Consider the following 57,671-nt stretch of genomic DNA (forward strand, 5'->3'; position numbering starts at 1 on the left):
GATGCAGAAAAGCTGGACACTATTACGGGCAAGGCCTATAGAACGCTGCGTTTTGGCGTGTACGTGCCTGAGACGGAAGGTGGTTCACCCGCTCCAGCAAACGGTGCTACACAGCCGGAAGAGTGGCTGGCCGCGCTGGTCCGCTGGACGCAGAAGCAACTGGGTGAAACGTGGTCAGTATACGCCGACGCTTGGCCCGCACAGCCGGGACGGCACGCGGTACTGTGGCGGATGAGCGGCTGCGAAACTAGGATGGCGGGAGCCTCCATGTATGAGCTGCGCAAACGGTTCATCGGGCATATTACCGCCCCGGACACCACTGAAGAAAACCGCGCAGCTTCCGCACTGATCGAGGGCTTTGCCGCTCAAATCCAGCTTCCTCTGGATCAGGACAAAGGCCGTTATATGTCTACAGCTGAAGCTTCAGCCGATTTGCAGGCGGATGCCATTTTAGATGGTCAGCTTCGGCTGATGCTAGTACAGCGGCGTATGCGCCCGGCTGAGGAAGCGGCGTTGATTCGCAGAGTGGAAATTCATCCTATTTTGAAATGAGGTGGTCCGAGTGACCTTGGAAAACCATGAGAATGCCCCGGTATATGCCGGGCAGGAAGCAAGTGGCCCTCGCTATACGCTGGAGGAGCTAAAGGAGCACGCAGAACAATTGTTTTCCGTGAAAGAAGAAGTGCTGGCAGGCGCCTTTTTTGGCACACAGGACAAGCTGTTTACGGTAGCAGAAGCACACACTAAAATCGAACAATTTATGAAAGCGAAGGTGGACTAATTATGGCAGGCGGAACATGGGAAAACACGAATAAACCGGTATTGCCGGGTTTGTATATGAATTTTCAGGCAGCAGCAGCTTCAGCAATTCAAGGTGGGTCGCGTGGTACGGTCGTTGTACCCGTTAAGGCGAATTGGGGCCCTGTACGTGACTTTGTAGAGATCGGCAGTGAAACGGCAATCAGCCAAATCTTTTCCGGTGACAGTCTGGACGGTGCGACCGCGTATTCGACGCTGTATCTGGCTTTGCTGGGCGGTCCGAAAAAGCTTCTAGCCTACCGTTTGGCAGATGATACAGCTGCTGAAGCATCTGTGACGCTGAAAAGCGGCGGTGCGACCCCGGCGGATGTGCTGCGCCTGAAGGCTTTGTACACAGGTAGCCGCGGTAATGGTTTCGCTGTAACTGTACAGCCAACTTTGGGTGATGACCAAGCTCGTGAGGTGCGCCTCTATGAAGGAACCAAGCTACTCGGCACGTACAAAGGCAGTGACGGTACAGCAGCCTCTATTGCCAAAGCCATGAACGAGAACAGCGAAAACGTATGGGTGAAGGCCGAGGTTGTTGGCGATGGCGGTATTCCGGTGGATGTCAGCGGCGTACACCTTACTGGCGGCAACAGCGGCAATAGCAAGCTGGTTAATGCCGATTACATCGCGATGCAGGAGGCACTTGAAGGACAGGAATTTAATGTCTTGGCTCTGGATTATGCAGCTGATCTGGCATTGCTGCAAAGCTTTGCTGCCTGGATCAAGCGTGTTCGCAACGAAGGTAAAGGCGTTATCGCTGTATTCGGCGGTTCTGCGGCAGATGATGTGTCCAAAACAGCCGTCAGCTTGGCCTCTGCACGTTCCTTAGCGCTGAACCATGAAGGTATCGTGAACGTCGGTACAGGCGTACGTCTGGCAGGAAAGGACTACAGTTCCGCCCAAACGGCTGCTTACGTAGCCGGGCTGATTGCAGGCCAACGTCTGAATCAATCGGCGACGTATGCGGTTACGCCTTTTGAGGATGTGACCCGTCGCTGGACACGTTCCGAGCAGGAGCAGGCAGTCCGTAATGGTGTCTTCCTTTTGTTCTTTGACGGTCGTCAGGTAAAAGCGCTGCGTGGCATCAACAGCTTGGTGAACCCGGCTGCTGGGCAAAACAACGCATGGAAGAAAATTCGTTCCATCCGTGTCATGGATGCTATTAATGCTGACTTGCAGCGTGCAGCCGAAGAGACTTACATTGGCAAAATCAACAACACGGTGGAAGGTCGTCTGGCGCTTATCGGTGCAATCAAAGAATACCTGGCACAGCTGTCGCTGAGCAACGTCATCGAAGCAGATGGCTACGATGTCATTCTCGACCCGGCTTACTACGGCGATGCGCCAGTCATCAAACCGGAGCCGGATCAAGTGTTCCTGCAATGGAACGTGAAGCTCACCGACGTGATGGAGCAACTGTTCGGCACATTTTACGTGCAATAAATAAGCTTTTTACGTGTATAAGCAATGCGCAGACAATCAGCAGAAATGAAGTAGCTTGTTAACAACGAGGATTTTGTGAAATCCCGAACTATATTATGGATCATTTTGAGGAGGAAAAAGAAATGTTGGATGCTTCAAGAGTCATTTTAGGTACGTATGGTCAGGCATATATTGATGGGGTATGGCAGACACATATTAACAAGCTCGAAGCTAGCGTGGAAATTGATAAAAGAGAATTGAATTTGGTTGGTAATACTTGGAAAGTGCATAAAAATGGAGCTAAAAAAGGTACTGGAACGATGAGTGGTTACAAAGTAACTTCTGATATGATTCGTCGCGGTTTTGAAAAATTCGATATTATTTCCAAGCTGGACGATCCCGAATCTTTTGGACATGAACGTGTTCGTTTGATTCGCTGCATGCCAGATAAGATTCAGTTGGCTAACTGGACTGCAGGAGAAGAAGTACCAGAAGAAACGACCTTCACTTTCGAAGGTTATGAGCTTCTTGATCCGATTGTAGCAAACTAAATTGGAAAACGGGGGATGGGATGCTGTCAGGCGTTCCGTTCCCCAAATACAAATGAACAATAAGGGAGAATGACTTATGAGCTTGAATGAAAATATGTCAGAAGAACAAATTTTAGATAGTCTTTTTGAAGCTGCAGACAAATTACCTGAGGAAACTGTTCGAATTCAACGCCTGGATATGCTTCTCACACTTCGTGGTTTGACGTCCAACAAAGTAGATAGTATCCGTGAACGGTGCACAATTCGTAAAACCATTAAAGGCCGTGTGGATGAAAAAGTAGATACAGAAACATTTAATGCATTGCTTATCTCTGAAGCTACGGCTGGTCTAGAGGTAAAAGGCCTGCAAATTAATGGATGGGGTGATCCGCGAATTACTAGCCGGCTTAAATTGTCCGGTGGTGAACAGGCTGTGCGCCGTATGCTTCTGGCAGGGGAACTGGATGCGGTAGGTGACAAAGTTCTGGAACTGTCCGGCTTCGGTGTGGAAATTGATGATCTAAAAAACTGATTCGCTCCGGCGGAATGACGACTGTGCTGTATCATCTGTGGATACGGCATCATCTCCGTCCCGGAGAGTTTTGGTCCTTAAACAGAGGGGAAAAATCCATGTTAATCGCTTTTGCAGAAGAGGAACTGGACGCATTGTCAAAACAAATACAGCAATAATAGATATGCAAGGAGGTGAGTAGATGGCAGGATCAAGTAACTATAGAGTTAATATTGTTACAGATGTAGAGGATTTAATCATTACAAACCGGGAACTTAAAGCGACAAGTCGCTATATTGAGCAGATACAAAGGCTTTCTGATCGCTTAGGTCGTACCCGTTATCAGAGTTTGATTAAGCTAAATACGGAACTTAAGTATATGCATAGGCATCTAGGTAATATTTACAGCCTAGCTATTCGTCTTAGTAGGCTACGAATTAGGCCAAAAGTCTTTCTGATTGATAAGGCGACTCCAGTGCTCGAAGCGCTTATCAAAAAGCTAAAAAGTCTTAAGGATGCCTATATTGTTGCACGTGCTAAAACGGGCATTGATCAAGACGGTACAAATAAGAAGAGAGCTAAGGGCGGCAACACGGGGAATAATTTAAATGTTTCCAATATTGTGAATAAGTCTATCAGTGTTACTGCAAATATAGAAATAAAAGATCCTAAATTTGACTTTAACTTTAATTATGATATCAAGGTAAAACCACCAAGATTGAATATTAGAGTTGCAGCACCAAAATATGCGCCTAAGATCAATGTAAAAACAGGTCCTATTCAAGTTTCTCCAAAAATTAAGGTGATCTGTGATTGTTGCTGTGGGAAAAAAGGAAACAATAAGAAAAGTATTGCTGAACAAGATGGACCTGATGGTAAAAGCAAAAACAAAAATAAGAACAACAAAAAAAATCCTGGAAAGAAACAAGGACTTCCTAAGCTGTGGGAAACGGTAAAACGTATTTTTACCCCAAAGCCTGGCTCTAAGCCTCATAAGCCGGGAGTTCCAGGAGGACCGAATGGAAATAAGGGGACACTTGGAAAAATCTTCGATTTCGGTAAAAAAATACTTGGTGAAAATCCAGGAAATTTGCTTAAAAAGATAGGCAAGGGAGCAATGAAGGGGGGCAAGAAGCTGCTTGGCCCAATTAGCATAGTATTAGATATTGTAGACATTGCTACAGCGTCGCCGGAAGAACGTCCGGCTGCTATTACATCAGCGCTTTTAGGAAGTGGCTTTATTACTGCTGGGGCAGCTATTGGTACAGCGATTGCTCCAGGTATAGGTACTGTAATTGGTGGTCTTATTGGTGCAATTGTAGGCGCTGTAGTAGATAGTTTAGCAGGTGAATGGTTAGCTCAAAAGTTTTCTGAAATGAGTAATTGGGTCGGAGAAAAAGTTACTTCTGCAATGGACTGGGCCGGAGAAAAAACTATTTCTGCAATGGACTGGGTTGGAGAAAAAGCTATTGGTGCAAAGGATTGGATTGGCGAGAAAGCAAGTGTTGCGAAGGATTGGGTTGGTGAAAAAGCTTCCCAAGCTACAGATTGGATGAGTAATAAAGCATCTGATGTCAGTAATTGGTTTTCTAGTCAAACAGAAAGTTTGAAAAGTGACTTCTCCAATTTGTTTGGTTACTCAAATAAACCTGAAAATTCACAACCTGCTGTTTCTGTAATTAAGGCCTCACAATCTTATAATCCCGCTTCGACTGTACCTGGGGCTTCATTAGCTCTGTCAAGATTTCCTTCGATTGATCCGGGACTGCCATTACCATCTTTTATCCAGGATGCCCAAAACCGTTCCAAAGCACTTCAGGGTATGGGGTCAGGCGGCTCACAGATTCCTGCGGTAAATGGAGGAAAACCTGCTCCGCAGCTCGTGCAAATAACGGATGAGCAAATGAGCAGTTTTTCAGGCTTTCTCAAGGATTTCAAGACAGAAACGAACAACCAAATCAGTGTAACGTTGCCTCCAGGGGCAGTACAGGTAACCGTTCAGGAAGATTCAATTGATTTTGATACGATGGCACTTCAAGTAGGGTACCGAATCGTCAATGAAGTCCGGCAGGCAATTATTAATAGAAAGGGAGGAGGAGATAGCAGCTCTCTTAAAAAAGGTAAAGCCGTACCAATTTAATGTAAATCTATCACAGTAGAAAGGAGGGAGGCTATGGGTATAGACTTTTTTCTGATTAATGGTAGAAGTGTGTTTCAATTCCCAGTTAATCCTGAAGAGGTAAATATTTCACGGCAAAAGGGGTATGAAACAGTTACGATGCTTACACACGGAGAATTTGATTTTCCACAAGGAGAAAAGGTGAAAGAAATCACCTTTTCTTCTTTTTTTCCCAAGGTGTACGATGCATCCTATTGTCGTTATAAAAATATTCCAGATCCTAACGAAGCCATGAACAGGTTAAATGCAATGTTAAAAGCAGAGAAGCCGTACCAATTTATTATTACGAATACACTAATTAATGTTCCTGTTTTTATCATTGCTCATAATACGACCTTTCGTGGAGGCGAGGCAGGAGATATATATTTTGAAATTACTTTGCGTACATGGCGGGAACCTAAAATAGTGTTGCGAAAAGGGAATTCTCCTCAAAAAGTAAACTCTAGTAACCTTCCACGCACGAATCTTAAAACCAAATCTAAGACGTACACTGTCAAAACTGGAGATTCGCTTTCTAAAATTGCAAAGTTGGAGTTGGGGGACAGTTCCAAATGGAAAAGTATATATCAAGTGAATTCAAAGATCATAGGCAACAATCCGAATAGGATTAAAGCGGGTCAAAAGCTGGTGATGCCATGAGTTACCAAATAATACTTCAAGATCGATATGATCTTACCTCCCTAGTTGAGAAAATAACTTTAAAAGATGCTCTTAATCAAATTGCATATCAGGCCAGCATCCGTGTAGCTGCTTCAAATGTTATGCCCACGATTACTCCGGGAATGTCTATTCGTGTCAGTGGAATTCCATTTGGAAAAAATGTAAAGGTACCACTTCTCCACCCTGCTGTTGTATGGGAAGTAGAGAGCTCTAACAGCGGTACAAAACGTTTCTCTCTGGTGGTATATGATCGGACGATTTATCTGGATAAATCCGAGGATGAATATTTATTTCCCAAAGGACAGACAGCTACGCAGCGGTTACGCAAATACGCGAAGGATTGGGAGTTTCAGATCACCTCAATACCTGATACGAAAATGCGATTAGGAAAAGGTATTTATCGTGCCCAGACTCTATATTCCATGATGCTTGCTGATTTGAAAGAGACAGCAAAATTGGGCGGAGATTTGTACCAGTTACGCATGACAAGTGCTGGATTGGAGCTATTTAAAATCGGTAGCAATCATTCCCCCTATGTGTTAGACCGATTCATTGATCTTACGCAGTTGCGGACACTTGAGGGAGCCGTAACTAAAGTCAAAGTAATGACAGCTAATGAAAACGTAGGAAGCGGACAAGAGGTGCCGTCTAAGGTTCTGGCTGTAGCAGAAGGGGATACTAAAGCGCTAGGTACTTTGCAAAAACTGGTGGAAGATGATCAAGTGAAAGCAGCTGGTGGAGCGAGTAAGCTTGCTAAAAGTCATCTAACTGGAATCCAGGAAACATTTACAGTTAATTTACCAGATATTAATACCATACGTGCTGGTGAAGCTGTGATGTTACAAGGATTAAAGTTGATTGTTACTTCGGTCAGTCGGGATTTGGGGAATCCGGGAAATATGACTTTGGAGCTCGCTTCCTTCGATATGGTTAAAAGGAGGTATTTTCTTGAGTAAAGACCCCTATGGTGCATTTGTAAGTGTAATGCAATCGTCTATGGCGGGACACACCCGGCAAGCGCTGAGTGGAGTGGGTGCGGTATTAGGCACGATCACCTCCACGGGACTCAAGCTGGACGATTTTAAACATGAGCTTCACGATTATCTGATCGCGGAGCTACCGGGACTGCTATCTGTACCACGTCATATGTATAAAGGCACCTCAACCGCAGTGGAATCGGAAAATTGGGAAGGCAAAGAGCTGAAAACTTCCTTTTATATCGGGGAAGACGAGCTGGAAGATGTGAATCTCAGTTTGAACGAAGGGCTTAAGCCCGGAGATCGTGTACTGGCGGTTCGGGTGAATAGCGGCAATGATGTGGTGGTCGTGTGCAAGGTGGTGAATGGACGTGGCTAATTTATTTCCCGAAACAGATGATATGATCTGGACAGACACGGATGTGACCGACCCGGATGTACTGGAGGATAACCGTGCGGTATTTGGGCGAAGCTGGCGGTTTGATTTTGAAGCTGGTGAGTTTGTTATGAGTCCTAGCCGTAAAATCGTGACTATAGGCGAGAAAGAAGCCTGGGTACAGTGGTGTGAAAAAGCGATTCGCACTCCTCGCTACCGGCATGTGATCTATTCACCTGACTATGGGAGTGAGCTGGAGGAGCTAATTGGCAGCAGCTATGGGCACGGTGTGCAGGAAAGCGAAATTAAACGCATGGTCACGGAAGCATTACTAGCAGATGCACGTACGGCTAGTGTGGATCAGTTCACGTTTCGCTGGGAAGGTGAGGCGTGCCATTTTAGCTGCCAGATTACGAACGTACGAGATGAAACGGAAATTGTAGAAAGTGTGGTGATCTAATGGCAGACTTGCCGGAATATTTGGTAGACCAGACGGAAGAGGAAATTTTAAATCGGATGCTGGAAAAAGTGCCTTCGGACATGGATAAGTCCGAGGGCTCTTTTATTTGGGATGCACAGGCGCCGGTAGCGTTTATGCTATCCGAAGCGGCAATCTGGGCGCAGGAGCTACTGCGACGTGGCTTTGCCAGCACAGCAGCTAGCGACAACCCGGATTTTCGTTCGCCGGAGCTGGATTTGCGGACAGCAGAGCATGGGGTGACACGGCGAGAAGCGGTTGCGGCCTCAGGTATGGTCACGTTCACGGGCACAGCGGGAACGACTGTCCCGGCGGGAACGTTGGTGGCGACCCCGGCAGATGATGTATCCGGGGAAGCTTCCATTGAATATGCAACCACGGCATCGGTCACGCTGGATGAACAAGGTGCCGGGGAAGCGGCTATTCGGGCGGTCAATCCCGGGCGCAGCGGTAATGTGCCTGCGGGTGTCATCCAAGTGATGGCAACCCCGGTTAGCGGGGTTGCCTCTGTGATCAATACGCAGGAGACCAAAAGCGGCACAGACGTTGAGAGCGACCAGCTGTTACTAGAGCGTTTTTATGCCAAGGTGCGGAACCAGGGCACAAGCGGCAACAAGGCGCAGTATACCCAGTGGGCGAATGAGATTGCTGGAGTGGGTGGCGTGGAAGTTGTTCCGCTCTGGAAAGGGCCGGGAACAGTAGGATTATATGTGCTGGATACGGATAAACGCGCGGCCAGCCCGGATATCGTGGCTGCGGTGCAGAAGTACATCGATCCGACCCAGGATGGGCAAGGAGAAGGGCTGGCACCAGCGGGCCCTGTGGTGACGATCATGCCAGCGGCAGAAGTGGAGATTAACATCTCAGTCAAGGTACAGCGTACCAAAGAGAAGCCGTCCACACTGGCTGAAATCAAAAAGCTGATCGAAAGCGGTGTGCGGACGTATTTGAAGCAGCTTGCTTTTTACAAGGAAGACCCGTTGGTACGATACACTCGGATTTCTGCTGTGCTGCTGGACATTCCGATCATTATTGATTTCTCTGAACTGAAAATCAATGGACAGAGCAATCAGAATATTGAGATTGGATCAGGTCAGGTGGCAGTGCTGGGGACGGTGAGCGTCAGTGAGTAACAATGGAACGAACAGTTTTGAAGATTTATTGAATAACCCAGACCAGGGAAAACATGTAAACCATAGTGACACTTTTATGAATCGGGTAACTATAGCGGGAGATACAGTGGGCCAAATGAGCAGCGAGCGGGGACGCGAGCTGCTTTCCTATTTGCCTGCCTATTATGAAACCTCACGTGTGATGCGTTCCGATATGGATGCTAAAGGAAGTGAATTGGACGCCTTGTATCTTGCAATGGATGCAACGGTGGGACAGTTTTTCGTACGTACCGCCACATGGGGGTTGGAACGTTGGGAAATGGAGCTGGGAATCGAAACCGACCTAGCGAAGCCATTGGATCAACGGCGTGCAGTGGTGGAGTCGAAGCTGCGAGGGGCAGGAACTTTTTCCGGTCGGCTCGTCAAAAATGTAGCAGAGGCGTATGACGGTGGCACGGTAGATGTTATTTTTCATCCCTCCGAATGGGGATTTACGGTCAAATTTATAGATACCATTGGGATTCCGCCCAACGTGGAGGATCTTAAAGCAGCCATTGAGGAGATCAAGCCCGCTCATATGGCGGTGGAGTACAAATTACGCTACTTGACCATTGCAGAAGTTGAGTCCATGACCCTCTATGAAAATGAACATACAACACAGGATAGATATTTAGGAGGTGGCGCATAACATGGCAAGCGAAAAAACAGCAAATCTTGGTTTAAATCAAATTGACCGCACATCGCCCAAAACCACGTATTTTGATCTGGAGAAGTATTTGGACCAAAACTGGCGCGCTGTAGATAATTTCGCAGGTGATGTGAATGATGGTGTAAATGAGATCAAAAAGCGTCTGGATACGACTAATCGCAAGGCGATAACTCTCGAACCCGGGATGCAAATGGTTCAAGCGGAAAAGGCTGCGCCATTTTCGCTGACGGGCCTGAACGGGCGTATGTTGGTGAATTTGTTGGGACGAATGGGGGGCTGCGAGACAGTAAGCGAATGGTCCTCGAATGTAGCTATTGCAATAGACTCTAACAACAAAACCAACGGCAGCAGTTCATTTAAAATTACGCTGGGCAGCGTGCCAGCAACCGCGTCTGCAAGTTTTTTGACCACACCTGGACGAAAATATATCGCAATAGCAGACGTGAAAAGTGGTAATACCAGCAAGGTGGCTATATCTATAAATGGTATTGCTGGTGCTGTGGGTAACGAGGTAACTTCTGGCTCTGTTTTTGCGCCGTCTGTTGTACGGTTTACGGCGAAGGAGTATTTTCATATTGTTACCATTACAGGCACGGGTGCGACTGGTAATACGTTTAATATGGATAGTGTACGCGTGTATGAGATCAGCGATGCAGATTATGCAGCAGCCGCAAGCCTTACGCCAGCACAGGGCGCAGCTAAGTATCCATATGTTGATAGTGTAATGCCTGTACGTAATCCTTATGCGATTCGGTACGGGGAAAACCTGTTACCTAACTTTTACGAATGGTCGGTTAACACCACGGGTATAGTCGCTTTACAAGGTCCCTACAAAGCTACAGCTACACGGACCGTTCCTGATGTCATATCGCCGTTGAGGGTTGTTGTTCCTGTTCTGCCGAACACCACCTATACAATTTCTAGTATAGGAGACGGGTTGCAATATATTGAGCGTAGGGACGATAACGATTATGACCCAACTGGAGAAGTTATGACGGGCGTAATTGCCGTAGGTTCTAAAACATTCACTACATCGTCACAAACGCGATTTTTATCTGTGCGGCTTAGATACGCCGCTGCGGGTTCATTCACCCATGAAAATCCTATGCTTAACATCGGCAGCACAGCCAAGCCGTTCAAACCACGCGAAGACTCCATGTTGGCACTACAAACAGACCTGTACGCCGATCCAGTTACAGGAGCTAATGCGGATACGGTATTCGAGCGAGACGGACGGTACTACAAGTTTAAAAAGTTTGAAAGCGTCCTGCTAGACGGTGGAAAAATTTCTAAGGTCAACGGTGTCCAGCAAAGAGCAGGATTTAAGATACTGTACCCTGCGGTGGATAACATTAGCTACGATTTTGTTGGCTATCGTCTTGGCGTTAAGTTCGACGGTAAGACGCTGGGCACTGGGCAAGACGCGGCAGACAAATGGGACATTGATAGCACGTCTAAAAATTTTGCTGTTTCTGTATCGGTTGCAGACAGCGGGTGGGACGACGGCTATATGCCAAGCTTAGACGACATTAAAGCCTACTTTTACGGCTACAAGGTGTATGATGCTGGCACATTCACGCCAGCTAACGCCCAAACCGCTACAACAGCGACATGGAACGGAACAGGTGCTAAATATTATGTTCCGCGTGTTGGTCCTACAAACCCTGTAGCGTCGGTACCAACGCAGTCTTATGCAGGGTACACGCCGTATCAACTTGTATTCCAGCTTGCAACACCTACTGTGGAGCCTATCGTATCGGAGGGGCAGCTAATCTTTACCGAGGGAGATAATCAGGTTGAAGTAGGTACGGGGATTGTGCTGCGCGAAAAAGCGAAGCTGTACCAAGAGACGGATACGAAGCGTTGGAACATAAACAACGGTAGCCCTGGAGGGTATCAGGAATCGCTTTTGAACTACAGGGTTGACAAGTTTTTTGGTATCTACCGAAACTCACGGCCTGAGAAATGGATGCTGTACCCTAACACTACGACTACAGCGGGTGCGCTGGCGCAAAAGGAAGGAAGCAATTTTGAAGCTACCGCCGTCTATACCGTGTCTTACTTTGCCTTTATGCCGTCTCCTAAGTCTGCATTTTCAGGATCATACGCAGCCAACGAGAAGACGCTTTTATCCGACTTGGTGGAAAGTGTTCAGCAAGCTAACACGCGCCTGTCGGTGGTTGAGAACAAGAAGGCTGACAAGGATAGTCCTGTATGGATTACGCCTACGTTGCTTAATGGGTGGGTGGCTTCAGGGCAGATTACACCACAGTATAGACGTGTGGGTGACAAAGTTCAGATCAGAATGCGTGTACAAAGCGGGGCTATTGGGTCGGCTATTTTCAAGTTACCCCTAGAGTATAGACCCAACCAATACACTGTCCTTTCTATCCAGTCTTACAGCGGCACACAGGATGTGCTTGCAGTCTTAATTATCGACACAAACGGAAATGTGATACCTTCTGCTGGTAGCAACAATCAAGTTAACATTTTCGTTGAGTTTGTCTTATCTTAGGGGAGGTCTAACACATGAAAGCAGTACCTAAAGTAAATACAAACGGCCTCTATCTGGAGGACGAGCTGGTGGACGATGCCTTTTCGGGTGTCGTCCCTTTTTATACTCCATCTTCGCCCACGCTATCTGATACAAACCAGCAGCTAGACACCTATCAGCATACTAACAGCAGCTCTAGTACCATAAATGGAACCAATTCAGAAAGCATCCTTGCTGGTTATACGATAGCAATTCCAGTGCCGCCAGGCTTATATCATCCTCGTTTTGATATCCAAGGCTGGCTGACTTATGAAGCGGAATATAACCAAAAAATGATAGAAGCACAGGGCGCGTATGAGCAGTTGAACAAGGAATCTCAGGCAACATTTCAGAAGCTGCATGATGAATGGCAAAGCAAACCGGATAATGAACGCGGGGATGAACCTGTATATTTTGCACAGACATTCACGGCTCCAGAACGAAGAGACCCAACGGCATTCTGGAATGAAGGATTGAGTGCCGAAGCAATTAAAGAACTGACACAAAAGACAGAGCAACAGCCAAGTGAGACAGACCAATTGAAGCAGCGTATTGCAGATCTCGAAGTGACGCTGACCCAGTTCATGCTTGGTAGCACAGGAAAATAACGTGTATAGGCTATTATATATAGTAGAAATTTTTATATAAAAGAGGTGAAGTCATAACTATGACTGCTTTAACAGAGGCTCAATTGCGTATTTGTGCTCATGCTTGCATCACCCGCTATGAGCGGGGAGAGGGCGATATAGCAACGATCATGGGAAGCTACATTTTAAATGAAGAACAACGTGAACAAGTAATGAAGATTATTTTATCCAAGCGTTCTGATCTGGTAACGGGCGACATAGGTGATTCATCATTTACTAATGCTCTGAATGAACAGGAAGAAACGGTTAAATGGTATAACTCTATTTTCCGTAAAAAAACAGTATAGAGAACAAAACAAAAATAATTGTTTATATGCCCTTGGATCAGTCCAAGGGCATTCATTTTACACCTTGGTTCAAAAGGGGGAACAAACATGCATGAAAAGATCGATCAGATTTGGCTGGGGTTTTCCACGGGGACCTTGATCGGTTATTTTTTTGGGGGGTGGACCACAATGTTGACGTTGCTGTGGTGGATGGTCGTGATCGATTTTTTCACCGGATGGGCAGCGGCCTGGATTAATGGGGAGCTGAAAAGCCGCCAAGGGTATTACGGTATTTTTCGCAAGGTTACCGTGTTTTTGCTCATTACGGTAGCTCATCTAATCGACGGTATTCTCGGGGATGCACATTACTTCCGGGATGCCGTCGTTTTCTTTTATTTAGCGAACGAGTTGTTGTCCATTATTGAAAATGTGGGCAGAATGGGAGTGCCGATGCCGGATATTTTGCGGAATGCGGTAGCTATTTTTGAATCTAAGTCGAGTGGAGAAAAAATAAAGCCAACCGACCCTTCCGACAAAGAAAATAAAGCTTCATAAAGTGCCACCAGTAGCCACTACCAAAATAGGCAGACTACCTTTTTGCCCTTTTTTCGGTATAAAAGTGGAAAAGCCCAGACCGTATGGATAGTCCAAGCATATGGATAACAGAGACAGAGTGAGCTACAACATTCTGAATAATAAGGAGGGAACGCCTTATGCAAAATCGCAGCCCTAACGCTGCCGAAGGCATTGACGTGTCCCGATATCAGGGAACGATTGATTGGAAACGTGTACGAGCCGATGGTAAATCTTTTGCCTTTATTAAAGCGAGTCAAGGACAGCGTTATGTCGATCCGACATTTATCACGAATGCAAAAGGGATCAAGGCAGCCGGGCTCTTACTGGGAGCTTACCATTTTGTAGATGCCACCAGTGTAAACGCAGCAAAAGCGGAAGCCAGGCATTTCGCCGAGGTGCTGGATCAGGTGGGTGGTGCGAAAGCGCTGGACTTGCCAGCGGTAATGGATTACGAAAATAATCCGGGAGGGCTTAGCTCGGCCGCGATTCATGAGGTTGCGCTGGCATTTTTAACGGAATTTGAACGGGTAAGCGGTCGTAAGCCGATGGTATATACGGGCAATGCCTTTGCTGCCCATTTCAAAGCGCCATTGGGTAGTTATAAGCTGTGGATTGCGCGTTATAGTACACGGGTGCCCGGCGACACCACGGCATGGGAGCGCTGGGACTTTTGGCAATACAGCGATAGTGGACGGGTTGATGGAATTCAAGGGCCGGTTGACCTGAATGTATACGCCGGAACAGAGGCCGAGCTACGCCAAGCATTTGCAGGAGAAGAGGGGGATGAGCCAATGACAGCAGAGGAAAAAGCGGCATTTAAGGCCCTGCAGCAGCAGGTCGCCGCCCTTGAAAATAGCAAAGATGTGCTCAAACAAACATTGAATGAACAAAGCGCTTATATTAAAAAAGTGGACCAGCGGGTAGCTGAGCTGGAGGCGCGTCAGGCTATGCCTGTGCCGACCTGGGCGAAGGAAGCGATGGCTGCCGCTGTTGCATTTAATCCGGCAAGCCCGATTGTGGATGCGAAACTGCCAAGTAGTTACGATTTTTATCGCTTACTGGTCGTACTGAACCGTCTGGGTGTGTTTAAAACAACCAAATGATCTTGGAAAGAACTCATTCACTGCAAACCCCACTTTTATATAAATAAGTACAGTAGTTACGCCTGAAGCCTAAATAGACAGGCGGTTAAATGCAGCCGCCTGCCCTTATTGGAACTTTATTCAAAAAGCAATTCAATATCCTCTTGGCTAATCCGAGCAGATTCAAAGTCCGAAGGAGTAAAGTGAACATTCTGCTGACTAAGTGTAAAATCAATCACACGGTTTAGAGTTTGGATATACATATGCATAAATTTAGTTATACTTTCTTTTTCAAACATTTCCGTGCTGTACATCATATGGACCACCAACTGGTCGTTAACAATCAGGCTGTTGATTTCGATGTCAGCCGTTAGATGATTGGCGTAGTCCACATCTTGAAGGCCTGGAGTATGCTTATATACATAGTCTGAACTCTGACTTTCGTGATCGAACTGTCCCAGATAATTGAAGCGTAGGGGACGAATCTCCTTCCTTTTTTCAATAGCTCCTAGCATGTATTTTAAAATGCCATAACCGATACCCTGTTGGGGAATGCGTCGGCGCAGTTCCTTGACATATGCAATGACACTGCCTATTTCTGTGCCTGGCACTTGAATACGTAAGGGATGTAACGCCGTAAACCAGCCAACCGTTCTGGATACGTCTACGTGATCCAGGCTTCTTCCGTGATGCTCAACCTCATAAGTGAAATCTTCTAAACCAATCCATTCCTTTACACTTAACGCCAAGGCAGCCAGCAGTAAATCCACAGGCTCAGTATGATAGGCCTGATTCGCCTTGGTGAGCAGTTTGTGCGTATGGACAGGGGAAAGTCCTCCTTCGACGACTGCACATGAAGCATAGTTTACGGCAGTGGCTGGCTGGCTTGTGATGAATGCTGGAAAATGGCCGTTGCCGCCCTCCATTTCATTCCAAAAATCAAGCTCCTCCCATAGATCCGCAGTAGTGGAATAATGATGAAGCTCCTTGGCAAAGGTTTGAACAGAGGCTGTTTTTCTTGAAAAATGTACCTCCATGCCTTCTTCTAAGGCATGATAAGCCTCCAATACATCCTCCAATATAATTCTCCAGGAAACTCCATCTACAACCAGATGATGCGCAGTGATGAACAATTCCCGGGTTCCTTGTCCGTGATCGAATATAGCTGCTCGAATAGGAAGACGGTGGGACAGATCGAAACTGGATTGCAAGCTATGCACCAGCTTATTGAATTCATGCTGCCGAGCCTCTGCTGAAATAGGAGTCATGTCATAACAATCCAGCTTGAACGGGATTGCAGTGAGTTCCGGGTTATAAAATAACTTGCCATCCGGGTGTATGCTCATCCTTAAAGCATCGTGATGTTCAATTACTTTGTGAAATGCCTTTTCTAGAGCAGAACGATCCATTTCATTTTTCAGCAGAAGCAAGACCGATTGATTATAGTGATGAGGATTATGAAATGACTGCTCCATAAACCACATGGAGATCGGTGTAGGCTGAATTTCACCGCTGATGGGAGCTGAATTGTACAATCTGCTCTTTTGGCGTGTGTAATGAGCAAGCTCTGCTATACTGGGATGCGCTAAAACATCCTGTACACCCACTTCCAAATCATAGTTATTTAATTTGGATGTCATCTGGATCGCTTTAATAGAGTCTCCGCCCAGTGCAAAGAAATTATCGTGGATACCTATGTTAGACGTATGGAACAGCTCCTCCCAAACCTGCACGAGAATGCTTTCCACCGTATTATGGGCTTCCTCATATATGTCAGTTAATCCAGAGGACATGTCTGGCACAGGAAGTTTTTGCTTGTCCACCTTGCCATTGGATGTAAGCGGAATGATTTCCAGCTGGAGTATGTGGCTTGGTACCATATAATGGGGAAGACAAGCATGTAAATAATTTTTGAGAAGCTTGGGAGAGATAACACGATCAGATACATAATAAGCACACAAAACGGGATATCTATTTGCATCGCCTGTTTCCACAACGTTTACGACAGCATGCTGGATGTCAGGATAGGACGATAAAGCTCCTTCAATCTCACCCAGCTCGATACGAAAGCCTCTGATTTTGACTTGGTGATCATTTCGGCCAAGGTATTCGATCAGGTCATTTTCCAGCCGTATCCCCATGTCACCAGTTTTATACATTCGTTCGCCAGAAACAAAAGGATTATCGAGAAACCTTTCTTTTGTGAGTTCCGGTCTGTTTAGATATCCTCTTGCCACTCCATGACCGGAAATGTAGATTTCTCCTTTTACCTGCACAGGAACAGGCTTTAAATGCGTATCCAGCAAATATACAGCCACGTTATCGGAAGGCACACCGATGGGAACGGATCTTCTGCTATCCCGGTCTGCATCATACATATGGATCATGCAGCCTACAACGGTTTCCGTAGGTCCATACTCATTGAACAGGGCAATACTTCCGCCAAACTTGTCATGAATGTTGTGAGCAAGACTGACTTTGAGATCTTCTCCTCCTACAATGCATTTGCGGACGCTCGATGTACGAATGTCCGACTCTTGTAGAAGGGATAAGTGTGCGGGAGTAAGCTTCACCACGGTTGTACGTTGGTCTTTCATAATGCGGAACAATACAAATTCCCCGGGATCATCATCCCTGTAGAGGTTTATGGCATGGCCGCTGATTAATGGGGTGAATATGGAAGTGACGGTCAGGTCAAAGGCTATTGATGAATAACAGGCAAAGACCTCGTGAGCTGCGGACAAGTAGGTTTTATTCGCCCACCATATGTAATTCACAAGTCCCTTGTGCGGAACTGCCACTCCTTTAGGTTTGCCTGTGGAACCGGAGGTGTAAATCACATAAGCAAGCTGGTCCGGTCCGCTTTGCGATTCCAGATTCGAGCAATCTCCATGGTACAGGGATGCATCGTCTACACGATAAACTCCTCTGGAAAATGAAATATCATCATCTAATGGTGCATCGGTAAGAAGCAAAGCAGCCCCGGAATCCTCCAGCATATAGCTAACACGGTCAGCTGGATAGTGAGGATCTATAGGCAGATAGGCCCCACCTGATTTCAACACAGCTAAGATCGAAATGATAAGCTCAAATGAATGCCCAGCCATGATCCCCACGATACTCTCTTGCCCAATACCACGGCTTTTTAAAAACCTCGCCAGTTGGTTAGCTTGTTCATTTAACTCACGATAGGTTAACGTGTGTTCTTCAAAGTAACAGGCAATATTAGTAGCTTTTTCAACGACTTGCTGCTCAAATAACTGAGTAATGGTTAGGGACGAGGGATAGGAAGAACGTGTTTGATTCAGCCCATAGATCAGCTCATTTTGTTCCTGCGGAGATAGCATTTCAATCTCTGCAATCGGGGTCTGTGGATGCTCGATCATCTCGCGAACTATATGAATGATATACTCAAACATTTTTGCGATCTGCGTCTCACTGTAAGAATTCACTTTATAGTCAAAGTCCAGCGTAATTCTTCCGCTCCCCTCCCAGTCACGAATAACCAGTTGCAGCGCATAAGGTTGATAACCACTGAAAACCTCCTGAACTTCATAGGGGTACCCATCAAATTGGGGACTAAATTTCATATTGTAATAATTAACACACATATCAAATAGACTGTTATATCCTTTTTGAGCAAGCTCCAGGTCACTAGCTAGAAGATCATATGGATATTTTTGATGAAAATAAAAATTCATCAGCTCCGCCCCCACATGCTTCATCAAAGAGCAGGCGTCTAAAGCTTCATCCAGTTGGATGCGAAACGGCATGGTGCTGGTGAACATGCCAAATGTATTTTTTTGTTTTTTTCCCGATCTGTTCAGGACTGGAGTCCCGATCACCACATCGGTTTCTTGAGTCGTCCGGTAAATGTAAAGCAGAAGGGCGGATACGAATAACACGTTTACAGAAAGTTTGGAGCTTCGGATAAAGGTCTGAATGATGCGTGAAGTTTCACTGTCGATGGTAAAGGAAGTTCGAACGGCCGAAATATCTTTGCTTTTGTTGATAGGTATCATGTCGGGTAAGGTTTGAAATTTTTCATGCCAGAATATTTTATTTTTTATAAAACGCTCAGATGTTAAATAGGCTTGTTCTTGATCAATGATAGGTATGTAGGAATATTCTTCATCATCAGGCAGGGGGGCGTGGTTAACCAGTAAAGTATAATACTGCGAAATTCGTTCAGACACGATATGTAAGGCCCAACCGTCTGCAATAATATGATGAAATTGACCCAAATAACCAACATCACCAGGCCCAAGTTTAAAAATAACAAAAGAATACAGTTTGGCATCCAACAGAGGCATAACCTGTCCGCTCACGGCCTTCAGCCATTGTTCAAAATGAAGCAACGGATCGGGCTCATGACTAAAATCAATACATGTGATCTGCTCCTTTTCATAGGGCTTTACATACTGTACGGGTTCTCCATTTTGCTCTTCGATCTGGATGCGGAGGCCTTCCGTTTTGGAAATGAAGAGTTGAATCGCTTTCTCCAGCGCGTCAAACTCTAGTTCCTTTTGAATGCGTACAAGTCCGGTCAGATTGTGCATGGCTGTCGTACCATATATTTTCTCGTTATACCAAACTCTTTTTTGAGAATGTGTTAGTGCATAGAACATCCATTAGCCTCCTTATACATGCAGATATTGAAAAACATAGAGTCTACATAAAAATGATCCTAGCCGACCCAATTAAAACAATCAAGCAGAAAAAATGTATTTTTAAACAAAAAATAAAACGGATTTTCGACAATTTTATTCCAATTTAAAAAGGCGAGTTCCCTTTAAAAGGTTTCCGTAGGTTTACAATGGAATTTTTAAAAAAGTGTGAATTAGCTCACTACATCCGATATGGATGAAATGTTAAGGTGTTAATACAATTTCGATAATATTGATAAATATTAATTTATTAAGTATTTCTGGTAATTGACTCTCCGATTTCGCAATCAATATCCTGGTATTCTTCCTTAATTTTCCTTTGAATAAATCCATTCCTATTTCACATATATTTACTCTTTAACTATTTGATTATCCATAAATTAAATATACAAATTGTGTATATTTATTCATGATGTTGAATACTATTTATCCTAGTTTTTTTATGTAATTACTAGAATAAATAGTCTTACATATATTGGCCAAGCAAGCTTTGATTACATATTACAAAGAAAGCTGGAGCGATTATGGAATGTAAAAAGATGATCATGAGAAAAATGGCAGCGGTTATCCTGATTTTCGCTTTAGTGGCTACATGTATTCCGCCCAGTCGTGCGGAGGCCGCAGCAGGATTGGATGCAAACACCACTCAGCGTTTGGAAGCATTTATTCATGAGAAGATGCAGGAAGGTCATATCCCTGGAATGACAGTAATTGTGGTTCGTGGAAAGGAAACGGCCTATCTCAAAAGTTTTGGGTACGCCAATGTGGACAAGCAGGTTCCTGTAACACCTGAGACCAGCTTTGAAATTGCCTCTTGCTCCAAAGGATTTACAGCACTTGCCGTGCTGCAATTACAGCAGCAGGGGTTGTTGAAGCTGGATGATCCCGTTTCAAAGTTTTTTCCATGGTTTCAAGCCAAGTATAAGCACCAAAATGTCGAGATTACACTGCGGCAGCTGTTACATCACTCCAGTGGCATTCCATGGTACACAATTACCGACATCCCGATCTCTAACCGTCCCGATTCACTGGAACAGGTTGTACGAAATGTGAATGGTCTGGAATTACATAATCGTCCTGGCGAACGCTTTGAATATGCCACCATTAACTATGCAATCGTGGGGGCTGTCATTCAAAAGGTCACAGGGCAGCCTTACGAAGATTATATGAAGACCCATATTTTTCAGCCTTTAGGTCTGAATAAAACCACTCTTTATCCCACAGAAGCCGCACCCACGATGGCAACAGGCTACAAGAACGGCTTTTTTCAAGCACGTGAATATCAATCCCCTGTCTTTAGAGGAAACCGTCCCGCTGGTTATATCATGATGGACGGAAATGACCTCGCCACTTGGCTCAAATATCAGTTGGGTAGCCTGAAATCTCCCATGACTCCATTAATTATGGAAACTCATGCGCCTGACCGCACCGTTACCCCCAGCAAGTTTGATATGTCGTCTTATGCTATGGGCTGGGCTGACTATCAAAGCGGAAACGGAGAGGTGTCCAAGGCTGGATTAAATCCGAATTTTTCTGCTTATATGGTTTTTCGCCCTCAGGATCAGCTGGCTGTAGGGATTATGGCAAACAACGGTACCACGTTAACGTATATCACCGGGCATGGTCTTATGGACATTTTACGAGATCGTCAGCCTGTGTCTCCGTATGAGCCAGATCAGAAAACAGACAATGCGTGGTCCGTTATTACGATCATGCTGGCATGTTATGTGCTGGCGGTAGTGGTCCTTTTGATGACGGTGGTACGGGATATCATCCGCAAACAACGTGTTTTGAAGCCTTTGAATCCAAAAAAGCTGCTCACATGGCTGCTATTTTTACTTTGCAGTACACCATTTTTGTATGGAGTTTATCTGGTTCCTACTGCCATGCAGGGTGTTTCTTGGACAACCGCGATTGTCTGGTCTCCATTTAGCTTTCCGTTTGCGATTGCAGTCTTGGGGCTGGGATTGCTTTTGAGCTTTGGCTACCTGGTGTTGGGTACGCTTTTTCCTAGCACAGACGAAAATAAACGCTCGCTTCCTTTACTGGTAATGATGAGCTTGCTGAGCGGGGTGGCGAATGCTTTTGTCATTTTTATCGTCAATTTCTCAATTGGCAGCGAAATACCGCTCAAATATCTGCTGTATTATTTCGGATTAGCGCTGGCGGTTTATATTTTCGGTCGCAAGCTGATTGAAACCAAATTAGTGAAGATTACCTACAACATGATTTATCGAAAACGAATGGAACTGATTCAACGTGTGCTACACAGCTCTTATGACAAATTAGAACGCATGGACAATGGCAAAATATTAGCCACTTTAAATAATGATACGGAGATGGTGGGTTTTTCGGCCAATGTGGCGGTTGGGTTCGCGACCAGCCTACTGACAGTCATCTGCTGCTTTGTTTATCTCGGTACGATTTCATTTTGGGGCACGATACTTTCTCTGGCTGTCATTGCGGTGATTGCCGCATTTTATAGCATCGTCAGCGGTACGGCTAACCGCTATTGGGAAGAGGCGAGGGATACCCAAAACGTGTATTTGGGGTTCATCGACCATATGCTCAAAGGCTTTAAAGAGCTTAGTATGCATGGACGCAAAAAGACGGAGTTTAGCAGCGATATTCAGGATAGCTGTGAACAGTATCGTCAAAAACGCTCCGTGTCCCGCATTAAATTTACCAATGCGCTGGTGCTGGGCGAGACGCTGCTGATTTTAATTTTAGGTGTAGTTACCTTTGTGTTCCCGACGATTTTCCCGAACATTAAAGATTACACATTAATTCAATTTGTTGTCGTGTTCCTCTACTTGATCGGTCCCATCAACGGATTGTTGCAGGCTGTGCCGGAGTTGTTCCAGATTCGGACCTCCTGGCGAAGAATTAAAGCCTTTATTGCGGAAATGCCGACTGATGACAGCGGAGAAGTGTATGATACTGCAAGTTTGGTGGATGAAGAAGTGGCTGTGGAACGAATGGGTTTTCATAATCTTAGCTTCGAGTACAGCAACGTGACCGGAGAGTCCAGCTTTCTGGTCGGACCTATTACACTGGAAGCGGCTAAAGGACAGATCATTTTCATCACAGGCGGCAACGGCAGTGGTAAAACGACACTTGCTAAATTAATGACTGCTCTCTATCCTCCACAAACGGGATACATGACGATCAATGGAGAAGTCATTGACGCCCGCACATCGGGTGAGTATTTTTCCACCGTCTTCTCTGATTTTCATCTGTTTGAGCGCTTGTACGACATTGATTATAAGGAAAAGCAGTCCGACATTGAGCGTTATCTGAAAAGGCTGGGGCTGGAGGAAAAAGTGACGGTCAAGGATGGATATTTCAGTACGCTCAAGCTATCAGGCGGGCAACGGAAGCGGCTTGCGCTTTTAATCTGTTATCTGGAGGATCGACCTGTATATTTGTTTGACGAATGGGCTGCCGATCAAGATCCGGAATTCCGAAAGTTCTTTTACCATACACTTCTGCCTGAAATGAAGGCGGCGGGTAAAATTATTTTCGCCATTACGCATGATGACCATTATTTCCATACCGCAGACCGGCTACTGAAGATGGAAATGGGGCAGATGAAGGAGCTGGAAGTGCTGAGTGCTGAAGTCAGTGGCTCATAACCAATCCATTAAAATTTATAAAAAAGTGTGGGTTTAGCATGCAAAACTACATTGTTGTCAAAGGTGCAAGACAACACAACTTGAAAAATATCTCCTTGCGGATTCCGCGAGATCAACTGGTTGTTTTCACGGGAGTTAGCGGCTCGGGGAAATCCTCGCTTGTCTTCAATACACTATATGCGGAAGGGCGGCGACGTTTAATGGAGTCGCTGTCCGCATATGAACGAATGGGTTTGCGAAAAACGGAAGAGGCGGATGTGGACTTGATCGAAGGGTTGTCTCCGGCAATTGCGATGGAGCAAAAGACGGTGTCGCGGAACCCGAGGTCAACCGTGGGTACATTGACGGAAATCTCCTCTTTTGTCCGGTTGTTGTTTTCACGAACAAGTCGGGCGGTTTGTCCCTACTGTCAGGAAGCACTGCCTGTGCAGACAAGGAAAAAAATCACGGAGCAGGTACTCCAATGTTCACCTGATACTTCAATTGAAATCTATGCGCCAATCCTTTCCATGCCACATGAAGGTCCTGTCGCGTTGCTGAAGGAAATACAAAAAAAAGGCTACACCCAATTAAACTGGAATCAAAAAATGCTGGATATAGAGCAAGCAGAAGTTTTGTTTTCCAGTATGTCTCCACAGGCCGTACGCCTAGGAAAAGGAGACAGTCAGCTGGAGGTACTGGTTGGCAGAATTACGATTTCAGCTTCCGTGGAGCAACGCAAAGATATTCAAGCTATGGTGGATAAAGCACTGGATTTAGGAGATGGCTGGATTCAAATTCGACCTGTGGTTGATAAACGATTCGTATGGAATCTAAATTTTGGCTGCTCCTGTTGTGGCATGGTGGCGAGTGAAATTTCGGCAGGAGCTTTCTCGTCGAATAGTCCTTTGGGTGCTTGTCCGACTTGTACAGGACTGGGCACTCATTATGAAGTAGATCTGGAACGTGTGATTCCTGATCGATCCAAAAGTCTAGCTGAAGGAGCGATTCAGCTACTTGGCTGGCAATGTGAGCAAGAGAAATTTCATAAAAATCGAAAAATTTTGGAGGGACTGGCGACCCGATATCATTTTGATCTGAATACGGCGATCAAGGATCTGCCAGATGAGGCGTTATACGCTGTGCTATACGGTACTCAAGGGGAAAAGATTGCAATTGAGAATCCTGCTACAGGTGGCAAGCTGATGCACGAAAGATTTGCAGGTATTGTGAATCTTATTTATGAGCGCTTTAACGCTAATGCCAAGGATGAAATGAGCGCCATGAAAGCGGAAGACAAAGAAGTGATGCGGGAACAAGTATGTCCGAGCTGCGGAGGAGCACGTTTGAAGGCAGAACGACTGCTATATCGTGTGGGGGACAAAACGATCCGCGATTTTTCGAACATGCCGTTGGTTGAGCTGTATGCAGGCTGTGATGAACTACTGCGAACTGCACCTCAAGTTTTCGTGAGTCTTGCAGCTGTGGCCCAGCCCATTTTACAGGAAATCAAGACTCGATTGACGCTACTGCTGGATATGGGACTGGACTATTTAGATCTGAACCGTCCGGTGACCCTGCTCTCGGGTGGTGAATCACAGCGCGTACGCTTGACGACCCAACTAAGCTCAGGGCTGATGGGCATGATCTACATTTTGGATGAACCCAGTGTCGGATTACACCCGAAAGATACCGGAAAAATGATAGCTATGCTTCACAGACTACGGGATTTGGGAAATACCATCTTGGTCGTCGAACATGATGAAGAGATTATGGCTCAAGCGGATTATCTTGTAGATATTGGGCCTGGCGCAGGATTGCTCGGCGGTGAAATTGTAGCACAGGGTACGGTGGAAGAAGTCATGAGCAATTCGAAGTCTTTGACAGGACAATATTTGAGCGGCAAGCAAGGTATTCCTGTTCCCACCCAACGAAGAAAGGCGCGTGACGGGAAATATCTTGAGGTGCTGGGAGCCAGGGAGAACAATCTACAGAACCTGAATATACGTATTCCATTGGGGTGTTTGGTTTGTGTTACAGGGGTATCTGGATCAGGGAAAACCACGCTGGTTCATAACGTAATATATGAAAAATTACGTTCTCGCCTGGATGGTAAATCTGCATATCTGAAGCACGATGTAGAGCTGAAAGGAGAAGCGTCGATTGATCAGGTGATCTGTATCGATCAGAAGCCAATTGGACGGACACCGCGATCCACTCCGGCTACCTATGTGGGGGTGTTTGACGCTATTCGAAAGCTGTTTGCCAGGACGGAAATAGCTAGGCAGTTCCAACGAAAGAGTGCACATTTTAGCTTCAATTCACCGGGTGGACGCTGTGAAGTTTGTTCAGGACTCGGGGTGATCGTTACTGAAATGCAGTTTATGTCTGACGTTGAAATGGTTTGCGAGACGTGCCGGGGCAGACGCTACAGCGAGGATATACTGGCAATTACATATCACGAGAAGAATATCGCGGATGTATTGGAATTGAGCATTGAAGAAGCTGCTGTTTTCTTCGCTGACCAACCGGATATTTACAGCAAGTTGAAGCTCATGAACGTATTGGGTCTTGGTTATATGAAGCTGGGTCAGTCTGCCACGACATTATCTGGCGGGGAAGCCCAGCGTATTAAGCTGGTAGAGGAGCTAAGTCAGTTAAAAAAAGGGCGCAGCCTGTTGTACATTTTGGATGAACCGACCACAGGCTTGCATCCCGACGATATTCAGCGACTGCTAACCATCCTTCAACAGCTCGTGGATGAGGGCAACACCGTACTCATCATTGAACATAACCTGCATCTGATCAAAACAGCAGATTATGTGATAGATCTTGGCCCTGAAGGGGGAACCCGAGGTGGACAGCTAGTGGCAGCTGGAACGCCTGAGCAGGTTGCGACCTGTGAGCACTCCCATACCGGAGCTTTTTTACGTAACTTAGGAATGGATTACGACGAGAACGAGGTGAGAGCATGAGCAACAGATTGGAACATTTACGCATTCTCCCGACAGGCCCCCTAAATTATTATCTGCAAAAGCGATACAACGATCTGCCATGGGTGCACAAGTTTGGCTTGGATCACATCAAGGTAAAGGGTGATTTTATACTCATTCATGCATGGAAGCCTGGGTATGTAAAGCTAACACGGGAACAGGCGAATCTTCTCAAAGCAGCCATTGAAAAAGGTGAAAACCCAGAGGACAAGCTTCCTCGGTTACCAGAATCATGGCTACTGGACGGAGAAGATGAACCTGATGTGGAAGGACTCTTGGCTAAGGTCATCGTGCCCGAGTTATTCGAACTGCTATCCCCGGAAAATCTTCAAGAAGACGTGACCAGTCCGCAATCTATCCGGTTAAGAGCTATTTTGGAGCGTGTCGCCGAGCATGTACCTGTTTTTCCAGCCATTCAGAATCCCTATGAGCTGCGTCGTTTTCTGGAGGTCGTGAAGAGCCAAAAGCCTAAAACAGTCGTTGAGATCGGGACAGCCAGCGGCGGTGTATTTTATTGCCTGAGTCAACTGGCCGATCCGGACGCGTTGCTCGTCAGTATTGATTATCCGGGTGGACCGTATGGAGGTGGTCAGGATGACAGTGAGGTGCAGCTCTATTCCAGCTTTGGCAGCACGGGGCAGCAGTTTTCTTTTATTCGAGACCGTTCATTTCACTGCTCCACCAAACAGGACTTGAAAAAGGTTTTAGGAGAACGGCAGATTGATCTTCTGTTTATCGATGGTGATCATTCCTACGGTGGAGTGAGTTCGGATTTTCGTATGTATCAAGAGCTGGTGGCACCGGGCGGCATGATTGCTTTTCATGATATCAGCATGCGGCCTGAAACGTGGGGAAGAGGTTATGATGTTGGCGTTTTCTGGGATGAAGTGAAACAAAGCTATCCTTCCTTTGAGGAATTTGTAGACCCAACGGGCTGTCGAGAGCCATTTATTCGTCACCCGCAAGAGGGACTGTTCGCATATGGGATTGGCACCATCATTCAATTGTAGGGGGAGAGAAACCATGAGCCACCGTCCATTGAACAAAACACGTGTGGAGGATGTCATTGGTTTGACTCCCATGCAGGAAGGAATGCTCTACCACTATTTACGGGACAAGGATACAGGAGCTTATTTTGAGCAATACAGCTATACGCTGCAGGGTCAGCTTGATCTATCTGTCTGCTGTGAGGCGTGGAAATGGACGATTCAACAGCATGAAGTGCTGAGAAGCGTATTCCGCTGGGAAAAGATCCAGAACCCGGTTCAGATTGTCCTGAAAGGACGCGTCCTATCTTTCACTTTCCATGACCTCACAGGAATGGAAGATATGGAGCAAGAGACGGTACTACAGGAGCTGCGCGAGGCAGAACGTGCTGTAGGATTTGACCTGTCCGAGGGCCCCCTACTGCGGACTACGGTGTTTAGGCTGGCGCATGATCGTCATATCATGATGGTCAGCAACCACCATATTGTGATGGATGGCTGGAGTAATGGCATTGTGCTGGGTGAGTTTATCCGGGCATATGATGCGCTGCGTGCAGGCCGGGAGCCAGAACGATTAGCCAAGCCGCGTTTTGGAGAGTACGTGAAGTGGCTTGGTACGCAGGATAGAAGCGGAAGCAAGGCATTTTGGCAAGCTTACCTGACTGGATATGAGGCTCAGCCCCTGTGTTTACCCGATACAATTGCTGGATCGGAAATAAGCGATACGGCTTGCGAATCGTATGTTTTGCAATCGGAGCTGGTGAGGGGGCTTGAAGCTGTTGCGAAGGAAGAATCCGTGACAGTAGGTACCCTTTTTACAGCGGCCTGGGGTATTCTGCTGCAAAAGGTTAGCAGACGTCAGGATGTGCTTTTCGGCACGACAGTGTCTGGTCGCTCTAGCAGCCTGCCTGGAATTGAACGGGTAGTGGGGCTTTTGATGAACACGGTTCCTGTACGGTTACAGTCAGGCAATGGTGATACGCTACAACAAGCCTTGCTCGATATTCAGCAAGCGAGCGTAGCGAGACAGCCCTACGAAACAACACCGCTTGTGGATATACAGTCTTACGGCAATTTCAGAAGCACAGAGCGTCTTTTTGATACGTTGCTTGTGATTGAAAATTATCCGCTGGAGATCAATCGACAGAGTGAATTGACCTTGGAATCCTTTTCTGGCCATAGCGTAACGGATTATTCACTTCTGGTGAGCATTCATCAAATGGAGCAAACAGCCATCCAAATCATGTATCAGCCCTCAAGATATGAACCATCCGCGATTGAACTGTTATGTGAACGTTATGTTGCTTTGCTCAGGCTGATCGTTACAGAAAGAGATTGTGCCATTCAGAATATTCACTCCTTGACGGAGATGGAAAAGAGACTGGAAGAGGTCTGGGCGATTGAATTTGACTATAGCCCGGATACTTTGAAAAGGAGTGTATGAAGATGAAGAAGCCGAAGGCTTGGGAACAAATGGATTCCTATCAATGGATGACCACGAAAGAAACCGCCCACTATTACCGACTCATCGCCAATTTAATGAAGGAGATTCACGCCAAAATTCCGGATGAACAGTATCATTTGGACAAAGTAGCGACAGAAACGGATATTCGTGAGGAAAACTTTCAGGGAAAAAACTATCAACGCGCAGTCATGTATTTAATGTCTAACGGATGTGAGTGGGCCCTGAAAAACGGAAATGGCTGCACCATGTGCGGTCATTTGGCTAAGCAAACACGTAAAGACGGCCCTCTCTCTGCCCATTATTATTTGGAGCAATTTAGTGAGGAATTTAAGCGGATTGATTTTAGCAAATATCCTTTACTCAATCTGTATAATAACGGCTCCATTCTCAACGACAATGAAGTTCCGGCTGAAGCGCTGTGGGAAATCATACGCATGGTTGGAGAAAAGCCTGAGATCAAAATGCTGGTCATCGAAACCAGACCCGAATTTGTAACGAAAGAAAATATGGCGGAAATTAAGCGCCTTTTACCGGATAAGCATGTGGAAGTCGCCATGGGGCTCGAAATGATTGACGATTTTTTGCGGTATGTATGCATAAACAAAGGCTTTTCCTTAAAGCAGTTTGACAAGGCCGCCCGCTTGGTGACCCAGGAGCTGAATTTACGTAGCTATGTGTTGCTGAAGCCGCCCTTTATTACGGAACAAGAGGCTATCGAACATGCCGTACAAACGATTGAGCATGCTTTTGAGCTCGGTACGACGACCGTTTCACTGGAAAGCTGTACCGTACAGGATTATACACTGGTGCAATATTTAAGTGACCAGGGTGCCTATAAACCGGCATGGCTCTGGAGCATCGTTGAGGTGGTAAAACGGACGGCGCATTTGGGCAAGATCATCGTCGGCTTGTTCCAATTTTATCCTTCTCCTGTCGGGGTGCCTTACAATTGTCCGCATTGCAGTGATCGAGTAATGGAGGCGTTGAAGGAGTATAATCACACTCTTGATCCGAGCGTTCTGGAACATCTGGATTGCAGCTGCAAGGCTGAATGGGAGAAGGAACTGAATCACGTTCATCCTCCTTTTGAGGAAAGACTGAGCATTTTGAATAGTGAATTAATCAAGTGATTCATTGAGATTATCAACTGAAAAATAGGGTAGATTCGTCAGCTCATGAAGACCTGAAACGGTTGACAGAGAGGGGAGTGTGTATGGACAAAAGTACACATTTGAAAGGCCGGATCATTGAAGAATATTGGATGAAAAAATGGTCTCAAGACCTGCCGAGGGAATTATTGCCTACAAGCAGAAGCAAGTATAACCATCAGCCGGAGGCTCGCAAGGAAACGCTCGAAATGGTTATTCCCAGGGAAACGATTCATCAATTGGATCAAATGTCGAAGGGCTCGGAGTTGGGACGTTTTATTTTGTTCCTGACGGCGCTGTCAGGGCTGGTCTATCGCTATTCGCAGTCAGAGGATATTTGTATCGGCACGACGACGCTTATACAGTCCGAACCAAAGCCGGGAAATGTACTTTTTCTCAAGCCGCGGGTTCAGGGAAGCCGAACCTGGCGTGAGCTTAACGAAGACATGAAGGCCGAGTTTTCTCGAACGCTGAATCATCAGGATGTTTCTGTGCCCCTTCTCTATAACAAATGGACATCCGTTCAGGGGAGAGAACTGCAAGAACTGTGGCAACTGGCATGTGTGGATGAGGGATTACAAACGGTGACTGAGGACCTGGATCGGTTTGATCTGATGATCAAGCTTGTACCAAACGAAGAAGGTCGAATGCTGCAACTGGTTTATCGGCCTGAGGTGTATTCGTTGTCCCTAGTCCAATCCTTTGCTGCAAATTTGCTGTATGTTCTGGCTCAATGGCCTGAGAAATCGGCGGTCTCTCTGGAGGATGATGCGGCAAATATGCTGGCTCCACAGCAACGAGAGCTTCTGGTACATGGATTAAATCAGACGGCTGTAGAGCTGCCGGGTATGACCTTGCTGCATCAATTGTTCGAAGAACAGGTGAGGAAAACGCCTGAACAAGCTGCTGTAGTCGAGGCAGGGTATCGCATTAGCTATAGAGAGCTAAATGCGAAAGCAAATCAGCTGGCGCGTACTTTACAACATCACGGAGTGGGATCGGATGATATCGTGGGCATCATGGCTGAGCCGACGACGGAGGTCATCATTGCCATCTTAGCGGTATTAAAGGCTGGAGCGGCGTATTGTCCGATAGATCCGACGTTTCCAGTAGAGCGGGTACAGCAGCTTTTAACGGATAGTCGGATGGAGTTGTTGATCTCACCTCCACAGCATGTGGATACCCATACTTTTCAAGGAACAGTGCTTGATCTATCCAATCCTGCGTTATATGCGGGGGAGCCGTCCAATCTACCGTTTGAGGGTAGACCTGATCATACAGCGTATGTCATATACACATCAGGCTCGACGGGAGCGCCCAAAGGGGTGGTGATAGAGCATCGTCATATTGTCAATCAATTGGCTGGACTGAAACGCAGCTATGACTTCCATGAACAGTTGAGACATGTTTTGATGGCTCCGTTCACATTCGATCCCTCTGTGCAGCAGATTTTTTTACCGTTAGCTACAGGCGGGACACTGTATCTGATTCCGAAAGAAGCCAAAACTGATCCAAGCGCCTTTTGGGGACTGGTACGGAAGGAACGGATTAACGTGTTGAATACCGTACCTTCACTGATGGAAGTGCTGTTGGAACAGGTGACAGATATCGAACATCACTTTGCCTTTATCATGGTGGCAGGTGAGGTTTGCAGCGGCGAGCTGGTACAGCAATTACGCGATAAGCTGAACATAGACAAGCTGCTCAATATTTACGGCCCGACGGAAGCGGCTATTAATACGACTCTGTATGAATGCCTGCCTGCAGAGCAGCGAGCAACATTACCCATAGGTAAGCCTCTGTTGAATTATCAGGTATACGTTCTGGATCCACAGCAACGCTTGCTGCCCTTCGGAGCTACTGGAGAGCTGTTCATCGCTGGCGCTGGACTGGCGCGCGGCTACTTATACAATCCACGCTTGACGGCAGAACGCTTTGTGCCGAATCCGTTTGGGACCGAAACAGAACGGATGTATAAAACAGGCGATCTGGTGAGATGGCTGGCTGACGGAAATCTGGAGTTTGTCGGCAGGTCCGATGATCAGGTTAAGATCCGAGGGATGCGTGTGGAGCTGGGGGAGATTGAATCTGTTCTCAGAAGTCATCCGTTCATCAAAGAAGCCGTGGTCATTCCGCATGGATCAGAGGAACGAACCGAGGATCTTGCTGCCTTTTATACCTTGAAAAAATCGGGAGCCAGGCAAGAATCTCCGGTCGGAACGAGCGATGTCCAGTCGTACTTGAAGCAGCATGTACCGGGCTATATGGTCCCGGCTCATATCGTCTGCTTGGAGTCCATGCCCGTCACAGTGAACGGCAAGGTGGATAAAAAAGCGTTGCCTCTGCACCAGATTGTAATTACCGAAACCCGTGCATATGTGGCACCACGTAATGAGCTGGAAGAACAGCTGGCGGAGATCTGGAAGAAGCTGCTGGTCGTACCTGTCGTTAGTGTGGAGGAAAGTTTTTTTGAAGCAGGTGGAAATTCGTTGTCTATCGTGCGACTGCAAAGCAGAATCCACCATCTGCTGAAAGTTCAGCTGACGATTCCGCAGCTCTTTACACATCATACGATCGCCATGCAGGCTAAAATCATTCAGTTCGGCGGTGTAGAGCAACCTACTGAAGTCCTTCGCAAAACGGAAACAAAACGACTACATACCCACAGACCTGAGCTTGGAAGCAAGGGGCGAAACGGTGATGTTGCTGTGATTGGCATGGCTTGCCGTTTCCCTATGGCGGACAATTGCGATGACTTCTGGGACAATCTGTGTCGCGAGGTGGATGCCGTCCGCGACATTCCGGCCCATCGGTTACAGGATATTGCTCAGAGTTCAGATGATGTAGTCGGGCAGTCAAGATCGTTGCCGCAAGGGGCATATCTGGATCGAATTGATGGCTTTGATGCATCGTTTTTTCAAATATCCCCTAATGAAGCACGGATGATGGACCCGCAGCAGCGTCTACTGTTGCAGGTTGTATGGGAAGCGATGGTGAATGCGGGATACTCGGAAAAAGAGGTGTATGGCTCGAAGACAGGAGTGTTCATAGGGACAGGCACACCGCAATATGTGGACCTTATGCCACAGGTAGAGCCTTCCGCAATTCCGGGGAATTTGCAGGCTGTGATTGCTGGACGGATTGCTTATGTCTTCAATTGGACAGGCCCGGCGGAGGTTGTTGATACAGCTTGTTCCTCTTCACTCATCGCCGTGCATCATGCGGTACAGGAGATAACGTCCGGCGGTTGTGAAATGGCTGTGGCTGGTGGTGTCAATCTGTATCTGTCGATGGTGGATGAAAATCTCTTCAATATGGGAATCGCCTCACCTGATGGAAAGACGAAGGCGTACGACGCATCGGCAGATGGTACAGGCGGTGGCGAAGGGGTTGGCGCTGTTGTACTGAAGTCACTGGAGCAGGCGGTGGCTGATGGTGATTATATTTACGCAGTAATCAAAGGAAGCGCAGCTAACTCGGATGGTCGCTCCAACGGGATCACAGCTCCCAATGCGGCAGCGCAGGCTGAAGTGATTGAAGAGGCCTGGAAGCGTGCGGAGATTGATCCGCAGACGGTTTCTTATATCGAAACGCACGGAACAGGCACCAAGCTAGGTGATCCTATTGAAATGGAGGGCATTACACGGGCTTTTGGACGGTACACAGATCGTAAGCAGTTCTGTGCGGTAGGCTCCGTCAAAAGCAATATCGGGCATCTGGATTCAGCGGCAGGGATTGCTGGGTTTATAAAAGCAGTGCTGGCCATCACCAAGCGTCAGATTCCAGCATCCCTTCATTTTAAAGTGCCTAACCCACATATTGATTTTGCAAATTCTCCGGTTTATGTTGCTCCGTCACTTCAGGAATGGACGCCAGACTGCGGAATTCGTCGTGCAGGGGTAAGCTCCTTTGGCTTGAGCGGAACGAACTGCCATGTTGTGCTGGAGGAATATGCGATCCAAAGAGAAGTCCCTTCTCTGGGCGAGGAATATGTATTCACCTTGTCAGCCCGGACTGAACAAGCGCTCTACGCTTATGCCGACAGGTTTGCAGCTTATCTGGGAAATACCAACGAAGTTTTGGCAGACATTTGTTACTGTACCAATATCAGCCGTGGAAACGACGCCTGCCGTTTGGCTACCGTTGTCGGCTCGCAGGAAGAATTACGGCGTAAGCTCATGCTGTTCGTGGAGCAGAGCGATCATGATGCAGCTTCGGCATTACCGGATCGCGAACGAATATACGTAAATACGACAGCAAAAACAGGGAACAGCCCTGAGCCGTATAGGGTACACCCTGCGGAATCGCTGGAGCATATGGCAAAGGCGTATATGCAAGGAAGGGAGCTGGAGTGGGAGGACTATTATCACGGACAAAACCGGGTGCGAGTCCCTCTTCCAGGCTACCCGTTTGAAGAGAAGCGCTACTGGGTTGGACCCAAAGTTCAGCAACCACCGCATGTACCAACTAGTGCGGAATTGACCCCTGACACGCAGGAGGAAGCTCCTGATTTCTGGCAGGCTACCGAGGCGGTTTTCCAATTTGGTGAACGGTTATTGGAAGAGAGCGGCTTTACGGTAGTACAGGGCTATAAAAAGGCGGTTGATGAATTTGCGGCCCAGCTTATTATCGGATTATTCAGACAATGGGGGACGCTCACGGAACCCGGAAAAGTATATAAAGAGCCAGAAATGTTGCATACGATAGGGATTACTTCCACATATCAGCGTCTATTTCGGTTCATGCTGCGTTTCGTGGAAGAACAGGGTTACATCTGCATTGACGGTGATAATATCACGCTAACCCTTGAAGGGTCAGCTCCCGATCTATCGGCCTTATGCACCCAATACGTGGAACAATATCCGGCATTTGCGGGAACCTTCAAGGTGTTGAAGTATTGTCTGGACGCCTATCCGGCTGTGCTGACTGGGAAAAGGTCACCCCTGAGTGTGCTGTTTCCCGATGGCACACCGCAATTCCTGGCGGGCTTTGCCAATCAGGGACGTACACTGGGCGATCTGTGTGAGACGATGGCGCTGGACGCATTAAAGCAGCATATTTTAGCACAAGCGGGAAAACGGCTCCGCATTCTGGAAGTCGGGGCTGGCTCGGGAACGGTGGGCAAGGTCCTTTTCCCAGCCATAGCAGATCGTCAAGTCGAGTATTGCTACACCGATTTGGGCCGGGGCATCATTTTGGAAGCGCAAAAGCAGTTTGCAGCTTACCCGTTTGTTCGATATCAGACTTTTAATATTGAAGAAGATCCTTTGGCACAAGGCTTTGCGCCAGAACAGTTTGATATCATTATTGGCCTGAATGTAGTTCATGCCACGAGCCGTTTGCGGACGTCCTTGTCCCAGTTGAAAAAGGTGCTTGCTCCTGGTGGAGCCCTGTTTATGATCGAAAAAGTGCAGAACGAGCCTGCGGAAAATCTCGTCTGGGGCATGACGGAGGGATGGTGGCTGTTCGAGGATCAGGACATACGAAAGGATTCTCCGCTGGTTCAGACGGAAACATGGGGGCAGTTGTTGAAGGAAGCGCGATTCACGGAGGTACGGACCTTTCCTATGCATTTGCCAAACCGTGCCGAGGCCGAAACCGCGCTGATTATCGGTCGAATGAGCGAGCAAGAACAAGTGAGCAGGGTTGAAGATTTAATGTACCGTGTTCGGTGGATTAAAAAAGAACTGAAGAAGACAAGAGAAGGAGCGCTGGCTCAAGGAAACTGGTTAATCTTCCAAGACAAGCTGGGGATTGGTGAGGAACTGGTGCAACGCTTGACGCGCTCCGGTCATCATGTGGTGACTGTAGAGGCTGGGCAAAGGTTTGAAAAACGGAACGATCATCAGTACACCATCCAGCCGGGTGTAGAAGCAGATTATATTCAACTCATGAATGAACTGGGACAACGTAACCAGCGCTTGAACGGTATCGTTCATCTCTGGACCTGTACAGTCACCCCGGCAACCCCAGTCAACATTGAAACAGTGGATGCAGGTTTGGAGTCAGGTGTCTATAGTCTTTATTTTCTTACTAAAGCATTACTGCATCAGGGTTTGCATGAAACGCTGGACTTGCGGGTGGTTTCGAACTTTACCCAGCGGATATCGGACGAACAGCATGTAGCACCTGAAAAAGCGGCGATTCACGGTTTGGTCAAAGTTATTTCTCAGGAGCATCCACAATTGCAATGCTTCGGACTGGATGTCGAAACGCTCCACCACACCAACGAGCAAATGGCGGATCTGATCATGACCGAGCTGCAAGAAAACAAAACAGATTCATTCGTTGTTATCCGTCAGGAGCGCTACATCCAAGGTATGGCCCGTCTCGAATCGGATACGGTAAGCACTCCAGATAATCGGAATCATCCGAGTGTTCCACCCCGGCGTTCCATCACCGTTCGTCCGGGTGCAGTGTATGTCGTGACTGGAGGCGCAGGGGGATTAGGACTGGAGGTTAGCCGGTATTTATCCGAGCAAGCTCCGATTCATCTAGTCATCGTGAACCGAACGGAGCTGCCGGAAAAATCGCAATGGTCACACATCATAAATGATCCGGTGCAAAGGAAAGCTGATACCCCAACTTACCGTAAGCTTTCTGCCTTTGCAGATATGGAAAAACACGGCTCACAGGTGCATTATTACGCGGGAGATGTGGCTGATTATAGGCAGATGCAACACATTTTTGGCGATGTACACGCTCGTTATGGCCCCGTTAAGGGAGTCGTTCATTGTGCGGCAGCTAGCGGCGACACCAGTCATCCGCTGGAGATTCAGAATTTGGGCGATTTTGGAAAGGTGCTTCGCCCCAAAATTCACGGAACGCTGGTGTTGGATAAGCTTCTGGCGGAACAAGAGACAGATTTCTTTGTTTTGTACTCCTCGGTAGCCTCGCTATGGGGCGGAGCTGGCGGTGGAGATTATGCGGCTGCCAATGCGTTTATGGATGCCTTCAGCGCACAGCGTAACATGCGGGGGCAAACGACGCTTGCGATCAACTGGTATGCGTGGGAGGGACTCACTGGACCAGGGTGCATGGACTATATGCCTGTATCAGATGCGCTGGCTGCTTTCTGCATGAGCTTGTCTTATCCGCTGGATCAGGTGGCCATCGGCAAGTTTGATACACAGAAGCTGCGTGAATGGGCGCCGATGATGAAAATTCAGCTTGCGCCGGATATGTTGACGAGTCGACGCCGAGCTGTAGCTAAATCCACCAAGGAAGCAGGAGCTCTGCCATCTGTCGATCCTAACCGTTTGGTGACAGATGTGAAGGTCAGTCTGAAAGGGAAAACAACAGAGCCTTACACAGAACTGGAACAGCAGATCGCTCAAATATGGGCAGAGGTGCTGGGATACGAGGAAATTGATGTAGGTCAACATTTTTTTGAAATCGGTGGGGATTCCTTGCTTATTTTGAAAGTGCTGAGTCTTCTGAATGAACGGGTTGATCCCGAAGTGGAGGCCGGGGATTTGTTCTCGTACGGTACAGTTGCGCAGCTGGCGCAGTTTATGGAAAACAGGCATGCCGCCAGCACGAGAGAAGTGACGGACGTAGAACCGCACTTACAGGTTGAAGTTTCCGGCGCGGACGAAGCGGACGAGGATTTACGAAGCCTGATCAAGCGTGTAAAGGAGGACGCTATTTCAGTGGATGAAGCTATGAAAGGATATGAAAGCATATGAGGGATACGTTTGTTGAAGCCATTTTGCAGCTTGTAGCCAAACAGGAATTATCCGAAGAGCATGCGTATTCTCTGATCAAGCAATATCAGGTTCGGCTCAAAACTGCTTCATCGTCCGCAGCCCATGATGGAATAAACCGCAACAGGGATATAGCCATCATCGGCGTAGCCGGGCGGTTCCCGCAAGCAGATACTAAGGAACAATATTGGAGTAATCTGGTCAACGGTTTGAATGGGATACGAACGTTTCCTAGCTCACGTTTGGAGCAGATTCGTCCCTTTTTGGATGAAGAGAATCAAGGGCCATATATGCCGGCAGGCTATTTGGAGGAAGTTGATACGTTTGACACGGCATTTTTTAATATTCTTCCGGGTGAAGCCAAATACATGGACCCGCAGCAGCGTATGTTCATGGAAACCGGTTATGAGGCCATTGAGGACGCAGGATATGGCGGGGAACGCATTCGTGGCTCACGGGTGGGTGTATATGTCGGCTATAGTGAAGCGCGATACAAGGAGCTGATCGAAAGCGAGTCGTCCACCGCCTTTGTCGGGAATTTCCCGCCAGTTATCGCAAGCCGTCTCGCTTATGCGCTGAATCTGTCCGGTCCTGCATTGAGTGTAGCCACCGCCTGCTCGTCTTCCCTGGTTGCCTTGCATCTTGCATGTGAGGGATTACGCGCTGGAGATTGCAGCATGGCTTTGGTGGGTGGGGTAGCCATTGGTGCGTTACCCACCAGGATGGAGCCGGGCGGGCTTGGGATTACTTCTCCGCAAGGACAATCACGCAGCTTCGACGCGGATGCCGACGGTACGGGATGGGGCGAAGGTTGTGGCGTTGTTCTGATCAAGCCCCTGGAGCAAGCCGAGAGGGATCACGATTATATTTACTCCGTGATTAAAGCAAGTGCCATCAATCAGGATGGTGCCTCCAACGGATTGGCCTCCCCGAATGCCCGAGCTCAGGAAGAAGTGATTGTAGAGGCGTGGAAGCGTGCGGGCATTGACCCTTCCACGATCTCTTACATCGAGGCTCATGGAACGGGGACCAAAATTGGAGATCCGATTGAAATTAAGGGGATTACAAATGCCTTTCGCAGGTATACGCAAAACAGACAATTTTGCGGTATCGGCTCGGTCAAAAGCAATATCGGTCATCTTGATTCCGCTTCAGGCATGGCAGGATTAATCAAAATGATCATGGCTTTACAGCATAAGCAGCTTCCGCCCACCCTGCATTTTGCTTATCCGAATCCGTTGATGAACCTGCATAGCTCTCCGGTCTATATCCATACGAAGCTAACCGAATGGCGAAGTAAGGACGGAATACCACTGAGGGCGGGTATCAGTTCATGGGGGTTAAGCGGAACAAATTGTCATGTGGTGCTGGAGGATTATCAGGGGAGCAGGCCCTCCCTTTCTTCGTCCTCCGATCTACCCTGCGGTGGGGAACGTGTATTTACCCTTTCGGCATACAGTGAGGATTCACTGCGAAGATTGACTGCCCGATATATTGATTTTTTGGAGAGTGACGATATTCCCTCTTTGGAAAATATCTGTTACGTCCTGAATACGGGCAGAGAGCATCATGCTTATCGGCTGGCGATTCCGGTCACGGATCGACGCAGTCTTTGGACAAAGCTCAAACAGGCTTACGATGCTTTGGTTCGTCAGGATGGAACCGGGCTGGAGCAGCAGGGGATTTTCTGCACCATTTGCAGCGAGTCCCTGGCAGAAATGGCGCTGGATACAGATGATGCCCGGATGATTGCCCGGCGATATGTTGCTGGGGAGAACAGGCGCTGGGCGGAGGATTACCCGGCAGGTGGGTGTGTCAAAGTACCCTTGCCTGCATACGCTTGGGAGAAGCAACGATATTGGGTGGAGCCGCCGATCCAACGTCGAAGCAGCAATCGCGATGAACAGGTATCAGCTTATAGCGAAGCACGCGTTTCCTTTGGTGACGGATATGTTCCGACGGAAACAGAAGACAGGCTGGCACGTATCTGGGGCCGAATTTTAGGCATTGACGAACTGTCTGTGGATGCGGATTTCTTCGAACTAGGCGGGGATTCTCTGCTGGCAACAGATCTGATTACTGCCATAAGCCATGTATTCCATACACGAATTACATTGGTTGATTTGTTTGGACATCCCTGCATTCGTGAGCTTGCCCAGCTTATTTCAGGCGGCGAAAAAAAATCGGATTACCAGTCCATTGAACCTGTGCCTCCACAAGCATTTTATCCCGTATCCAATGCGCAGCGCCGTCAGTTTATTTTGAAGCAGCTGGCAGAAGGCAATTTGAGTTACAACATGCCCGGAGCGGCTACGATCACGGGACGCTTGGATGTGGAACGCTTTAAAGCTGCTTTTGCTGCAATCATTCGTCGCCATGAATCCTTTCGGACGGTGTTTGATGTTGCGGAGGATGAAATTGTGCAAAGTGTTCTTCCGCAGGCTGAGCTTGCTATATCGCTGGGAGTGGCTCCAAAGGGAGCAGATGTGCAAAAGCTAATGGAGGAATTTGTCCAGCCGTTTTCCCTAGGAGAGGCTCCTTTACTTCGGGTACGCTTGCTGCGATTAACGGAAGAATGTGATGAAGAGGACAAGCATTTGCTGATGTTTGATATGCATCATATTGTTTCGGATGGCGTTTCCATGGAGATCCTCATTCGGGAATTTACCAGTCTTTATGCCGGGCAGAACCTGCCGCCGCTGCGTATCCAATATAAGGACTACGCTGTATGGCAAAATGCTTTTCTGCAAAGTGAGCAGATGCTGCAACAGGAGCAATTTTGGCTGAGGACGTTAACGGAAGGACTGGAGTCAGGATTGCCTATTCTGAAAATGCCCAGTGACCATCCACGGCCGCCTGTGATGACTTTTGAAGGGGGGGTGTACTCGTTCACGATTGACAAAGTGGTCGCTGAACGCTTGCGAGCGATGGGGCAGGAGCATGGCGCTACGCTGTATATGACGCTTCTTGCTGTATACAATGTGCTGCTTTATCAATACACAGGGCAGGAGGATGTCATTGTAGGCTCCCTCATTGCCGGCAGACGTTATGCGGGTGTAGAGCATACGATAGGGCTTTTTACCAACTACTTGCCTATTCGTAACACTCCAGCGGGTGAGCGTCGCTTTGCGGACTTCTTAAAGGAGGTGGCTCATCGCACCATAGCCGCGTATGATCATCAGGATTATCCATTTGAAAAGATGGTGGAGCATCTGGATCAGAAACGTGATCTTTCACGCAACCCTATTTTTGACACCATGCTTATTTTACATAATCAGGGGATGCAGAAAACCCAATTTACGATGGGAGATTTAACGCTGAACATGGTGGACTGGGCCAAGCACAGTTCAACCATGGATTTGAAGCTCGACATTTTTCAGGGAATGCAAGGGGAACTGAATTGTACCTTCGAGTATTATTCCCGTTTGTTTCACGAACAGACGATCACTGCGCTGGCAGGACATTTGCTCAGCCTGATCGACCAGATTGTGGATCAGCCTGAGCAACCTTTAGCGGATTACCGGATTTTTTCACCTGAGGAAGCGGAGAACTTGAAACGGAAGTGGCAGGAAAAAGACTCCATTTTTGTGCTTCCTGCGATCTGCCCGGCACCGGAGGCTGAGCAGCACCCTTTGTCTTTTTACCAAAAGCAGATATGGCGACATCGAGGATCAACTCCTCATGTGATCGTTCATGCAGCGTGGAAAGGCAAGGTGGATCAGAGGTTATTTGTCAGGGTGCTGGAAGAACTGCAAGCCGAACACAGCACGCTCAGAACAACCTTTAGGGAAGAGACAGCCTGGCCGACTCAGCAGGTGCAGGCGTATCTTCCGTTGGATTGCAAATTCACGGATGTAATAGAGGGGAATGCAGCTTCTTGGGCGGAATATCAAGCGGCTGTGGAGTATCGAAACCCGTTCGAGTTACGACAAGGTCCGCTGTATCGGATACGCTTGGGTTGTGACAGCAACGAACGATGCCAATTGATCGTCGCCGTTCATCCATTACTAACGGAGTGCCTGAACCTGAAAGATTGGCTGGAACAACTGTTTATTCGCTATTCTGCTGCTGTTACGGATTCGGTAGTGGATACAGACCACATGTTTCAGTCCATCTCGCAGATTGATTTTACTTATTGGCAACAACGGTTGCTGCAGGAAGGATATTTGGAGCCTCAAAAGGCGTATTGGACTGAGACACTGCAAAAGCCGCTCCCTCCGATCGGATTGCCGTTCAAACGCGGGGAAGAAGCTTTTGTAACATCCGAGTGGACTTCTATTGAAGTGCCTCTCGCCACAGAGGAGACTGAAGCGCTAAAAGCTTTTGCCTCCAGTCATGAAGGTTCTGTTACGGACGTTCTATTCGCCTGTTATTTCCTGCTGCTGCGGCAATTAACGCATGCGGAGGAGCTTTTGATCTATGTCATGCATCCCGAAGGACATCCGGTTCAGGGGAGTGGAGTACCTTTACGTATCCAGCATCCTGTGCCAGTCAGAGTTTCTATGGAGGGACTTTCGTCGTTTAATCCTTTGCTAGAAAAAGTAAAGGACAAACATCAAGCTGCGCTTCAAGCTGTTTTATATCCGTTTCATTTGCTGCTGGACCCTAACGAGTTGAAGAGCGGGAGGGAGGGTTCATCCCGTTATAACGTCGTCTTTTGCACAGAGGATGGGACGAGATCTTTACCCGAGGTAGGGGTAGTGGGATTGCGTGTATACCCCTCAGAGCCAGCAGCACTGCAACTGTCAGTCGTGAAATCAACAACCGGACTGATCTGTTCCCTGAGGTGGAATACCGCTTTGCTGGAATCTTCCTATGTCCACTCTATGCTGGAAAGGTATCACAAAATAATCAAGACCATTGCTAGTAGTGTGTCCAACCTGTCCAAGGTATCCCATTAACGTGCGGTTCATTCAAAGGAGGCAATTACAAATGGAATTAAGATCATCTATTGAATTTTATGACAATCGGTTTTTAATGTTCGTTCTGGATCAAATGGCTTATGAATTTGAGAAAAGCGGCTCCAAAGAGGTCATTCGAATGACCTTGGGAAAATCCGAGCTACCTTTGCATGAGGATATCATTCAGTCGATGAAGGATGCGTTGGACACCTTTGAAAAAAGCTCGCTTGTATTTCCGCCGGGCTTGCCGGAATTAAAGGAAGCACTCGCGGAGGAATACAAGAAAACATATGATCTGGACATTAACCCTAACAATATCCTGATTAATGTAGGCACCAGCGCCTTGTTCCGAAATCTGTTTTATTTGCTGGCAAAAGAGGGGGATGAGGTTCTTTTACCGCGTCCGTACTATTCTCTGTATCATTTTTGCGCCCAATTGGTAGGGGCGAATGTTCGCTACTATGATATCAATTTGGAGACGCTGGCACTGGATCTGGATTCCTTTAAGGAAAATTTCACGGATAAAACTAGAATTGTAGTCATTAATTCGCCTGGTAATCCGCTAGGCAACATCTTAACAAAAGACGAGCTGTATGCCATTGATGAAATTATCAACGGTCAGGCAGTGGTCATTAATGATGAGATTTATGCCAATGTTTGCTTTGATGAACGAAGCACTTCGGTACTGGAGCTGACGGCTACCAAATCAGCCTTTATTACAACGAATGCTTTCTCCAAAGGATACCGGATGTACAGTCGGCGCGTGGGCTACTGTATCGTTCCTGACGAGCTAGTCACACCGCTCACGGTCATACAGCACCACACATTGCTGACAGCCGACCCTGTCGTGCAATTTGGTGCACTGGAAGCATTGGCACATCCCGAAGAGATTGAGCAGCTGGTCAGCTTGTATAAAGCAAGACGGGATTATACGGTGGAGCAATTCAATGAGGTTCCGCTCGTACGTGCTATCCCTGCACAAGGTAGCTTTTACTTCACACTTGATTGTGAAAAGTACATGGACGAGCACGGCATCGAAACGAGTTTGGAGCTGGCGGAACAAATTATGAGAGCCAAACAAGTGGCGACTGTACCAGGTTCTGATTTTGGATTGCCGAAAATGCTGCGCCTGTCCTACTCTACAACGCGATACAACGAAGGCATAGATCGCTTAGTGGACTTTTTCACAAACAGCTTGGTAGGTCAATCGGCTGTATCTGCTGCAATTCCGGTTCGGGAGTAGACCCTATGGATCTGGATTTTGATGCATTTGAAATTCTATCGGCAGAAGAGGAACGCGTCATTGCGGAGATGAATCAGACTGCAAAGCCTTATGAGGATCATGTTACGATTCCTGATTTGTTTGCCCGTCAGGTCGCAATCACACCACAGCAAACCGCTATTTATGAATACGGCTCCTCCATTACGTATGCCGAATTGGAGGAACAAGCGAACCGAATGGCCCGCCTGCTGCATGCAGCAGGTGTGCGGCCTAACCAGCGGGTAGCGGTGGTAGCGGAACGAGGAATTGAGCTTTTAGTGGCTATTTTCGGCGTATTAAAAGCAGGTGCAGCCTACGTGCCTATTGACCCGGACTACCCGAAAAAGCGGGTTCAATATATGCTGCGCGACAGTGCTTGCGGTGTGCTGATCACCGAGTCTGCCAAGCTGCAAGCGATGCTGGGAGATTTGCCGGAAAGCATGACGACGGTTGTTTGTCTTGACGAAACGAAGATGCGAGCAGATCGTCTGAAGGTGTATCAGCGGTCGGATTGGGAGCGCCAGGAGCAGGGCTCATGGGCGTGTCCTGCCGGTGAAAATGATCTTGCGTATTTGATATACACCTCAGGCTCTACGGGAGATCCCAAAGGAGTCATGATGACGCATAAAGCTGTGCTGAATACGCTCTTTTGGTTGCAGGATACCTTTTGTTTGACCGCAGAAGATGTGATTGCGCAGAAGACTTCTGCCAGTTTTACTGATTCGGTATGGGAATTCTTCTGGCCTCTGATATACGGAGCCAAGCTGTCCATATTCAGCTCGGATACGGTCAAAGATCCTCAACGGCTATATGAACAGCTCCGGGATGACAAGATTACTATTACCCAGTTCGTTCCGGCCCAGATGAGTCTCTTTCTGGATGCGGTTCCGACCGAAGAGACGGATCATCCGCTACCGGAACTTAAATGGGTATTCAATGGAGGCGAAGCCTTGCTCGTCAATGGGGTGCGGGACTGGTACAGCATATTCCAGCAAGCCAAGATTGCCAACATTTATGGTATGACCGAGTCGGCTATTTATGCAACCTGTTACCTGATTGACGCATCTCCGGCAGAGGGCGAATTGAGCATTCCGTTGGGAAGGCCCCTTGCGAACACGCATGTTTATATTTTGGACAAGGAGGGGCAATTGTGCCCCTTTGAGGTCAAAGGCGAAATATGCATCGGCGGGATTGGTCTGACGGAGGGGTACTGGAATAAGGCAGAAGCAACTGCCAAGGCTTTTACCCAGCATCCCAAAACAGGCGAACAGCTATATCGTACAGGTGATTTGGGCCTGTTACGGCCGGATGGCATTCTAGAGTATAGCGGCCGCAAGGATGATCAGGTACAGGTGCGGGGATATCGCGTAGAACTCAAAGAAGTGGAACGGGCCGTATCCGTTTTTCCAGGGATCAAGGAAACAGCCGTGATTGCCCAAACGGATGAGTTTGGTGTAACCAATCTCTTATGTTATTTTACTTCGCTGGAAAAAGGGCTCGAAGTGGATGATCTGACAACACACCTGCGTGAAATATTACCTGAGTATATGATTCCGGGATTTTTCATGGAACTGCTGGAGATGCCGCTAACTCCGAACGGGAAGATTGATCGCAAAAATCTGCCACAGCCGGAGGGCCGAGTTCACCGTTCAACCGCATATGTGGCGCCTCGCAATGAAAGAGAGCATATGCTGACGAAAATCTGGGCCGGAATTTTAAATATAAGCCCGGAGGACGTCGGCATCCATGACAGCTTTTTTGAAATCGGCGGCAATTCCATCTCGATTGTTCGGCTTCATCGAAAGATGAAGCACGCACTGGGCAGTGAGGCAACAGTAGCCGAGCTGTTTTCCTATCCTACGATTGCGGCGTATATGAATCACTTTGAAAATCAGTCCAAGGATGACGAACAGCTGGATCAAGATCTTATGAGCCTGCTGGATCAAATTGAAGATGGCTCACTGGATGTAAGCGAGTCTATACGGGCGCTGGACCATCTGAAGGAGGGATAACATATGAAACGGGTTCAGAATTATTTGCTAGCTCAGGTTGCTGCAAAACATCTCTCCAAGATAGAAGCTCTGCCGATGCTAAAAGAGCTATTCGAAAATGAGTCCAAAACGGTGAAGGTTGATGATATTGCCGTGGTTGGGATGGCCTGTCGTTTTCCGGGCGCAAATGGAACAGATGAGTTTTGGGATAATCTCGTGAACGGCATGGATGCCGTGAGGGACTTCCCAGAAAGCCGCAAGGCAGACGTGGACCGGCCTATTCGGGACTATTTTAAAGGTAAACGATATGCGCCGGAGATTAAGTATCGCAGAGGAGCCTATTTGGACCATATTGATCGTTTTGATGCGGATTATTTTAACATTACTCCTGCAGAAGCCAGGTGTATGGACCCTTTGCAGCGCATTTTCCTTGAAGTTACCTGGGAAGCGCTGGAGGATGCCGGCTATGCCGAAAAGGAATTGTACGGCTCACGAACCGGGGTATACGTAGGGGATACGGACGCCGATTACTTGCAACTGATTCAGAACATGGAGCCGTATGCCTTACCCGGCAATACCATTTCAGTCGTAGCCAGTCGGGTGGCCTACTTGCTGAATCTCGCTAGCGGCAGCCATCTGATTGATACCGCCTGCTCGGCATCTTTAGCTGCTGTGCATCATGCGGTCAAAGGACTGATTACTGGCGATTGTGACATGGCTGTAGCCGGCGGGCTGAACCTGACCTTATTTCCCGTAGATGAAGGGCTGGTCGATATCGGCATTGCTTCTCCCGACTCTGTTGCGCGCACCTTCGATGCCGCAGCGAATGGGACGGTATGGGGCGAGGGATTCGGGGTCATCGTACTGAAGACGCTGGAAAAGGCTAAAAAGGATCGGGATCATATCTACGCTGTCATTAAAGGCAGCTCCATGAATTCGGACGGAAAGTCCAACGGCATTACCGCACCAAGTGCCTTGGCTCAGACGGAGCTGATGAAGGAAGCTTGGCGTAATGCGGGTATCTCTCCGGAAACGGTAACCTACATTGAGGCTCACGGTACAGGAACTCGTCTAGGTGATCCGATTGAGATTGAAGGCATTACCAACGCCTTCCGCAGCTACACGGACAAGCGGCATTTTTGTGCCTTGGGTGCGGTAAAAACAAACATAGGACATTTGGATACTGCGGCTGGCATCGCGGGATTGATTAAAACGGTGCTGCTGCTGCAAAAGAAGGAGATTCCGGCAACCCTCCATTTTAACGAGCCGAATCCGCACATTAATTTCATTGAATCGCCTGTATATGTGAATACAGAGTTGGTTCCATGGGAGACGGAGGCAGGAGTGCCACGGCGGGCAGGAGTAAGTGCTTTTGGTCTAGCAGGAACTAACTGTCATGTCATATTGGAGGAATATGAGCAGGACGAGCAGAGCCAGTCCGCCAGTGGAGAAAACGTACCGTATGTATTTACGTTGTCTGCCAAGAGTAAAGCTTCCTTTGATGCTTTGGTTGACCGTTATCGTACGTTTTTGGATCGCACGGCTCATGCGCTGCCAGATATTTGTTTTACAAGCAATCAGGGACGGGGGCACTATGCTTATCGGCTTGCGATTGTAGTTACAAGTCTTGAAGAGTTAAGGGAAGGGCTGGAGCGATTTGCAAATGCAGATGAAGCTGCACGTCCAGCTTTAGCGGGAGAGGGGATATATTATACCCGCCTAACAACCCGTGAGGAGAAAAGCTTCAAGGTACAGCCTGACACCAGCCTAGATCGGGTTGTGGATGAATATATGCAAGGTAGCGAGATCAATTGGACAGCTCTGCATGATTTGGATCAAAGACATCGTGTTCCTTTACCTGTATATCCATTTGCAGGCAAGCGACATTGGGTGAATTATATCCCGGAGCATGCGATGGAGCATGTAGCAGATTCCCCAGCCTTGAGATCGGTACCGGAGAAGCAGGTTGACCAGTGGTTCTATGAACTGAATTGGATAGCCAGTCCGTTGACGGCTTCTGTCTCCCCAGAACGGTCGGCTACCAGCAAGTCATGGCTTATTCTGGCGGATGAAGAAGGCGTAGCTGCTTCACTTAGCGAGTTTATGAAGGATCGAGGACTCACACCTATTATCGTAGAGGCTGCATCTGATTATGCTGCCATAGATCCGAGTCATTATCAGATTCGTCCCGGCTATGCGGAGGACTATAACAGGCTGCTTGCAGCCGTGACCGAGGTTGAGACGCGAGGGGGAGCAGAACTTTCCGGTATCGTTCACTTGTGGACCTGCACCGAAATTCGCAGTCGCATGCGGCAGCTCGATGATTTGAATGAAAGTCAGGAGCAAGGGGCTTTAAGTCTTTTTTATTTGATGAAGGCTGTTCAAGCAAGCTCGATTCATCACCCGTTGGAAATCAAAGTCGTCTCGAACTACGCACAGCTGGTCGTAGCGGAGGATACATATGTGTTCCCGGAAAAAGCGCCTCTGTGGGGATTGATGAAGGTCATCTCGCAGGAATATAGCCAGCATCGTTGTAGCTGTATGGATGTAGAAACGATCGGACGCGACAATTCTGACATTGCTCAGGAAATCTTGCTGGAATTGGATCGGGACGAAGCAGATCAGACTTCAGCATGGCGAAGCGGTCAGCGGTATACGCAGCAGCTGGAACGGATGCAGCTTACAGCTCTTCCACATCGGAAGATTACAATTCGTGAGGGTGGCGTCTATCTGATTGCCGGGGGAGCCGGTTCAGTTGGACTGGAAACCTGCCGCTATCTTGCCCGGCAGGCGAAGGTTAAGCTCGTGCTGGTGAACCGTACTGTGCTTCCGGACCGGGATAGCTGGCAGGAACGAGCTGCGGGGCTGGATACCTCTGAAATTACGAAGAAAATCCGTGGACTGTTGGAGATTGAAAAGCTCGGCTCAGAGGTGAGCTACTATGCGGCAGATATCACGGATCTAGATGCAATGAAGAAGGTTGTGGATGATGTACACGCACGTTATGGCCCGATTCATGGGGTCATGAATGCCGCGATGCATTTGGAGGAAATTCGTCTGGAGCAGATGGATGCAGCCGGGTTCCAGCGAATCATGAAAGCCAAGGTAATAGGAACATGGGTGTTAAACGAGGTGACTAAGGATCAAACGCTGGACTTCTGGATTCTTTTCTCGTCAGTGGCTTCGCAGCTGGGAGGTGTAGGCTTGGGCAGCTACGCTGCTGCGAATGCATTTCTGGATCAGTATGCCCACTATCAGAGCCGTCGTGGCATGGAAATGATGGCGATTAACTGGTCGCATCTGGAGATGGGGGCTACATCGGACGAGCTGATGGATCAACGGATGTTATCTCAGCCGATTTCGTCGGAGGACTATGGCAAGCTGTTTGAACGGCTTTTGCAATATAAACTGACCCAAACGGTCATTGCCAACATTCGCAGCCAGGAGCTGGCTCAAGTGCTGACGCTGCTCAAGGTTCGCTTTTCCCCAGACTTAACAAAGGAAATTACAGAGCAAGCGCAGGGGCACAACGATCAAGAGTCTGAAGCCTACAGTCATCTGCTGGAGTCCTATCAAGAGCTGAAACAGTTCATTACCTCTAATGAAGCGCTGAACGATATGATCCAGCGAAATGTGAAGCTGGGTGCTAAATTTGTCTCCTTTGAGGCAGAGCTGTTTCGTACGTTACAGCCCAAGTCGGAGGCTGTGGACACCGGAGTGCACATGAACTCTCACATTCAAGTGACCTTGATCGGCCGTGATGGAGATGCGTATTCGAAAACAGAACGGCAGCTAGGTCAGATTTGGGGCGAGGTGCTGGGGCATGAGGAAATTAGCATACACCAGGACTTTTTTGAAAATGGAGATTCGCTGATGCTGATGAGTGTCATTGCTAAAATTAAAGACCAGCTGGCCATAGATGTACCGATTCAGGTCTTTTTTCAGGAGCCAACGGTGGCCGGGCTGGGAAGCTGGATAGATGAATCCAATCGTGTCGATTCCGAGGAATCCGATATCATTCCGGTATTACCACGTCATTTTGCTGAGGCTGAACAATAAAGCGGCTTTGTGTTGGGCTAACAGGTGAGGAGTGAAGGAACATGTTATTCTGCGGACTGAAATTAACGCATGATGGTAGTGTGGCCTTGATTGAGGATAACAAGCTTATTTTCAGCTACGAGGTTGAAAAATTCAATAACAACAAACGCTACAGCGAAATTCCTGATTTGGATTTTGTCGAGGAAGTGCTTAACCTGCATGGCTATACCTCGGCAGATGTGGATCGGTTTGTCATCGACGGTTGGGCCGGATTGAAGGAAAGCAAGGTGGACACGCGTTCCCATGGACAGGAGCTGTCTCTCACGGTTGCACCTTACCGCGAAGTATCGCTTTCAGCCGACGCGCTCCAAGCCTATTCGGGCAGTGGTCTTGCCATTGGCGGAAGAACCTACGACTATACCAGCTATATGCATTCAACCACACATATCGCCAGCACCTATTGTGCGAGTCCTTATGCGGTGAACAAGGAGCCGTCTTACACGCTCGTGTACGATGGCGGCATGTATCCGCGTTTTTATTACTTTGATCCAGCGAACGGAAAATTAGAAAATCTGGGTCCTCTCTTCATGTACATTGGCAACATTTATTCACTGTTTTCGCTGCATTTTGAGCCATTTCTTCGCGGAGGGCAAGGACCGCGCGTGGATGATCTTTCGGTAGCGGGCAAGGTCATGGCCTACATTGCCAAGGGACAGGTACGTCCAGAGCTGCTCGAACAGTTTGAGCTGACGTATGCACGGCATTTTTCACCCTCGCTGGAGTTTAACTGGACCTTTTCCCAGGAAATCAAGCGATATGTAGATGAGCATCATATTCCGCATGCAGACGCCATGGCGTCTTTCCATCAGTATTTGGAGCAGCTTCTCGTAACCTCGTTGGAGGCGAGTGTGACCAAGCATGGTCGGAAAACACGTAACTTTTGCTTTATAGGAGGTTGTTCTCTGAATATCAAATGGAACAGTGCAATTCGGGAAAGCGGATTATTTGACGATGTGTTTGTTTCTCCATTTACCAATGATACAGGCTCGGCTATTGGTGCTGCCTGTTGTGAAATGATTCATCAGACAGGTCATCCTCATTTGAATTGGTCTGTGTACAGCGGACCCATGGTCATTCAAAATGAGCCAGCAGAAGGCTGGGAATCACGTGCTTGTACGGTAGCACAGCTCGCGGAACTGCTGCATACGACAGATGATCCAGTCGTGGTGCTGAATGATCGGGCGGAACTGGGACCACGTGCTTTGGGCAACCGGAGTATACTGGCAGCTGCCGTTCAACCGGATATGAAAGACCGCCTGAATGCCATCAAGCAGCGGGAAGACTATCGTCCGGTCTCACCGATTTGTATAGAGGAGCATGCACCTGCTATTTTTTCACCGGGAACCCGTGATCCGTATATGCTTTTTGATCATATGTTGCGTGATGAATGGGTGGAACGCATTCCTGCGATCCGTCATCTCGATGGAACGGCACGCCTGCAGACGGTGAGTCGGGAGGATAATCCGCTGATCTATGATTTGCTGCATGCGTACGAGAATTTGAGCGGTATTCCAGTGCTGTGCAATACCAGCGCCAATCTGCTCGGCAGCGGCTTTTTCCCGGATGTACGTTCTGCAACCGAATGGAACGGAACCCGGTATGTCTGGTGCAATGAAACGTTATACGAAAAGCAGTAGCATATCCTCGAATAATGTACAGATGGAGGTTTACACATGGGAGAGAAGCAGACCTATGATCTGTCTCATGGGCAGAAACGGTTCTGGGTTCAGTCCCAGCTGGACGCTCAGAGCAGCGCCTTAAATCAGTCGGTAGCCGTTCGAATCAGACAAGCTGTGAATACCGCGTATTTACAGCAGGCCCTCCATACCATCGTTGAAAGACATTTTATCCTTCGTACAGTGTTCACGGTGGTCGAAGGTGTACCGAAGCAAGTGGTGCTGGAGCAATTGACCTTAAACGTGCCTGTTGTGGATGTATCGGATACAGGGGAAGAAACAGCGTGGGCAGAGGTACAAAAAGAAATACAGACTGTGATGAATCAGCCTTTTGATCTGGAACAGAGTCCATTATGGCGGGCACAGATCTACATGCTGGCGGCAAACGACTATGTTTTTCATATTTGTATGCACCACATCATTGAAGATGGTTGGTCTATGGATCTGTTTTTTCAAGAACTGTTCCATATTTATCAGGCGTTGGAGCAAGGAACAAGCCCCCATTTGCCAGAATTGCCGATCCAATATATTGATTATGCACATTGGCAAAATCAGCAGGTGCTTACTGGAAAACTAAGCTCGCAGGAGCAATACTGGAAATCCCGATTGGATGGTGAATTGCCAAGTCTTCAATTGCCTTTGGATTTTCCGCGTCCGACCATCCGAAATGCTCCGGCGGCGGTGGAAAAGGTCATTCTGAATGCGGAATTATGCGCGGGCTTGGAGCGGTTGAACCGCACGTACGGAACCACCATGTTCATGTCGATCGTTGCCAGTCTGAATGTGTTATTAGCCCGGCTTACTCAGCAAGAGGACATTATTATTGGTACTCCTGTGGCGGGACGGAATCAAAAGCAGGTTCGAAACCTGATGGGTTTTTTTGTGAATACTCTCGTGCTGCGGAATCGACTTTCCCGAGACATTTCTTTTTCACGATTGTTACAACAAGTTAAAGATGAGTGCGCAGGAGCATACGCCCATCAGGACTATCCTTTTGACAAGCTATTGCAGGTATTGAACCGTCCGCGCCGCCTAAATCGTGCCCCGCTGTTTGACGTTCTGATTAATTTTGCAGCTGGCTCCAAAAATGAGGAGAACTTCGGGGGAATCCCGATGGAAAGAATCAAGCTGGGAAATGGTGCTGACGCGAACGAGTTTGACTTGACCATAATCGTGGAATCCGTAAATGACGAATTGGTCATATCGCTTAGCTATGGAACAGATTTGTTTACAGCCTCAACGATGTCCAGGATCGGAGCGTATTTCCGTAACATTATTGCGGGTGCCATTCAGGACCCGGAGCAGCCTGTGTGGAAAATGGATTACATGGGGGCAGAGGAACGGGCGGTCATCCATCGCGTTAATGATACGCAGAAGGCTTATCCGGCTGGAGTCACGATTACGTCCCGTATTCAGGAGCAGACGCTCCGTACCCCTAATGCAGTGGGGGTTCTGGACGGCGACATGGCTGTCACCTATAAGGAGCTGCACCTTCGCTCCAACCAATTGGGACAGCTTTTCAGTCGTTATGGAGTTCGTTCGAACTCGCTGGTTGCCATTATGGGGGATAGGGATGTCCCATTGCTTACCGCTATTTTAGGGATTATGAAGGCTGGTGGTGCCTATGTACCGATTGATCCTGAGTATCCGCAATCCCGAATCAAGTATATGCTTGACGACAGTTCGTGCCGCGTGCTTGTTACGAATTTACGTTATTTCGGGCGGACGTTAGATCATTTGCCAGACTGTATTGAAACTGTCATTTGTCTGGATGAAACGGTATGGGGAGAGTCGGAGTGGATCGTTAGACTGCGGGAGATGCGAGGGGATGAGTCTTATTTTATTCCTGTCAAAGCACAAGGGATGTCTACGGATGAGCTGAGTCTGCAAAATATTCCCAATGAAAAAGACCTGGCGTATATCATGTACACATCTGGCTCCACGGGACAGCCCAAAGGGGTGATGATGACCCATAAGGCTGTGCTGAATACGTTATTTTGGTTGCAGGATACCTTTGCTCTGGGAGCAGACGATGTCATCGCGCAGAAGACGTCTACCAGCTTTACAGACTCGGTGTGGGAATGGTTCTGGCCGCTGATGGAGGGAGCCAAATTAACGATTGTACCTGCGGATATCGTCAAAGACCCTGCACAGCTATACCCATTTATGAAGCGGGAAAAAGTGACGGTTACTCAATTTGTTCCTGCGCTCATGAATGTTTTCCTAAGTGCTGTACGAAATGCGGGGGAATCTCATCCATTGCCTGATCTAAAGTGGATTTTTAACGGGGGCGAAGCGCTTCCGGTGAATATCGTGCAGGAATGGTACACTCTTTTTCGCACAGCGAAAATCGCCAATCTATACGGCATGACCGAATCGGCCATCTATGCGACCCAGCATATCATTCAGCACAAGCCGGATGCGGGAACATTACGTATTCCTCTGGGGCTGCCGATTGCGAATACTCATGTGTATGTGCTGGATCAGGATGGACAGCTTGCCGGATTCCAAGTGCAAGGCGAGATTTGTATCGGCGGGACAGGACTGGCGAGCGGATATTGGGCCAAGCCGGATTTGACAGCCAAAGCCTTCACTACGCATCCGTTGACCGGAGAAAGGCTTTATCGAACGGGAGACTTAGGCTGTCAGACCCCGGACGGGCAATTTCAGTATCTTGGTCGAAAGGACGATCAGGTTCAGGTGCGGGGATTTCGCGTCGAAATGAAGGAAGTTGAGCAGGCGCTGGTCAGCCTTCCATCTATTCGTGAGGCAGCGGTGATTGCACATGTGGAGGAAACGGGATTAACCGGGCTGATCGGCTATTACACATTGCAGTCGCTGGAAATGACGTCAGAAGGGGTACGCGAACATCTAAAAGAACGGCTTCCCGACTATATGGTTCCCGGCCTGTTGGTCCCGCTTGAAGCCATGCCTTTGACCCCACACGGTAAAATCGACCGTAAACATATGCCAAAACCTGAGGGAAGAAGTCTTGTAGGAACAGAATATGTACCTCCAAGGGACGGTATGGAGCAAGAGCTGTCCACTATTTGGGCAGAAATTTTGGATATAGCGCAAGTGGGTGTACAGGACCCCTTTTTTGCGTTGGGTGGACATTCACTCAAGATGGCAAAAATGATTTACCGGATTCAGGAGCGCTTGCAGGTGAAAGTGACGTTCAAAGAACTTTTTGATCATCAAACCATTCGTGAGCTAGCAGATTTGCTTCGTCAAAAGACCTCTGTTCATGCAGCTTCTATCGAACCGTTGCCTGAGCAGGAGTATTACCCAGTTTCCGCCGCTCAAAGACGATTATTTGTTTTGCATCAATTGGAAGGAGAAAGTCTGAGCAATCACGTGTTCACTGCCTGGCATTTGGAAGGCAGTATCCAACGAGAGCAGCTTGAACATCTGTTTCGAACATTACTGCTCCGGCATGAAGTATTTCGAACGGGCTTTACCCTGCTGGAGGATGAGGTAGTACAGCAGATTCATTTGGATGTGGATTGGAAAATGGAATATACCGAAGGGACGGCGGCCGATATGCCGCAGATTCAGCAATCATTTTTGCGTCCTTTTGATTTGCAACAACCCCCGCTTTTACGAGTAATGCTGGTTCGATTAGCGGAGCAGAACCATGTTCTACTGCTGGATGTGCATCATATTATTTTTGATGGAATTTCTGCGACAGTGCTTATTGATGAGTTTATCTCCCTGATGGAAGGAAGCGCTCTGGAAAAACCGCACATTCAGTATAAAGACTTTGCCGCCTGGCAGCATACACAGCTCAGCGGGGAACATCTGAAAGAACAGGAAGCGTTCTGGCTGAAGATGTTCCACGAACAGCACACTGGAAAGGAAATTCCGCTTCTGAATCTGCCGGGAGATTATCCAAGACCAAGACAACGCAGCTTTGCCGGGGGCTCGCTGGAATTTAGTCTGTCGTCAGACTGTGCAACAAGTTTGCGGAAGCTGGCAACGGAGAGTGGTGCCACGTTATTCATGGTTTTGCTGGCGGCATACAATGTATTCTTGTCACGCTACAGTGGGCAGGAGGACATCGTGGTGGGTACGCCAGTAGCCGGAAGATCGCATGTTCAGCTGGAGCGGATGCTCGGTATGTTCGTAAATACACTTACGTTACGAAATGCTCCCGTACAGGAGAAGACCTTCCGACAGTTTCTGGACGAGGTCAAAGACAATGCGTTGAATGCGTTTGAGCATCAGGATTACCCCTTTGATATGCTCGTCAATCGCTTGCATCTCCAGCGGGATTTGAGTCGTAATCCGCTGTTTGACACGATGTTTCGGCTGCAAAATTTTATGGATGGCAGCAGGGAAGTGCCGGGTTTACAGGTGAAGCCTTATCCGTTGGAAAGCCCTTTTGCTTCATTTGATTTGATGCTGACCGTGGTTGAGATGCCGACTGCTAAAGGTGTAGGTGATAATCGCCGTAATGGGCTGCATTGTACCTTTGAATACAGCGCGGAACTGTTCCGCGAGCACACGGTTCGCCAGATGGCGCAGCATTTCATAGAGCTGGTGGCCCAACTGGCTTCACAGCCAGACCGCCCTATGTATGTCTACAGCCTGCTGACTCCTGCGGAGCAATCACGCATTCTTGTCGCCCGCAATGCGACTGAGCTTGCGCTTCCGGCTGACAAGCTGATGCATCACCTGTTCGAAGAACAGGCTGCACGGATGCCGGACGCCATAGCGGTAGAATGTGGGAGCCGGCGTTTGACCTATGGCGAGCTGGATGTCCTGTCCAATCGGGTGGCGAGAACATTGCGCAGCAAAGGAGCGGACGTGAATACGGTGGTTGCCTTGCTGCTGGAACGGTCGGTAGATTTGCTGACGGCGATGCTCGGCATTTTAAAGACAGGTGCTGCCTATTTGCCGATCGACCCCGACTATCCTGCGGCGCGTATTTCCTACATGCTGGAAGAGAGTGAAGCGCAATGGCTTATTAGTCGGGACACACTGCTGGATGGACTGGATTTTAGAGGCGAAGTCATTTCGTTGAATGACGAGAGTATACACCGTCAGGATGGAAAAAGGCTGGAGATTACACAGCCGGGACCCCATGATTTGGCGTATATGATTTTCACCTCAGGCTCGACCGGAAATCCGAAAGGCGTGATGATCCGTCAGGAAGCCATTGTGAACCTGATCTACGGGATTACCGAGCGAATACCGTTTCCTGAAGGTCAAACCTTCTTCTCAGTAACTACTGCTGCATTTGATATTTTTGTATTGGAAACGCTACTGCCTTTGGCGAAGGGGCTACGGGTAGTGTTATCTACGAGAGAAGAGCAGGCGAATGCTGAACTGCTGTTGGAGGCGATTCGCCGAACAGGTCCGCACTTGCTGCAAATGACACCCTCGCGGCTTCAGCTTTTGCTTATGCACCCGGAAGCAAAAGAGAGTATGCGCACGTTGCAGGTCGTGATGGTGGGAGGCGAGGCTTTACCAGAGCCATTGCTTCGTCAGACGCAGGAGATGACCACTGCGCGCATTTTTAACATGTACGGCCCAACCGAAACTACAGTCTGGTCAACTGTGCAGGAGCTTACCCAGCACGAGCGGGTGACAGTGGGTACGCCGATAGCGAATACACAAGTATATATTCTGGATGGGCAGCTCCAGCCTGTACCGGATCTTGTAGCGGGTGATCTCTGGATTGGAGGCAAGGGACTTGCATCCGGTTATGACAAGCGCCCCGAGCTAACATTCGAGAAGTTCAAAGCCAATCCGTTCCGGTCCGGTGAGCGAATGTTTAAGACCGGAGATTTGGCGCGGTGGCTGCATAACGGCGAGATTGAAGTGTTGGGCCGGATGGATGATCAGATCAAGGTCCGTGGCTATCGGGTGGAGCTGGGGGAAATTGAACAGGCGCTGCTGGATCATCCTTCCATTCGGGAAGCTGTGGTGGTACAGGACCGATCAGATGAACAGGAGAACCACTCCCTTTGCGCCTATTGGGTAGGCCAGCAGACTTTATCAGTGAGTGAGCTACGTAATCATTTGCTTGCCCGACTGCCAGAATATATGGTTCCCTCGCATTTTATTACCTTGTCGGAGATGCCCTTAACGCCGAACGGAAAAGTAAACCGTCGAATGCTGCCCAAGCCGGATCATAGCCGTCCTCTTCTTGGAGTGGAGTATACAGCACCTGCTACAGAGGTGGAAATGCAGGTCAGCCAAATTTGGGAAGAGGTATTGCACAGAAGTGAGCTTGGCATTCACGATAATTTCTTTGAGCTGGGGGGCAATTCGGTTCTGCTCATTCAAATGAAT

The 57,671-nt window shown here is 48.0% G+C and carries 30 protein-coding genes (2 of these 30 cut by a window edge); 29 read left to right on the forward strand and 1 reads right to left on the reverse strand.

Annotated elements, in window-relative coordinates:
- From KAI36_RS05705 to KAI36_RS05785, 17 genes are all read left to right on the forward strand, one after another.
- Nucleotides 1-552, forward strand: partial view of a hypothetical protein gene (locus tag KAI36_RS05705; RefSeq protein WP_220027207.1) — the 3' portion only. It extends 309 nt beyond the left edge of the window; the window shows 552 of its 861 coding nt (coding positions 310-861); its start codon lies beyond the left edge, outside the window; it ends in the stop codon at nucleotides 550-552.
- 10 nt (nucleotides 553-562) lie between these two features.
- Nucleotides 563-781, forward strand: coding sequence for a YqzN/YkzM domain-containing protein (locus KAI36_RS05710; RefSeq protein WP_220027208.1), 219 nt, complete (start codon nucleotides 563-565; stop codon nucleotides 779-781).
- A 2-nt stretch (nucleotides 782-783) separates the two neighbouring features.
- Nucleotides 784-2,250 (forward strand): phage tail sheath family protein, encoded by a 1,467-nt coding sequence (locus tag KAI36_RS05715; protein ID WP_220027209.1) that lies wholly within the window; start codon nucleotides 784-786, stop codon nucleotides 2,248-2,250.
- A 122-nt stretch (nucleotides 2,251-2,372) separates the two neighbouring features.
- Nucleotides 2,373-2,780 carry a phage tail tube protein gene (locus KAI36_RS05720; RefSeq protein WP_025720555.1) on the forward strand — a complete coding sequence of 136 codons (408 nt, stop codon included), beginning with the start codon at nucleotides 2,373-2,375 and terminating at the stop codon, nucleotides 2,778-2,780.
- 76 nt (nucleotides 2,781-2,856) lie between these two features.
- On the forward strand, nucleotides 2,857-3,291 hold the full coding sequence (locus KAI36_RS05725; RefSeq protein WP_220027210.1) for a phage tail assembly chaperone: 435 nt from the start codon (nucleotides 2,857-2,859) through the stop codon (nucleotides 3,289-3,291).
- 181 nt (nucleotides 3,292-3,472) lie between these two features.
- Entirely contained in the window at nucleotides 3,473-5,410 is a 1,938-nt protein-coding gene (locus KAI36_RS05730; protein ID WP_220027211.1) for a hypothetical protein, read from the forward strand.
- A gap of 39 nt (nucleotides 5,411-5,449) precedes the next feature.
- Nucleotides 5,450-6,088, forward strand: coding sequence for a LysM peptidoglycan-binding domain-containing protein (locus KAI36_RS05735; protein ID WP_071644234.1), 639 nt, complete (start codon nucleotides 5,450-5,452; stop codon nucleotides 6,086-6,088).
- On the forward strand, nucleotides 6,085-7,065 hold the full coding sequence (locus tag KAI36_RS05740) for an XkdQ/YqbQ family protein (RefSeq protein ID WP_220027212.1): 981 nt from the start codon (nucleotides 6,085-6,087) through the stop codon (nucleotides 7,063-7,065). Before KAI36_RS05735 ends, KAI36_RS05740 begins: the two co-directional genes overlap by 4 nt.
- Nucleotides 7,058-7,465: a hypothetical protein gene (locus KAI36_RS05745; protein WP_220027213.1), complete on the forward strand. Its 408-nt coding sequence runs from the start codon at nucleotides 7,058-7,060 to the stop codon at nucleotides 7,463-7,465. Before KAI36_RS05740 ends, KAI36_RS05745 begins: the two co-directional genes overlap by 8 nt.
- Nucleotides 7,452-7,922, forward strand: coding sequence for a DUF2634 domain-containing protein (locus KAI36_RS05750; protein WP_220027214.1), 471 nt, complete (start codon nucleotides 7,452-7,454; stop codon nucleotides 7,920-7,922). The genes KAI36_RS05745 and KAI36_RS05750 overlap by 14 nt, the downstream gene beginning before the upstream one ends.
- Nucleotides 7,922-9,073, forward strand: a complete 1,152-nt coding sequence (locus KAI36_RS05755; protein ID WP_220027215.1) for a baseplate J/gp47 family protein — start codon at nucleotides 7,922-7,924, stop codon at nucleotides 9,071-9,073. Before KAI36_RS05750 ends, KAI36_RS05755 begins: the two co-directional genes overlap by 1 nt.
- Nucleotides 9,066-9,740, forward strand: a complete 675-nt coding sequence (locus KAI36_RS05760; RefSeq protein WP_220027216.1) for a YmfQ family protein — start codon at nucleotides 9,066-9,068, stop codon at nucleotides 9,738-9,740. The genes KAI36_RS05755 and KAI36_RS05760 overlap by 8 nt, the downstream gene beginning before the upstream one ends.
- 1 nt (nucleotide 9,741) lies before the next feature.
- On the forward strand, nucleotides 9,742-12,276 hold the full coding sequence (locus KAI36_RS05765; protein WP_220027217.1) for a hypothetical protein: 2,535 nt from the start codon (nucleotides 9,742-9,744) through the stop codon (nucleotides 12,274-12,276).
- Between the two features lie 14 nt (nucleotides 12,277-12,290).
- Nucleotides 12,291-12,902, forward strand: a complete 612-nt coding sequence (locus KAI36_RS05770; RefSeq protein ID WP_220027218.1) for a hypothetical protein — start codon at nucleotides 12,291-12,293, stop codon at nucleotides 12,900-12,902.
- 59 nt (nucleotides 12,903-12,961) lie between these two features.
- Complete coding sequence (locus KAI36_RS05775; protein ID WP_220027219.1) at nucleotides 12,962-13,228, forward strand: hypothetical protein; 267 nt, start codon at nucleotides 12,962-12,964, stop codon at nucleotides 13,226-13,228.
- An 87-nt stretch (nucleotides 13,229-13,315) separates the two neighbouring features.
- Nucleotides 13,316-13,762 carry a phage holin family protein gene (locus tag KAI36_RS05780; RefSeq protein WP_040101929.1) on the forward strand — a complete coding sequence of 149 codons (447 nt, stop codon included), beginning with the start codon at nucleotides 13,316-13,318 and terminating at the stop codon, nucleotides 13,760-13,762.
- A gap of 158 nt (nucleotides 13,763-13,920) precedes the next feature.
- On the forward strand, nucleotides 13,921-14,886 hold the full coding sequence (locus KAI36_RS05785) for a glycoside hydrolase family 25 protein (protein WP_220027220.1): 966 nt from the start codon (nucleotides 13,921-13,923) through the stop codon (nucleotides 14,884-14,886).
- Between the two features lie 116 nt (nucleotides 14,887-15,002).
- Here the strand turns inward: KAI36_RS05785 and KAI36_RS05790 are convergent, their stop codons facing one another.
- The gene (locus KAI36_RS05790) at nucleotides 15,003-19,493 is read right to left on the reverse strand and encodes a non-ribosomal peptide synthetase (protein ID WP_220027221.1); all 4,491 of its coding nucleotides are present in this window, start codon (nucleotides 19,491-19,493) and stop codon (nucleotides 15,003-15,005) included.
- Nucleotides 19,494-20,077: 584 nt separating this feature from the next.
- Here KAI36_RS05790 and KAI36_RS05795 point away from each other — a divergent pair.
- From KAI36_RS05795 to KAI36_RS05850, 12 genes are all read left to right on the forward strand, one after another.
- Nucleotides 20,078-23,167 (forward strand): cyclic peptide export ABC transporter, encoded by a 3,090-nt coding sequence (locus KAI36_RS05795; RefSeq protein ID WP_258382255.1) that lies wholly within the window; start codon nucleotides 20,078-20,080, stop codon nucleotides 23,165-23,167.
- Between the two features lie 38 nt (nucleotides 23,168-23,205).
- Nucleotides 23,206-26,121 carry an excinuclease ABC subunit UvrA gene (gene uvrA, locus KAI36_RS05800; RefSeq protein WP_220027223.1) on the forward strand — a complete coding sequence of 972 codons (2,916 nt, stop codon included), beginning with the start codon at nucleotides 23,206-23,208 and terminating at the stop codon, nucleotides 26,119-26,121.
- Complete coding sequence (locus KAI36_RS05805; RefSeq protein ID WP_076292320.1) at nucleotides 26,118-27,149, forward strand: class I SAM-dependent methyltransferase; 1,032 nt, start codon at nucleotides 26,118-26,120, stop codon at nucleotides 27,147-27,149. Before uvrA ends, KAI36_RS05805 begins: the two co-directional genes overlap by 4 nt.
- Nucleotides 27,150-27,162: 13 nt before the next feature.
- Nucleotides 27,163-28,569 (forward strand): condensation domain-containing protein, encoded by a 1,407-nt coding sequence (locus KAI36_RS05810; RefSeq protein ID WP_220027224.1) that lies wholly within the window; start codon nucleotides 27,163-27,165, stop codon nucleotides 28,567-28,569.
- A gap of 2 nt (nucleotides 28,570-28,571) precedes the next feature.
- On the forward strand, nucleotides 28,572-29,720 hold the full coding sequence (locus KAI36_RS05815) for an archaeosine biosynthesis radical SAM protein RaSEA (protein ID WP_220027225.1): 1,149 nt from the start codon (nucleotides 28,572-28,574) through the stop codon (nucleotides 29,718-29,720).
- An 83-nt stretch (nucleotides 29,721-29,803) separates the two neighbouring features.
- Nucleotides 29,804-37,426 carry an amino acid adenylation domain-containing protein gene (locus tag KAI36_RS05820; RefSeq protein WP_220027226.1) on the forward strand — a complete coding sequence of 2,541 codons (7,623 nt, stop codon included), beginning with the start codon at nucleotides 29,804-29,806 and terminating at the stop codon, nucleotides 37,424-37,426.
- Entirely contained in the window at nucleotides 37,423-42,345 is a 4,923-nt protein-coding gene (locus KAI36_RS05825; protein WP_220027227.1) for a condensation domain-containing protein, read from the forward strand. The genes KAI36_RS05820 and KAI36_RS05825 overlap by 4 nt, the downstream gene beginning before the upstream one ends.
- 31 nt (nucleotides 42,346-42,376) lie before the next feature.
- Complete coding sequence (locus KAI36_RS05830) at nucleotides 42,377-43,588, forward strand: pyridoxal phosphate-dependent aminotransferase (protein ID WP_220027228.1); 1,212 nt, start codon at nucleotides 42,377-42,379, stop codon at nucleotides 43,586-43,588.
- 5 nt (nucleotides 43,589-43,593) lie between these two features.
- Nucleotides 43,594-45,618, forward strand: a complete 2,025-nt coding sequence (locus tag KAI36_RS05835) for a non-ribosomal peptide synthetase (RefSeq protein ID WP_220027229.1) — start codon at nucleotides 43,594-43,596, stop codon at nucleotides 45,616-45,618.
- Nucleotides 45,619-45,621: 3 nt separating this feature from the next.
- The gene (locus KAI36_RS05840; RefSeq protein WP_220027230.1) at nucleotides 45,622-49,656 is read left to right on the forward strand and encodes a type I polyketide synthase; all 4,035 of its coding nucleotides are present in this window, start codon (nucleotides 45,622-45,624) and stop codon (nucleotides 49,654-49,656) included.
- 41 nt (nucleotides 49,657-49,697) lie between these two features.
- Nucleotides 49,698-51,332 (forward strand): carbamoyltransferase N-terminal domain-containing protein, encoded by a 1,635-nt coding sequence (locus KAI36_RS05845; protein ID WP_220027231.1) that lies wholly within the window; start codon nucleotides 49,698-49,700, stop codon nucleotides 51,330-51,332.
- A gap of 36 nt (nucleotides 51,333-51,368) precedes the next feature.
- A protein-coding gene (locus tag KAI36_RS05850) for a non-ribosomal peptide synthetase (RefSeq protein WP_220027232.1) crosses the window boundary here: on the forward strand, nucleotides 51,369-57,671 show its 5' portion. Its footprint extends 828 nt past the window's final position; the window shows 6,303 of its 7,131 coding nt (coding positions 1-6,303); it begins with the start codon at nucleotides 51,369-51,371; its stop codon lies beyond the right edge, outside the window.

The sequence above is a fragment of the Paenibacillus sp. S02 genome (genome assembly GCF_019454065.1).
GTDB classification, from domain to species: domain Bacteria; phylum Bacillota; class Bacilli; order Paenibacillales; family Paenibacillaceae; genus Paenibacillus; species Paenibacillus polymyxa_B.

What these genes read in the sequence shown, in the direction of transcription:
- KAI36_RS05715 (WP_220027209.1), top strand. Translation starts at nt 784, where the DNA reads ATGGCAGGCGGAACATGGGAAAACACGAATAAACCGGTATTGCCGGGT.
- KAI36_RS05720 (WP_025720555.1), top strand. Translation starts at nt 2,373, where the DNA reads ATGTTGGATGCTTCAAGAGTCATTTTAGGTACGTATGGTCAGGCATAT.
- KAI36_RS05725 (WP_220027210.1), top strand. Translation starts at nt 2,857, where the DNA reads ATGAGCTTGAATGAAAATATGTCAGAAGAACAAATTTTAGATAGTCTT.
- KAI36_RS05730 (WP_220027211.1), top strand. Translation starts at nt 3,473, where the DNA reads ATGGCAGGATCAAGTAACTATAGAGTTAATATTGTTACAGATGTAGAG.
- KAI36_RS05740 (WP_220027212.1), top strand. Translation starts at nt 6,085, where the DNA reads ATGAGTTACCAAATAATACTTCAAGATCGATATGATCTTACCTCCCTA.
- KAI36_RS05750 (WP_220027214.1), top strand. Translation starts at nt 7,452, where the DNA reads ATGGACGTGGCTAATTTATTTCCCGAAACAGATGATATGATCTGGACA.
- KAI36_RS05755 (WP_220027215.1), top strand. Translation starts at nt 7,922, where the DNA reads ATGGCAGACTTGCCGGAATATTTGGTAGACCAGACGGAAGAGGAAATT.
- KAI36_RS05765 (WP_220027217.1), top strand. Translation starts at nt 9,742, where the DNA reads ATGGCAAGCGAAAAAACAGCAAATCTTGGTTTAAATCAAATTGACCGC.
- KAI36_RS05770 (WP_220027218.1), top strand. Translation starts at nt 12,291, where the DNA reads ATGAAAGCAGTACCTAAAGTAAATACAAACGGCCTCTATCTGGAGGAC.
- KAI36_RS05775 (WP_220027219.1), top strand. Translation starts at nt 12,962, where the DNA reads ATGACTGCTTTAACAGAGGCTCAATTGCGTATTTGTGCTCATGCTTGC.
- KAI36_RS05780 (WP_040101929.1), top strand. Translation starts at nt 13,316, where the DNA reads ATGCATGAAAAGATCGATCAGATTTGGCTGGGGTTTTCCACGGGGACC.
- KAI36_RS05785 (WP_220027220.1), top strand. Translation starts at nt 13,921, where the DNA reads ATGCAAAATCGCAGCCCTAACGCTGCCGAAGGCATTGACGTGTCCCGA.
- KAI36_RS05790 (WP_220027221.1), bottom strand. Translation starts at nt 19,493, where the DNA reads ATGTTCTATGCACTAACACATTCTCAAAAAAGAGTTTGGTATAACGAG.
- KAI36_RS05795 (WP_258382255.1), top strand. Translation starts at nt 20,078, where the DNA reads ATGAGAAAAATGGCAGCGGTTATCCTGATTTTCGCTTTAGTGGCTACA.
- uvrA (WP_220027223.1), top strand. Translation starts at nt 23,206, where the DNA reads ATGCAAAACTACATTGTTGTCAAAGGTGCAAGACAACACAACTTGAAA.
- KAI36_RS05805 (WP_076292320.1), top strand. Translation starts at nt 26,118, where the DNA reads ATGAGCAACAGATTGGAACATTTACGCATTCTCCCGACAGGCCCCCTA.
- KAI36_RS05810 (WP_220027224.1), top strand. Translation starts at nt 27,163, where the DNA reads ATGAGCCACCGTCCATTGAACAAAACACGTGTGGAGGATGTCATTGGT.
- KAI36_RS05815 (WP_220027225.1), top strand. Translation starts at nt 28,572, where the DNA reads ATGAAGAAGCCGAAGGCTTGGGAACAAATGGATTCCTATCAATGGATG.
- KAI36_RS05820 (WP_220027226.1), top strand. Translation starts at nt 29,804, where the DNA reads ATGGACAAAAGTACACATTTGAAAGGCCGGATCATTGAAGAATATTGG.
- KAI36_RS05825 (WP_220027227.1), top strand. Translation starts at nt 37,423, where the DNA reads ATGAGGGATACGTTTGTTGAAGCCATTTTGCAGCTTGTAGCCAAACAG.
- KAI36_RS05830 (WP_220027228.1), top strand. Translation starts at nt 42,377, where the DNA reads ATGGAATTAAGATCATCTATTGAATTTTATGACAATCGGTTTTTAATG.
- KAI36_RS05835 (WP_220027229.1), top strand. Translation starts at nt 43,594, where the DNA reads ATGGATCTGGATTTTGATGCATTTGAAATTCTATCGGCAGAAGAGGAA.
- KAI36_RS05840 (WP_220027230.1), top strand. Translation starts at nt 45,622, where the DNA reads ATGAAACGGGTTCAGAATTATTTGCTAGCTCAGGTTGCTGCAAAACAT.
- KAI36_RS05845 (WP_220027231.1), top strand. Translation starts at nt 49,698, where the DNA reads ATGTTATTCTGCGGACTGAAATTAACGCATGATGGTAGTGTGGCCTTG.